This is a genomic window from Paenibacillus lactis, from assembly GCF_017873605.1.
GTDB lineage: Bacteria > Bacillota > Bacilli > Paenibacillales > Paenibacillaceae > Paenibacillus_AQ > Paenibacillus_AQ lactis.
On the sequence record NZ_JAGGKI010000022.1, the window covers coordinates 1 to 57,671 of the forward strand.

Below are 57,671 nucleotides of genomic sequence, written 5' to 3' on the forward strand. Positions count from 1 at the left end.
TCAGAGAAGCAAGCTCCTCATCAAGTCCGCTCGACTTGCATGTATTAGGCACGCCGCCAGCGTTCGTCCTGAGCCAGGATCAAACTCTCCAATAAGGATTTTTCGAGTGAATACCTTCTTGGATCACTCCAAGAAAATATCCAACCGATGAGTTTGTAGCTCATTAGAAAAACTGACGAGAATTTGTTCAATTCTCATTTATGCTTCACCATCCGACAAACCGAAGCCTGTCCAATGATGCCGCAATGGATTTTACAAGTAAAATCCTCACTCACTCGTTGTTCAGTTTTCAAAGATCAATCAGTGCTTCTTATCGTCATCCGCATCTCAGCGGCGACTTTTATAATATATCATACTAGCTTGCTATTGGTCAAGACTTTTTTTGAATTATTTCATAACCAATCTTTGTCTTGCCATCCACCCTGCTAGCAACCCGAATCAAACGGGCGAACATTAATGTATCATAGATTCGAGCGCCGCGTCAACTACCCAAATATCGTTAATTTTAATCCGATCAGCAGAGCAACTCCCGGCAGCCCCAATATCATAACTGTACCAATGGTCATCGGATTCAGCGGTATATAGACTTCCGTAAAGATCCCTGAGAAATTCACGACGTAGATCCCTAGTGCAGACAAGGCCAGATGCGCACCGAATACCGTCATCCAACCAAAACCGAGCTTCCTCCGAAAGATGATATAAACGAGCAGCAGTAATGATATGCACAGCACAGCTAGAACGATCAGCTTCATCTAAGTCCAACTCCTTTCCTCTTAATCGATCCTCGGGTTGCGCCTACATTTACCCGTTCCCCCGCTGCTGTTCAAGCTTCTGCATAAATACAGAGTTAATATTCAACTGCTTAGCCTGTTTTAAATTCATCTGATACTTCCGTTCTGCCGCTTCCAGCATATAGATGGCGTAATCAATCTGATCCTGTCCTGTCGCCTCCTGGAACATCATATGTGCCCGCTCCCATTCCATCTGGGACTTGCGGACGTCCATAAACACATGCCACATCCGCTCCTGCTCCTCAGCCGTTATATATACTTCCTGTTCATCTTTCTTCGCTGGTCTCCACCATACTCTCATCTGGCTCACCCCTTCGTTATTGGTCACAGCTTGATCAGACCGTCTGTAACATTCATATAAAGGGGAGGACAAACTTAGAACATAAACCTGCGAGCACTTGAACAAGCCATCTTCGGTAACCAGCCTAATTACATAAAAAAAGCGAGCATCCGGTTTAAACCGGATACCCGCCTGTATTAAAATCGCAACAATCCAACGGGAGAGACCCCTTAGGGACCCCTCCCGTTAATTTGGCATGTGTAACTAACGCTCTGCAGCTTCCGCCTATTTAAGGCTAAATGGCACCATGACATTTTGGATGAACCTGCAGGCTGACAGCCATAATAATAATGTATGAGGTCAATTCAACTCGCGCCGTCCCTCAAGCGCCTTGGATAGCGTCACTTCATCCGCATACTCCAAGTCACCGCCGACAGGCAGCCCATGCGCGATCCGGGTTACTTTAATATCAAAAGGACGAACCAGTCGCGATATATACATCGCCGTGGCTTCCCCCTCGATATTCGGGTTCGTTGCCAGAATCAGCTCCTTCACCCTTTCATCGCTAAGACGGGTGAGAAGTTCTTTCAAGCGGATTTCATCCGGCCCGATCCCCTCCATCGGGGATATCGCTCCATGCAGCACATGATAGTAACCATCAAACTCCTTCGTGCGCTCCATAGCCACCAGATCCTTCGCATCCTGCACGACGCAAATCACGGATGCGTCCCTCGTCTTGTCCTGGCATACCCGGCACGGATCCGTATCCGTAATGTTGCAGCATACCGAGCAGTAATGCAAATTCCGCTTGACGCTCACCAGCGCTTTGGCAAAATCAATGACATCGTCTTCCTTCATATTCAAAACGTGAAAAGCCAGGCGGGCAGCCGTCTTCGGCCCCACACCCGGCAGTCGCGTAAAGGCGTCGATGAGCTTCGCGATCGGTTCGGGATAGTACAAATGTAACTACTCCTTCTAGGTTAGATTAGAACAAGCCCGGGATTTTCATGCCGCCTGTGAATTTGCCCATGTCGGCATTAGCCAGCTCTTCCGCTTTCGCAAGCGCATCGTTCACCGCGGTCAATACCAAGTCCTGAAGCATTTCCACATCATCAGGATCAACGGCCTCCGGCTTGATGTTAATGGACAGAATTTGCTTATGTCCGTTAGCCTCTACCGTAACAACGCCGCCGCCGGAAGTGCCTTCCACCTTTTTCGTGGCGAGTTCTTCCTGCGCCTTCAGCATTTGCTCCTGCATTTTCTTAACCTGCTTCATCATTTGGTTCATATTATTCATGAGTCATCTCTCCTTCATATAGGGTGCACGCGATTAAGCGCACTAGTCTTTTATGACAACGAGGTCTTCACCAAAAAGCTGGATCGCCTCATCAATCCAAGGTTTTTTTCCGTTCTCTCCGGCCTCTTCATGCTCCAGCTTCAGCTCTTCGGCCTGGGGCTTTCCTACGCCCTCCACCGCTTCACTCCAATCCCGGAGCATCATCGTAACGAGCCTGTACGGCTTGCCGAGGCAAGACTCCAGCACACTCTCGATCACCTGCTTGTTGGCCGGCTTCTCGGTCGTTTCGCGGTGGATGTTGTTTTTAAACCCGACAAGCACATTGTCTTCCCATACGGAGACCGGCTCCCCATCCATCAGCCAAGCATGGACCGTGACCTTCGTTTCCTTAACATTCTGCAAAATCTGCGGCCACTGCCGCTGCACGGCTGTAAAAGCCTCACTGCTTCGGGAAGCGACATACTGATCCATATGCTGCGGTATTTTGGCGGTGGACGCAACCTTCGGCGCTGGCGTTCTTGCCGGCTTGGCAGCTTCACGTCCGGCACCAGCAGGCACTCCGTTCTGCATGACACGCTCCAGCTTCTTCTCCAGCGCGGCAACCTGCTGCTTCAGCTTGGCCACCTCGCCCGCGTCGGCAGCACTGCCAGCTTGAGCGGAGCTCTGAGCCGAAGCCCCTGCCGATTGAGCGATGCCCGATAACTTTAACAGGGCGACTTCAAACAGCGTCTGCGGCTGCGAAGCGTACTTCATCTCCCCCTGATAGCGGTTCAGCGTATCGATCATCTGAAACAGCTCTTCACGGCTAAAGGCGCCTGCCATCTCTTGAAACTCCGCCGGATTCAGCACACGATCCGTCAGCTTGTCGGCATCCGGAACCATCTTGATCATCAGCAGGTCGCGGAAATAGTACAGAAGGTTCTCCATGCACTTGTCAGCGCTCTTCCCTTCCTGCATGAACTGCTCCACGATCTGCAGCACGAGTCCCGCATCGCCCTGCTTCAGGGCTGCGGCCAATCGGCCGAACTGTTCGGAGGCGATGCCACCCGTCATGTCCAGCACCTGCTGATAGGACACCGTGCCGCCGGTAAAGGAAGCGATCTGGTCCAGGATGCTCAGCGCATCGCGCATCCCGCCGTCGGAAAGTCTGGCAATATACGAGAGCGCCTCGGGCTCAGCCGTAATCCCTTCTTCCGTACAGATCCGCTCCAGCCGGCCCGTCTGCTCATCAAGCGAAACTCTCCGGAAATCAAACCGCTGACAACGCGAAATAATGGTGGCAGGAAGCCGATGCGGCTCCGTGGTGGCCAGTATAAACATCACATGTGCCGGCGGCTCCTCGAGCGTCTTCAAGAGCGCATTGAACGCTTCTGTTGTCAGCATGTGTACTTCGTCGATAATATAAACCTTGCGCCGCACCTCAGTTGGTGCATATTTGACCTTCTCCCGCAAATCCCGGATTTCTTCAACGCCGCGGTTGGAAGCCGCGTCGATCTCTTGGACATCCATGACAGCTCCTGCGGTTATTCGCCGGCAGGCTTCACATGTATTGCAGGGTTCCTCAGCCGGACCATGCTCACAGTTCACGGCTTTGGCCAAAATTTTAGCGGCACTGGTCTTACCTGTGCCCCGCGGACCGCTGAACAGGTAGGCATGGGACACCCGCTGCTCGCGAATAGCATTCTGCAGGGTTTGGATAATATGCTGCTGGCCCACCATGTCGCTGAACGACTGCGGCCGCCATGCACGATATAGCGCGATATGTTCCACTGTGCTTTACCCTCTTTCAACTTCCACTTCACGTTGTTTTTCGAACGGACGGATCCATCATTCGGACTAACCCGTACCGAAAACATACGCGCATCGTTGTTTGCTACTTCGATTCATCAGACCAACGCATCAACAGCCATCAGCTGACGGATATTATTATACTACATTCTATACTACTTTCCCCTGCCTTAGCAAAACGTTTAATTGGAAATCTTTATCCAAATTAATCGACATGGATCGACGCACAGAACATGTTCTAGAATTGCACGCCGTACCTGGAAAAATACCATTTCTTCCACTGGATATCCTTACAGAGCTTCATCGTCTATTCATCCACTAACCAAAAACACCCTTGCCTTAGGCAAGGGTGTTAGAGCAGATGCTATGTAATACCGTGCACCTGTTATTGATAATTGCGATCCGAGCGGCAATCCTGAACAGCAACTCGGGCTAGGCACTCCTCCGGCACAAGAGCGGGCTTGCTTATGGCTGCTTCCTTCCGGACCTGACCAGGTTCACAAGTGCTCATTGCGGAGGACCCAACCGTCAACATTGTGCGCAGGGACCAGCCTCACATCGACAATACCTCTAACAGGAATTCAACCTCGCTACAGCGGATTGCGAGTTACAGGGCACCGCTACCTCCCCATCTAGCACGGCGAACTTTAGTATAGCGCATGGGCACCAAAAATGCAACCGACGGAAGAAGTTGTTAACCCCCGCCCTGCCATAATAAAACAAAAACCCTTCGGCCAGTAAAGGCGAAGGGCTTGTTATTAGATACCGTATTTCTTTTTGAATCTATCAACACGACCGCCAGCATCCAGGAATTTCTGCTTACCTGTGAAGAACGGGTGACAGTTAGAGCAAATCTCGACACGAAGATCCGGCTTTACAGAACCTGTTTCGAACGTGTTACCGCACGCGCAGGTTACTGTAGTAACGTGATATTTCGGTTGAATCTCTTGTTTCATTATACCTTTCACCTCTTTCCGCCCTGAGCCTCATGCGGACCCAGAGTTATATGGACACATAAAATCAGTATAGCACGGCATTTTTCATTGCGCAATAGCCCGCACACAAATACTCAGCCGAGCCCAAAACTGGATCCAGGACCTGATTTTAGGAGATCCTCGCAAACATGCTTGCTCAAGCATCGTTTTTAAGCAGCGTTTACGAATGGCTTACCATCCTTCATCTACGAACAAGATGGACAAATCTCTACCGACAGCTACATTAATTAGCTCATTAAAGGCTTTTTCTTAGGCCGCGCCTGACCGGCGGGCGGAACATGCGTGTAGGAACCGATCACAACATCAGGCAGCTCGGCCTGCATAATTTCAATGGCTTGCTTCATCCCAAGAATCTCTCCCCGTGCCGGCGGTATCAGCTCAAGATAGCTCTCCGGATCAATGTTCAGATTCCGAAGCTGAATGAGACGAAGTCCGGTACGGCGGGCAAACTCGATCATCGCTTCAAGCTCTTCCTCGCGATCCGTTACGCCGGGGAAGATCAAGTAGTTGATCGACGTATACACGCCTTGATCGGATGCGTAGCGCAAAGATTTTTCCACATTAGCTAATGTGTAGGCCCGCGGCTTGTAGTATGCGTTATAGTGATCATCCAGCGCACTGATCGTACTTACCCGCATAAGATCAAGCCCTGCATCGACAATGCCGCGGATAAAGTCGGTCAGACCCGCATTTGTATTGATATTGATATAACCCATGTCGGTCCGGGAACGAACCTCTCTCATTGCCTCGATAATGATCTTGGCCTGCGTGGAAGGCTCACCTTCACAGCCTTGGCCGAAGCTGATAATTGAATCCGGCGTCTTGAGATGCTCCATCATAACCTGCACCAGCTCATCCACCCGTGGTCGGAAGTTCATCCGCGTCTGAGGCGCAACGAAGCCGCTGTCATCCGGTTGTTCCGATATGCAGCCAAAACAGCCCGCATTGCAGGAATAGGATACCGGCACAGCGCCCTCCCAGCGATTCAGGAAGGTGTTGGAGGCGGTAAGGCATTCATACCCGAGCGCACAATTCGAGAGATGCTCGTACAACCGGTTATCAGGATACTTCTCGGTCAGCCGCTTTACTCCAAGCTCAAGCTCATTCAGATCGCAATTAACCGGATTCCACTTCTCCGGATCATCGGACAGCCGGGCCGTTGTATAGAAGGCTCCGTCTTTCCACACGACGGCGGAATATCCGAAGAGCGGGAGCTTGTATTCCTTGTCGGTCTTTACATACCCAGGCAGGCACAGGCGGGTAAAGCCCTGCGGAAGCAGAGCACCTACCGCGGTATAGCCCTCCTCCAGCGGCAGCATCTCACCGCTCTCGGGATCCATTCCGATGGCGCGGGTGTTCGGCAGTCCGACCAGCGTTGCCCCTTCCGGCAATGGAATTAATTCATCCTCCAATATTTCAACGATCATATCTGCGCTGCGGGCTAACCCGAACAGCTCGGGATGATCATAGACGTTTCCTTGTTCATCTGCGTAAACCAAATACATGTTGATCTCCTATTCTCCGGCTTTCGTACTCGGGATTAGCTTTGAGGGGCAGCCGTCTGCGATGCACGGGACGGACGTCTTGCCGGATTGCCCGAGCTGCCCGATCCGCTGCTGTTCGCACTGACATCAAATGCTGCCAAAAATTCCGCGTTGTTTTTGCTGTCACGCATTTTTTTCAAGAAGCCCTCCACGAAATCGGCCGAATCGTTCATGTTCTTACGAATGGCCCAGATCGTATCCAGCTCCTCCTTGTTCAAGAGCACTTCTTCACGCCGTGTGCCCGAGCGGCGAATGTCGATTGCCGGGAAAATACGGCGCTCCGCAAATCGGCGGTCCAAATGAAGCTCCATGTTTCCTGTACCCTTAAATTCCTCGTAAATGATATCATCCATGCGCGAGCCGGTATCGACCAGCGCAGTTGCCAGAATCGTCAGGCTTCCGCCTTCCTCCACGTTCCGTGCCGAACCGAAGAAACGCTTCGGACGATGGAACGCCGCAGGATCAATACCACCGCTAAGCGTTCTGCCCGATGGCGGGATGACCAGGTTGTAGGCACGGGCAAGACGGGTGATGCTGTCAAGCAGGATCACGACATCCTTCTTATGTTCCACCAAGCGCAATGCACGCTCGAGCACCAGTTCAGCCACTTTAATATGGTTCTCCGGCAGCTCGTCGAACGTGGAAGCAACCACCTCTCCCTTGACTGAGCGCTGCATGTCCGTTACTTCCTCCGGACGTTCGTCGATAAGCAAAACAAACAGTTCGATATCTGGATAATTGGTTGAGATGCTGTTGGCAATTTCTTTTAAGAGGAGCGTTTTCCCTGCTTTGGGCGGTGCCACAATCAAACCGCGTTGTCCTAGACCTACCGGTGCGAGCAAATCCATGATTCGGGTGGACAACTGATTAGGGGATGTTTCGAGAACAAGCTTTTCTTGCGGGTATAGAGGAGTCAAGGCTGGAAAGTGCAGTCGTTCTGCCGCTACCGCAGGATTCTCGCCGTTGACGGCATTCACCTGAAGCAGACCGAAGTATCGTTCATTCTCTTTAGGCGCCCGGCATTTGCCTGAAACCAGATCACCGGTACGCAGATCGAATTTGCGGATCTGGGATGCCGAAATATAAATGTCTTCCGTGCTCGGCAAGTAATTGATCGGTCTGAGAAATCCGTAGCCCTCCGGCAAGATTTCAAGCACGCCCTCCATGAACATTAAACCGCTCTGTTCAGCCTGGGCCCGAAGAATGGCAAAAATCAGTTCCTTCTTCTTCAACTGCCCGTAGTACGGAATCTGATATTTTTTGGCCAGCTTATACAGATCCGTTAGCTTCATGCCTTCCAAATCGGATATTTGTAAATCCATTTAATAACCACCTATTCAATTTTTTCGTGTCTTTTCACGTTCAAGCCTTCAATATGATTGTAAAAAAAGTCTATCATTCTATGAGTTACTTTACACTTTACTAGATAAGCATTACCCAAATTAGAGGGAGATATGCAGTAAAGACGGCATATTTCCCTCATCCTGGGTGAAAATTATTCTTCTTCGGTCTCGCGCCATACGTCGGCCCCGAGCATGCGAAGGTTCTCGACCAGATGGTCGTAGCCGCGGTCAATAAATTGTACGCCGCTGACCTCGGTTACGCCCTCCGGCACCGTAAGCCCGGCAATGACCAACGCCGCGCCGGCACGGAGGTCAGTCGCTTTGACCTTCGCTGCATTCAGCGGGCCTCCTTCGATAATCGCGGAGCGTCCCTCCACACGAATCTTGGCGCCCATCCGAATCAGTTCCGGCACATGCTTGAACCGGTTGCTATATACAAAATCACTAAGAACGCTGACTCCCTCGGCTTGCGTAAGCAGACTGGTCATCGGCGACTGCAGATCTGTTGCGAATCCGGGATAAATCAGGGCTTTAACATCCACGTGATTGTATCGGTCTTTGCCGATTACGCGGATGCTCTCATCCAGCTCCTCGATGCCGACGCCCATCTCGATCAGCTTCGCGGTTAACGCTTCCAGATGCTTCGGAATAACATTGTCGATGAGAACATCGCCGCGAGTGGCGGCAGCGGCAATCATGTAGGTGCCGGCTTGAATCCGATCCGGGATAATCGAGTGACGGCAGCCGTGCATTTCCGTAACGCCTTCAATCCGGATTGTCTCCGTTCCGGCGCCTTTAATGACGGCTCCCATTGAGTTTAGAAGGGTAGCAACATCTATGATTTCAGGCTCTTTGGCCGCATTTTCGATAATTGTGGAGCCTTTGGCTTTGGCAGCCGCCAGCATGATATTAATCGTCGCGCCGACACTGCTTACATCCAGGTAGATCTTAGCGCCCCGCAGCTCCTTGGCATGCAGATGAATGGAACCGTGCTCATTCGTCACGGTTGCGCCAAGCGCTTCAAACCCCTTGATGTGCTGGTCGATCGGGCGAGGTTCAAAATTACAGCCGCCCGGCAGGCCGATCACGGCTTCTTTAAATCTTCCAAGCATAGCACCCATCATATAATAGGAGGCGCGCAGTTTCTTCACGGGTCCGTTGGGCATCGGAATAGACTTGATATCAGAAGGGTCGATTCTCATCTGATTGCCTTCCCATGATACCTCTCCGCCGATATCTCTCAGCATTTCGGCGTACACCGCCACGTCGCTGAGCAGCGGCAAGTTATCGAGTATGACTTCTGAATCCGCCAGGATTGCGGCAGGAATTAACGCTATAGCACTGTTCTTGGCACCGCTGATGGTGACTGTGCCTCGCAGTGGGCGTCCACCGCTGATCATCAATTTTTCCATAAGCTTTCGGGTCCCCCTACATCACTTCGCAGCCGGAAATGGTTCTGATGGCAGTCGTTCGTAAGTAAATGAAAAGGAAAGTGCACCGCAAGAAAACCGGTGCCTTTCCAATTCAAGGTGCAGCATAAGACAGCCTAAACATATATCTTAGATGATTCCAAATCTACTGTTATAGCCGCCAAGGGCAATAAGGGATTCGGAATAGGTATGGAATTTAAGCTTTGTTGTTGGAGCCGAACTCGCGGATTTTGCCGACAACCGTTTCTTTGATCGCTTCACGGCCTGGCTTCAAGAACGTACGAGGATCGTAAGCTTCTGGTTTAGCGGCGAGCACTTCGCGAACCACTTTCGTGAACGAAATTTGGTTCTCGGTGTTGACGTTGATTTTGGAAGTACCGAGCGAGATCGCTTTTTTGATATCATGCGTCGGGATACCTGTTCCGCCATGAAGAACGAGCGGAAGCTTCACGGCATCGCGAATTTCCTCCATCTCTTTGAAACCGAGGTTTGGTTCGCCTTTGTATGGTCCGTGTACGGAGCCAAGCGCAGGTGCCAGCGTGTCGATGCCCGTCTCGTTCACGATGCGCACGCAGTCATCAAGCTTCGCGTACATAACATCGCCGATTACGTCATCTTCTTGGCCGCCTACCATGCCCACTTCTGCCTCAACGGATACTCCCTTGGCATGAGCATACTCGACAACTTGCTTCGTTGTTGCAATATTTGTGTCGATCGGGCTGTGGGAATCATCGATCATGACCGAAGTGAAGCCCGCGTCGATCGCTTCTTTACATTTCTCGACACTGGATCCATGGTCCAGATGAATCGCTACTGGAACCGTGATTTTCAGGTCTTCCATCAGACCTTTAACCATGTGCACAACGGTGCTGAAGCCGCCCATGTAACGTGCTGCGCCTTCAGAAACACCGAGAATAACCGGGGATTTCTCTTGCTCAGCCGCTTCCAGAATCGCGTAAGTCCACTCAAGGTTGTTGATGTTATACTGACCAACAGCATACTTGCCTTCGAGCGCTTTGTTCAGCATATCTGTCATTGATACTAATGGCATGGTTTCATCCTCCTAAAGATGCTTAGTTTGTCTATGGTTTAAAGCCGACATAACATACGCATATATTATACCACATCGCGTCGTAAATACTAAACAAGCATTTCCCGAATCCCCTGCATCACATATTGGCAAAAAAAAGAACTCCGCCATTGAAGCAGAATTCATAGCTTAACCTATCTTGTTCGCCGCGCCTTTCAGCTGCATATTGACGGCCTGCCGCATCTCGTCGATATCAAAGGGCTTCGTAAAGTGCATCAGCGCGCCGAGATCCGTCGCTTCCTTAATCATATCCAGCTCGCCGTAGGCCGTCATCATGATGACCTTGATATCCGGATTCATCTGTTTAATATGCTTTAGAATCTCAAGCCCGTCCATCCCCGGAATTTTCATATCGAGCAGTACCAAATCCGGCGCATGCAGCTTCACGATCTCCAAAGCCGCCTTGCCGTTGGCGGCCTGGAACGTTTCATATCCCTCGCTGCTGAACACTTCCACTAGCAGAATCCGAATTCCGTTCTGGTCATCCACGATCAACACTTTGTGTTTGCTTGGTTCGTTCATTCTTCAAAGCCTCCCGATCCTTAAATGGCATTGATGATACGCAAATCTAAGAGCCCTTAACGCCCCATAAACCGACCATTATCTGTATTCGCCCGCTGTAGTCGAAATCCTTCCTTACTTTCGAAAAATTTCTGGAAAATAATGCCCTGCCAAAACACAGAAATACCCATTGCTGTTAAAAGGTATGATGCCTGCTCAGCATAAAAAATCCCCTTTAAGCAAACCGCCTCAAGGTCTGCTTAAAGGGGACTATTATGCGTTGGAATGGGCGCAGTCTGCTATAGCTCGCCGATTACACCTGATGCTGAATCGAAGCTTTCACGAATTCGCGGAACAGCGGCTGAGGGCGGTTCGGACGCGATGTGAATTCCGGATGGAATTGCACGGCAAGGAACCAAGGATGGCCCGGCATCTCCACGATTTCGACCAGACGTCCGTCCGGCGACGTCCCGGAAATGCGCAATCCTGCCTTTTCAATGTCCTCGCGGTATTGGTTGTTGAACTCATACCGGTGACGATGTCTCTCATACACCAGCTCGTCCTTGTAGCAGGCTTCGGCCAGCGAGCCCGGAGCCAGCTTGCACGGATACAAGCCGAGGCGCATCGTTCCGCCCAAGTCCTCGACATCCTTCTGCTCCGGCAGAAGATCGATGACCGGATATTCGGTGGCCGGATCGATTTCGGAGCTGTTCGCCCCCTGCAATCCCAAGACGGAACGGGCGTACTCGATTACCGATACCTGCATGCCAAGGCAGATGCCGAAGAACGGAATGTTGCGCTCACGGGCATACCGGATCGCGCTGATCTTGCCTTCGATCCCCCGATCGCCGAATCCGCCCGGTACGAGGATGCCCCCGACTCCGTTCAAAGCTTCTTCCACGTTCTCGTCCGTAATCTCCTCGGCATTCACCCAGCGGATCTTCACTTCGGCATTGGCATCGAATCCGGCATGCGACAAAGATTCGACCACGCTGAGGTAAGCATCATGAAGCGCCACGTATTTACCCACGATGGCAATCTCAACCGTCTTCTCCAGCTTGGATACGCGCTCAACCAGAGCCTCCCATTCACTCATGTCAGGCGCCGGCGTAGTCAGCTTCAAGTGGTTGACGACAATCTCGTCAAGACCCTCGTCACGCAAGTTCAGCGGCACCTCGTACAGAGAGGACGCATCGCGGCATTCCACAACTGCGTTCGGATCGATGTCGCAGAAGAGCGCGATTTTGGCTTTCATCTCCGTCGAAAGCTCATGCTCCGTACGGCATACGATGACATTCGGCTGAATGCCAATGCTGCGGAGCTCTTTCACGCTATGCTGGGTCGGCTTCGTTTTCACTTCGCCGGCAGCTTTAATAAATGGAATGAGGGTTACATGGATATACATCACGTTCTCGCGGCCGACATCACTCTTGATCTGACGGATCGCTTCAAGGAACGGAAGGCTCTCGATATCGCCGACCGTACCGCCGATTTCGGTAATGACCACATCCGAGCCGGCTTCACGTCCTGCACGGAATACGCGCTCCTTGATTTCATTCGTAATATGCGGAATGACCTGTACCGTACCGCCCAAATATTCGCCGCGGCGCTCCTTGCTGATTACCGAGGAATATACTTTCCCTGTCGTAACATTGCTGTTCTTCGACAGATTGATATCGATGAATCGCTCATAGTGCCCGAGGTCCAGGTCGGTTTCCGCACCGTCGTCCGTTACGAATACTTCGCCATGCTGATAGGGACTCATCGTGCCCGGATCTATATTAATGTACGGATCGAACTTCTGAATCGTTACCTTGAGTCCTCTGTTCTTCAGCAATCGGCCGAGCGAAGCGGCGGTAATTCCCTTCCCGAGAGATGATACAACCCCGCCTGTTACAAAAATATACTTTGTCACTGTTAAAAACCCTCCTATATAATCTCCATAACTTCAGGCGACATATGATGTTTATCCTAACCCGTTTTCCCCAGATTCATCAGAGGGGACCAACAAAAAGCACGGCCCGCTTCCCTAAGGGTGAGCGAGCTGACCTCCGACCTATTACAAACCGTCCCCGCCTCTTCGCGTGGGCAATCCATCCAGGCGGCCCACGATAAGCACACAGATCTTCCGATCATGCGTATTCGGGCAGGAACAGGTTCTGATACCTTCATCCTTGTCTTCTGCAAAGACTACATCCAGATCGATCATGAGGTCTTGTAGAAGACATCCCTATGAGCAAGGATGCGTCCTCCTTCCGAAGACACCCCTACACCTGCTCATAAAAACAAAAAAAGTGACCCCGAGTAGTAACGGGGCACTTTTATATTAAACATATTTTAATCCACAATCATAAGCCCAAGCAATAGTTTACTCTGTGCCTTGTCTGCTTGTCAAGGGAAGAAACAGGCTTAAAATCCCCCTATTTCCCAATCCCGTTCACGACCTGCTGAAACTGGCCTCGGCAAGTCATATTCCAAGGTATTCGATCACGGATTAATCCAGATCTTCCTCTTCGAATTCCTCGCCATCCAGATTCTCTTCTTCCTCCGCTTCGGCATCCTCATCGTCCAAATCGTCGTCATCGATCACGACATCGTCGTCAACGTCAGCGTCAGCATCGTCGTCCTCGGCGAAGAGATCGTCATCTTCGTCATCCAGGCTGTCGTAATCGTCTTCGACGTCATCCACGCTGTACGTATCCTCTTCATCGGTGAAGTCATCGTCGTCATCGTCTTCATCATTGATGATGCGAGGGCGCTTGGCGTTCGCAATCGGATCCTCGGAGCGCTCCAGAGGATACCAGCGCTTCAATCCCCACAGATTCGTTCCAACGCAAGCGAAACGTCCGTCTATATTGATCTCGGTATATAACTGGGCAATCGTTTCGTTAATCTCTTCTTCCGTAAAGCCGCGAAGCTTGGCCACCTCATTCATCAGGTCACGGTAATAATACGGCGTATTGGCCGCCTTCAGAACCATAAAAGCCAGGTCAACCATCGGGATTTCCTGGATCTTCTCCGGATCGATCTTTAAATTGAGCGGATTACTCACTAACGCACACTTCCTCTCACACAATCTTCACGTTATACCCTCAACATATCCATTATCAAAACTAAGTAAAACCTATTTAAACATAAAAATCAAGTTTTTATGCGGTTGGCATCTTATGCATGGAAAAAGGCGGAGACTCATCGTCTCCGCCTTCCGACTGTATCCGCCCCTAGGATCGACTCCTTACGGGATAGATGAAAGAACCTCTGCAGGCTCCCTCCATGTATCTTATGTTCGCCCTATCGCTTTGACACGCGAAACAGGGCCTATTTCCCGGAAAAAGGGCTGCGTCCCATTCGGGCTCCCTCCCCGGCTCATACAATACTGAAGCAACGGTTCATCGAGAAGGGAGATTGCCACACATGGACTACACCCGGATCATGCAATCACTACTTGCGGAGACGAACCCTATGCGGAACGTCCGGGGAGAGAACCGGCGGCTCCTGACGTTTCATGACCCTAAGCTGTACCATGCGTGCATCAGCGAATGGAAGCGACTCACCGGAAAAAGCCGCCTCGACGGTTCAGTCAGCTTCTCGCCGCTTGTCCGGACCATCATCGCTCCGGCGTCCCAAACTGCAAAGCTTGAGGCGGAATTCCGGAACGAGCTGATGATCGAGGAGGATCACCAGGTTCATATCCAAGCGATACAGGGAAGCATTGGAACGCTAACCGGGATCCCATGGGGAATCAAACAGATCAAAGCCCCGCAAACCTGGTCAATCTCAACAGGTCATCGGATCAAGATTGCCGTTATTGATACGGGTGTGGATTTCGCCCACCCGGATTTGAGATACTCCCTGACCAAGGGGGTCAATCTCGTTAACCGGAACATCCCGCCATATGATGACAACGGGCACGGCACGCATATATCAGGCACGATTGCTGCAGCGAACAGCACGCAAGGCATGATTGGCGTTGCGCCCAGATCGGTGGTCTACCCGGTGAAAGCCTTTGATCACAATGGGTCGGCCTTTGTATCGGACATCATAACGGCGATTGACTGGTGTGTCCGGGCCGAGGTCAATATCATCAATATGAGCTTCGGCATGCAGACCCGGAGCAGAACCTTGCTTGATATCGTCAGCAAGGCCAATCAGGCAGGCCTTATTATCGTTGCATCCTCCGGAAATGACGGCAAGCGCCGCACGGCCGATTACCCGGCCCGCTACCCCCATACCATTTCCGTTGGAGCAACCGACCGGAACCGCAAAATCCCCGCGTTCAGCAACCGTGGGCAATTTGTCGATATCTACGCCCCCGGCGACAAAATCGTATCCACGTGGCTGCAAGGCAAATATCATGAGATGAGCGGCACCTCCATGGCCACATCGCATATCAGCGGAACAATCGCACTGCTCCTCGCCCAAAAGCCTGACCTTAAACAGGCGACGGTCAAGTCCCTGCTGCGCCGCACCTCCACCCCTCTTAAACTGAAGAAGGGCTTCAGCGCTTCCGACGGAGAGGTAAATGCCCTGAAGTTTTTGCGCGAGGGCATGAAATTATAGAACGCTTCGGCATGCCCGAATCGAATAGCTCCCGTACGCCGCTGCCTATAGAAACAGCCGCTTTCCATCATGGATAAGCGGCTGTCGATGATTATGCGTATGGTCGAATCCTACATCCGTTCCGGCGCCGATACGCCGACCAGGCGCAGCACGTTCGCGATAACCGTGCGCACGGCTCCCAGCAGCGCAAGGCGTGCCTGCGTCTGCTCCGCATCCTCGGTAATTACGCGCTGGGCTTTATAATAGCTGTGGAACAGCGAAGCCAGCTCGTATACATAACGGATGATCCGGTGCGGCGCGTAGTTTTCGGCAGCAACCGACACCTCTTGTGGAAGCTCGCCGATTTTGCGCAAAATGTCATATTCATGCTCCGCCGTGAGCACGCCGAGGTTAACCTCGGAAAGCGGAAGGAGCGCAATCCCTTGCTCCTCCGCTTGGCGGAATACGCTGCAAATGCGGGCATGCGCATATTGAACGTAGAACACCGGATTTTCATTGGAGGTGGAAACCGCCAGGTCCATGTCGAAATCGAGATGGGAGTCCATGCTCCGCATCGTGAAGAAGTAGCGGATCGCATCCACGCCTACTTCATCCATCAGATCCTCCATCGTGACCGCTTTGCCGGTACGCTTGGACATCTTCACCTTCTCGCCGTTCTGGAACAGGCTGACCATCTGCGCGATCAATACCGTCAGCTTTTCCGGATCGTTGCCCAGCGCCTCCATGGCCGCCTTCATGCGGGGAATATAGCCGTGGTGGTCAGCGCCCCAAATGTTGATGATGCGGTCATAGCCGCGCTCGTATTTGTTGCGGTGGTAGGCGATGTCCGGCGTCAGATAGGTGTACGTCCCGTCATTTTTAACCAGGACCCGGTCCTTGTCATCCCCGTAGTCCGTTGTGCGCAGCCAGACCGCTCCGTCTTTCTCATAAGCTTCGCCCTTGGCCTTCAGCTCCTCGAGCGACTTCTCCACCAGTCCGTCCTCGTACAGCGAGGTTTCGCTGAACCATTCGTCAAAATGCACGCGGAACCGATTCAAATCGCGCTTGATCTTGTCGAGCTCCTTCTCAAGCCCGAATTGACGGAAAAATGCGGTCCGTTCGCCGGGATTCATCGCCAGAAGAGAATCGCCCTTCTCTGCGACAAGCTCTTTGGCAAAGCCCTTGATATCTTCGCCGTGGTAGCCGTCCTCCGGCATTTCAGCCTCTTGGCCAAGCTCCTGCAAATACCGCGCTTCCAGCGATTTGCACAAATTGACGACCTGGTTGCCTGCATCATTGATGTAGTACTCCCGCGTTACTTCATAACCCGCATAGTCCAGCACGTTGCACAGCGCGTCGCCGACTGCCGCTCCGCGGGCATGTCCAAGATGGAGGCTGCCCGTCGGGTTGGCGCTGACAAACTCCACTTGAACCTTCCGGCCTTGGCCGATATCGACGCGTCCGTAACGCTCCCCTTGCTCGTGAACCAGGGCAACGACCGGGTAAAGATAGCTTTTGTTCAAGGTAAAGTTAATAAAACCGGGCCCGGCAATCTCGGCCTTCTCAATCGAGGCTTTCGCCGTATCCAAATGCTCCAGGATCGCCTCGGCAATCTGGCGCGGGTTCTTCTTAGCGATCCGGGTCAGCTGCATCGCTGCGTTCGTAGCCAAGTCCCCATGCGATTTATCCTTAGGGACCTCCAGCGTAATTGCCGGAAGCTCCTCGCGGGATACCAGTCCGGCAGCGACGGCGGCATCGGCCACCGCTTCCGCGACCAGCCCGTTAATATGGTCTAGTGGATTCAATGTCATGATTCATGAGCCTCCTGAATAGTCAAACTTATGGAAAAGTGCCCCGAAAACTCATCGAGCACGTATAGATCATACACCCATGCAGCGCGTCCGGACATACCTTCCACGGCAAGCTCCAGGCGCTGAGTGTGCGTAGACAGATTAAACGAGGTGAATGGAGAACGGTAAAATCCCGGCAGCCTCTGTCCTAATCTGAACGTCTGTTCAGATTCCACTTCCCCATGGCGGATAAGCTTCAGCTCATCTTCGGTCAGCTTCAGCATCGCCCGGGTTTCTCCCTGATGCGGTCCCATCTTCGGTTCGATATACCGGACATACAAGGCCTTCCCTTTGGAGATCACTTCAGCCGGTAGCTCCTGAACCGTATTCTCGCCTTCGTGAAGACTTTGAAGACGGATGGTCGCTTGTTTTCGGTCGTTCATGATACGCTCCTCTTTTTTCTACCTATTGTATTAATATATCCAGTATGGGCCGGCAATTCAAATGAGGATGGTACAATACTTCAGAAATTATACTTCTTCATGCAGGGTTTGCGCCATACTTTGCGACAAAAAGCCTGCTTATTTTCCATGCCGCCCCTCACGGCATCAGGCTACCGGCCGACCTTCTGTTCTAAAAGCAGGGATAAGAAAAAGCTTGGTTCCCCAGGGAACCAAGCTTCCATAAATTACAGGGGCAGCAGCGCTACCTTCTCCCGCTGCTTGAGCTTTGCCACCATATCAAGCCATGCTTGCGGCTTTTCCGGCAGGACGGCGTAGTAGCGCGTCAGGAAATTCACGATCAGCTCGGCAGGCAGCTCCGACATGCTGTCATCGCTCGGCATGAAGCAGAAGTCCAGGCCGGTTACCGCCTCTCCGTCGTTGTTCCAGGACGGGTGAACATAGTCGATATCGGTACGTTTGTAGCCAAGATGCGAGAGCACCTCGCGCCGTACAAACGGATCCATCGGCTTGATTCCGCCGAATTCGTAGTCGCTGACCCGATATGGATCATAGATTTCGGCGAACATGCCCAGCAGTTCTTTCCCGTTGGCGGCCGCAAGGGCATGCAGGTCCTTCAAACGATGCTGCGCCAGGAACCGGCCGATGCCGTGTCCTTCCCGGCCGATGATCGTAAAGTCGGTCATCGCCACGTTCCAATCCTCGTAATACCGGTACTCGGTCGTCCCGACCACTTCTCCTTCATGCAGCGCTACAAACACGCGGATGCCGGGATCCTCAAGCGGCTCCTTCCACAGCTCGTATTCCAGCACCTCCTCAGGCGGGAACACCTCTTTCATCAGATTGTGCATGCTGCGAAACAGCGGGTCCTCGATACTAGTAATCCGAATATATTCCATGACTGCAAAGCCCCCTTCATTAATGGTCGTAGATTATGACTCTTCATCCGTGCATAACATAGCTATGGAAGACTTCAATTAAGCCCGCCCCGTACAGCTTTAAACGGATTGCGCCATTCCATCAAAGCCCCGTAATTGCATGACTCCTCATCCTCCAGATAATCGGCCGCGACGCCGATCGGCGTGCGCCCGCAGCGAAGCAGGAACGTAATCACCGGGTCATGCAGCTTCCCCTGGACGACCGCCTCCAGATAGGATTCGGCACTCATCCTGTCCGCATACTTGTGATAGCCCGGCATCCGGCCGCCGCCCAACAGGCGGTCCAGTCCGCGCTGCACGGTCACATGGTACAGCGACTGGATCAGCCATTTGCCCAGCCCCAGTTTACGAAACCGGGGTCTCACGCATATATCCGCGATATAAAGCGTATTGCCGTCCGGTTTATGGGTCCGGATATACCCGTTGTCCGTTGTATCCGCCCAGGAATGAGCCGGCTCCGAAGGATCGTAATCCACGATCAGCGAGGTAATCGATCCGGCCAGCACCCCGTCTGCCTCCACGCATAACGCGCCCTCGGGAAACCGGGTTACATGCTGGGTCAGCTGTTCCTTGTTCCACCACTGCTCGGATGGATACGGCGGCGGGAAGGTTTCGGATTGAATTACGATCAGCTCGTCGAAATCGTCCGCCGTATAGCCGCGAATGACAACCGGTACCGGCCGGTCGCCGTCAAATACGTAAAACCGCTGAAAATAGCTGCTCATGCCGCCCCCTGCCTTTCCGTGTTTTGTAGCGATCCGTTTACTCCCAATCCGGATAAAGATCCGTACGGCGGTCGCGCCACGTCGTAACGGAACCTTTCTCCCGGACCTGATATAACAGGTCTAAATCCAGATCGGCCGTAATAATCATATCGTGGTTCAGCTCGCCTTCCGCCAGCAGTCCCTTCGGAGGAAACGGAATGTCATTCGGCGTAATAATGGCCGCCTGGCCGAAATTGGCCCGCATCAAATCGACCGTCGGCAGCGAGCCGACCGTTCCGGTCAATACGACATAGACCTGATTCTCGATCGCACGGGCGTGGCTCGTATAACGGACGCGATGGAAGCCGTGCCGGTCATCCGTGCAGGACGGACAGAAAATGACGTCGGCGCCCTTGGCCTTCGCCATCCGCACAATTTCGGGGAATTCGATATCATAGCAGGTCAGCATGGCAATCGTGCCATACTCGGTCTCGAACACCTCGAGCCCCTCGCCTGCCCCCATATTCCATCCGGTAACCTCCGACGGGGTGATATGGATCTTGGCCTGCTCGGCCACGCGGCCGTCCGGGTAAAACAGATGCGCCACGTTATACAGCTTCCCTGCCCGGCGAATCACATGCGTGCCGCCGATTATATGCATGTCATATTGCTTCGCAAGCCGGATGAACAGCTCCAGATAGCGGTCCGTGAAATCCGGCAAATCATTGATCGATAATGCCTTGCCTTGGTCGTCTCCAATGGACATCAGCTGGGTTGTGAAGAACTCGGGAAACAGGACGAAATTAGCTTCAAACTCCTCGGCTGTCCGTATGTAATGCTCCGATTGCTGAGCGAAATCATCAAACGATTGGATCGTGTGCAGATGGTACTGCACGGCGGAAACGCGAAACTTCATGCTACTCCTCCTTAGGCCTGTGCTGGTTTCATTATATAAGATTATAGAGAACTTCGCTTGCGGAATCCATGATGATCTGATTGGGCGGAATGCCCGTATCAGGGCAAACCGGCGGAGACCAGAATGTGAAACAGGCTTTTGCGAAAGTAGAGCAGTAAAATTGGTGAAGGGCTCGGGAGCAGCCTTTGCGCGGCTTGTTAAATGGGCGGAATTAAGGATATGGGTATTTCCGCACCCCTGCTTCTCATACGTTGGCATCATTTTTGCACGGCCGCTCGGGAAGTTTCCTTATATTGGTTCACACGAATCCGGGAATGTGTAAAAATATTGAAAAAAGAATCATCCGAACCCGCGCCGATTCTCGCGCAAAAGCTTGGTCATTCACGGGAGGGGAGCATGGTAACGATGTCCATCACGATGGTCCGAACCCGCATTCGGGATGCGGTGGAGAGTGTATACGAAGCGGCGCGCGCCTGGCTCGCGAAGCACCCTTTGGTCGTAAAGGTTTACTACGCATTTTCCTGGCTTTCCTTGATCTTTCTCCTAATCAGCCTCATCTTTATTAGGGATTCCCGTCTCATGATGGTCCAGTACCTCTGGTCATTCTACGTGCTGCTGCAGTTCTGGCTGCTCTGCCGGAGCAAAACGCTGCCGTGGAAGCATGTCAGTCTGTTGGTGCTGTCCGGGGTAATTCTGGTCGTGCCGCTTACGAATCTTACGATTCAGCTGCTGCACCTGATCTTTGGCGGCCGCACCTCGGATGCCTGGTCCATGGCGGTGGCCACCCCGATCGTGGAAGAAGCCCTGAAGCTGCTGCCGCTCGCGGCATTCCTGTTCTTCTCCCGCAGGGCGTCTGCGCTAAGCCTTAGCGATTACGTGCTCCTGGGCGCAGCCCCGGGCGTCGGCTTCCAACTTATCGAGGAGCTTTCCAGGCGCTGGGTCAATGACGGCTATCTTGCCCGGCAGTACGACTACAGCGTAACGTTGTTGGGCGGCAAAACGATCCATTGGGACCTGTTTACCCTATTTCCGGGATACTTCGAGGAAAGCATTGTTCCGTTAATGATGAGTGAAGGCCATCCCTTACATACCGCAGTGATTTCCCTTGGCGTCGGATTCGCCGTCCGTTTCCGCCATAAGCTGACTCCGTGGGTCTACCTGTTTCCGGTTATCCTGCTGCTCTGGGCCATTTTGAATCATGTGGCATGGAACGGGCAAAATCGGCTCCCGGACTGGATCATGACCGTCCATGAATGGACCGGGGAAGGCTACCGGGTCAAAGACGTGTTCCTGATTATGCTGGCGGGCGGTTTGGTCATGGACTACGTCGACTTGAATAAAGTCAGGCAGCGCCTGCCTAGGTACGGTCAGGAATCCATTCTTAATCCGTTCTCCGAGTTGTTTCACACCATAACTGCGCTGTTCAGCAGCAGAAAAAGGTTCGGAAACCTCCTTGCCTTTTACAGAGCAAGGCGTGAGCTCGGCTTCTCCTTTCTATATGGGAATGAAGAGGCTAAGAGCCGGGAACTTGCCGTTCATGAGCATTTGCAAAAATACGGGGTGCTGCTCGGAGCCCTGGCCGTTCTTCTGCTTCTGGCAGGCGTCTTCTCGGGATTTCAGATGATGCAGACCCCGGATTCCGCCTGCTTCGCCTGCCTGTTCGATTCGCTTCAGAACTGGTGGGACCGCCTAAGCGGGTGGGAGCAGGCAGCCATCGTTCTCGGCGCCTTCGCCCTGGGCTTTATGTTCGTCGGGTTCTGGCCGGCTCTTGGGCTTGCCTTGACCGGACTTGATATCGCATCGAGCGGGCACAGCATCGCCAGCTACATCCGCGATCCGAAGAAGCTGCTTTCCCCTCAGCATGTACTGGCAGGGCTCACGGCCTTCCTTCTCGACCGGATTCCGGTAGGAAGAGGGCTGAGATGGCTGTCTGACCGGCTTGGACCGAGGGCAAAGGGCTTGCTGGACGCCATTCAATCGAAGCTCGGCCTCAAACCAAAGCCGGACGGCGACACGCCGGGCATGCCTGACCGGCATGAAGAAACTCCGAACGGAAAGCCGGAGCCCGAGAACCGGCAGCCGGACGATAAGCCGGAAGACACTAAACCCGGCGAAAACAAGCCTAACGATAAACCGGAAGATAACAGACCTGACGAGAATAAGCCCGATGAAAATAAACCCGACGAAAATAAATCCGGGGAAAATCATCCGCCGGAGAACAAGCCGGAGGAGTCCGGCTTGACCGAGCCTACTACGTCCGGCGGCGAGCCGCGAGGCAACTATGAAACGCCTGATCCCAATGATCCTCGGCCGATCATGCGGCAAAATGAAACCGCCGACCTGCTGGCCTCGCAAGGATACGATGTTGAAATGCTGCCCGGCACGAAGGGCGGCAACGGACACGGCATTCTGCCCGAGTCCAACCCCGATTTCCTGATCAACGGCAAAGCCTTTGACTGTTATTCGCCTGATACGGGCAACGTCCGGAATATCTGGTCCACGGTTGTTGGCAAAACCGAGCGGCAGGCCGGCGGCATCGTTCTGAATCTGGACGACTACACGGGCTCGATGGATAAGCTGATGAAGCAGTTCGATGATTGGCCGATCGAGGGCCTTGACGAGCTGTTCGTTGTTAAAGACGGGACCATCACGAGATGGTTTCCAAAATAGATAGGAGTGGATCTCGGTGTTTTACAATTTATATTTGGGAACAGGCTCATCGTTCGAGGAACTGAGCGCAACGCTTGTAACGCTGCATGCCGGTGAAGGGGACGTCATTCGAAATACGGCGGAGGAGCTTGTCATTTCATTCGACTGGGCAACCATGACGGCCAAAGAAGGCGGACAGGGACTGATATTCAAAAGCGAGGATTACGGCATGCCGCTCCGGTTCAGCCTGTGGTTCGACATCCTGCCGAATCAGCCGGACTGGGCGGAGAAGTTCATGGCGTTCACAGGGCGCCTGCTCAGCCGGATTGGAGGTGATTGCATTCTGGAGTCCAACGGGGACACCCCGATTCTGACAAGAACGGGGAGCCGCATCGTGGTCGACGATAAGAAGCTGAAGGGAACCGCCAAGTTTCCGTTTCACGCGCTGAAGCTCTCTTTTGTCGAGGGCGATTTGGAGAAGGTTTGAAATTTTTTTCGAAAAACATTGAACCATTCGGGCTGGTAAAACGTACTAAGTGATACATCAACCATAAGGAGGTTTATCATTGAAGAAACGACTTTCACGAATGTTGGCAGGTTTGCTCACGTTTACCCTGTTGGTCCCATCAGGCGTCATGGCTGCAAGCGGTGACCCGGCGGCCTCGGCCAAAGGACTTAAGGAGATCGCTGCGGAGAAAGCGGCGCTTCTTACCGAGCAGTACGGTACGATCAGCGTCCAATATGCCCTAATCGACAACGGAGAGATTAAAGCATCGGGCCAATCGGGCATGAACGATATAGAAGGAAAGATTCCGCTCACGAAGGATACGATGTACGGCATCGGGTCCACGAGCAAAGTGTTTACGACCGCAGCGGTGATGAAGCTGGTGGAGGCCGGAAAGATTAATCTAGATACGCCTTTGGTCCAGTACATACCCGAATTCAAAATGAAAGACGAGCGCTACAAGAAGATCACCCCGCGCATGCTGCTTAACCATTCCTCGGGCCTGCAAGGCTCCAGCCTTGGGAACGCCTTTTTGTTCGAGGATAACGACACCTACGCACACGACACGCTGCTTGAGCAGCTGTCCACCCAGACGTTAAAAGCAGATCCGGGCGCATTCTCCGTATATTGCAACGACGGCTTTACCTTGGCTGAAATTTTGGTGGAGCGCGTCAGCGGCAAAGATTTTACCGCATTCATTCATGAGCATTTTACGCAGCCGCTGGGGATGAACCATACCAAGACGTCGCAGGACGATTTGGATCTCGACCAAATGGCAGGCCTGTACTATCCGACATATCCGGAGCAGCTGCCGAATGAGACGGTCAACGTGATCGGAACCGGGGGCATCTACTCCACGGCGGAAGACCTCGTCAAGTTCGGCACCATCTTCACCGGCGAAGCCAAGGGTATTCTATCGGAAGCCTCCTTACGCGCTATGGAGCAGGAAGAGTACAAACGCGGCTTGTGGCCGGAGGATGCGGACAACTCGTTCGATTTCGGCCTCGGCTGGGACAGCGTGCGGCTGTATCCGTTTAACGACTACGGCATGAAGGCTCTGGTAAAGGGCGGCGATACGATCCTGTACCATGCTTCCCTCATCGTGCTTCCGGAGCAGGATATGGCTGCGGCTGTATTGTCATCCGGCGGCTCCAGCTCGACGAATCAGCTGCTGGCAACCCAGCTGCTGCTGCATGCTTTGAAGGAGAAGGGTACGATTAAAGAGTTCAAGCCCGACAAATCCTTCGGCAAGCCGGTGCAGGCCGAGCTGCCAAGCGACCTGCTGAAGTATGACGGCTATTACGGTGCTTCCAAGCAGCAAATCCGGGTGAAGCTGGATCCAAAAGGCGTCCTCAGCCTCTCGGTCCCGCAAGTGCCCAATTATCCTGAAGAAAAGTATATCTATACCAAGGATGGTGCCTTCGTCGATGAGGCCGGCACGATTAAAGCCAGCTTCGTCACGGAAGACAACGGCCGAACCTATCTCTGGGTAAGACAATATGCCACCGTTCCGGAGCTCGGACAGGTAGCGATTTCCCAATATCTTGCCGAAAAGCTGGATGAGAACAAGCTGACCCCTGACGTCGAGGCGGCCTGGAGCAAGCGGGAGGGCAAAACCTATTATCCGCTGAACGAAAAATACACGTCCATCGCCTACTTCATGACGAAGCCGACCATGCAAATTGCCCGCAATCCTGAGCTTAAAGGTTATGTGCTCGACATGGCAATCACCGATCGGGACCGGGCAACGACCAAGCACAACGTTCCGGGCACGGGCAGCCGGGATACGCTGGACATCGAGTTCACCAAAGAAAAGGGTGTCGAGTATTTCAACGCTTCCGGAACGCTGTATATGAGCGAGGACGGCATCAAATCCCTGTATAAGGGCAAGCGATCCACGGTGACCATTCAATCCGACGGATACGCCAAATGGTATACCGTTCCTAAAGGAGCGGCCGGCAAGACCCTTACCGTCACATTGCCTGCCGAAGGCGCATTTGCCGTCTATGACGAACTGGGAACGGTCCTGAACTACTCCCTTGTCAGCGGCTCAAACGAAGTTAAGCTGCCGGAGAACGGCACGATCGTGTTTGCCGGTGCCCCGGGCTCGGTATTCGGCGTTCAGTTGAAGTAAGCTTCCGATTGACAGCGTCTTGAATTTCCTGAACTTATCCGATTCTTTATTTCATGCATGAACGATAAGAGAGAGGTCTGTCGACGTACGCTCAAAGAAGACTGACCGCGTTTAGCGGAAGTTTTCCCTGCGATATCAGGCATTCGATCCTTCAAAGTTTATACTTGCTGGTATCTCAAAAAAGGCACCTTCGAACATTGGCCCAAGGCCGGGGTTCGAAAGGTGCCTTTCTTCGTTTACTGGTTATGCGGGGCAGGCGAAACCGGTCGGTTCGCCGAACCGGCGCTTCTTAGGGAGCCCGAGGCTCCCGCTTTACCGATCGGGACGGCACCGGAACGTGAGCCGAGCTCCAGGCCTCAGCCGTACGGCGAAGCAGCGGCGGCCCTGCTCCGACGGCTGAACATCCCCTTCTCCGGAGAATGAGCATGCCCCGGCCCATTCCGGCAAGGAAACGACGGTATCGGTCTGGCGCTCGGCGTGAAGCTCGGCCTGCAGCCATCCGGTATCGGCATCCCACTCGGCGGCTATCTGCCCCGTATGGAATCTCCAACCGGCGTACCGGCCCCTGCGCCAGCGCTGAGGAAGGGCTGGAAGCAGTCGAACCATACGCGATGATACCTGCAGCAGCATTTCCTGCACCGCATGAACCCATCCCATATTCGCATCGAGCTGAACAGGGGCAGCAGGCATATCCATGCAAATCCCCATGCCTCTCCAATCGTTATGGAGCGTAAACAGATTTGGCAGCAAACAGGAGCGCGCCAGCATATCCAGACATTCCAGCGCATGATCCCCATCGCCAAGCCGGGCGTAGATGGAAGCCATATGGGCCAGCGACCAGCCGCTTTGCGCCTCGATGCGGCGCAGCCGCACCGCGTTCTCGCAGGCGCTGAACAGCTCCGGTGACGATTCCCGGGTAATTTTATGACCGGGAAACAGCGGGTAGATATGCGAAAGATGCCGATGCTCATAGCGATCGTCGAAGGCGGGATCCAGCCACTCCGCCAAGGCGCCGTCACGGTTCGTCCGATAGGGAGGAATTTTTGCCAGCATCCGTTCGTATTCGGCTTGTTCCATTTCCGGAACGCCGATCGCTCTGCCCGCTTCGATGAGATGGGTAAGCAATTCCTTCAGAATGGCTATGTCCATCGTTGCATTCACCGTCGTCGGCATGGGGTGAGCCAGCTGTCTGCCGTCTTCGGGCATAAAATTGCGCGGCGTATTCTCCGGTGAAACCGAAGGATACAGCTTGAGGAAACCGTCCTCGCCTTCCGTCGCAAAATCGGCATGGAATTGCCAGGCCTCCTGCATAAACGGCAGCGCCTCCTCCTGAAGAAACCGGGTATCCCCCGTGTACAGAAAGTGCTCGTAGAAATGCCGGGACAGCCATCCAGCAGCCCCGGTCCAGTTCAAGATAACGGGCACGATCTGACTGGGCAAGCCGATCCCGGGCGTGGTACCTGCCGGAATGTAAATCCCTCTGCAGCCGTACAGCTTGCGGGCATTCTCGCGGAAATCCTCCATCAGGCCGCCGTAATAACGGAATAAAGGCTTGACCAGTTCAGACAATCCGCCGACATTGGCATGCCAGTGCATCATCTGGATGTTTTCGTTTGCCATATGATGGCACCAGACCAGACGGTAGTCACCGCCCCATAGGCCGTATAACCCGAACGGACCCGATTCCGCCCCCGTCCCGCTGATGAACAGATACCGGCCATACGCCCACATTTTGCGGGCCAGCGCGGCAGGGGCTTCGCCCTCATAGGCTTCCAGCAGCAGCTCTTCGTTCGAGCGACCGTCATCGGAGGCTCCGTCCAGCTCCAAGGCCGCGGAATGGAACAACGGCCCATGCAGCTCGGCATGCCGCTGAAGGAGCCGTTCATATTCGCATGCATCCAGAAGAGCGGCAAGCTCCTGCTCGAGCCGCTTCCACTGGTCTTCACGCCGCCCTCCGACAAATACCTTTACAAGAACCAGCGCCTTTCGCATCGCTTCAAACCTGATCGTCGTCCCTTCCTTGCCGGTATGGACGCGCCCGTCCTCGCAGATGATCCGCAGCACGGCCCCGAAGTCTTCCCCGTCATCGTTGCGGGCGGCATATCGGATATAGCAGCCTTCGGCTTGAATGGTTACCGAATCGGCCAGCTCCTTAAATTCGGGGGAATCCCCCCAGCGGTCGCTCGGATAGAGTATCAGTCCAATCTCGCCGGATACGGTGCGGAGCTTCCCTCCTCCATCCCCGGGATCGCCTTCTCGCTCGGCTCGTGCACCGGAAGGGGAGCTATCTTCCCATACAGGCTCACCGGGGCGGATGTCGTAAACGACGACCGAATCCGCGCGGGAAACGAACAGCCGCCGGGCATATCGGGCCGCACCATCGGACCACCGGACGGATACTTCCCCTGTCTCCATGTCGAGCGTACGCCGGTATTCCCGGAATGCCCGGCTTCCGGGCATCCGCAGCTGGATCGCCGCCAGCGGAAACCGGGAGGCAAGCTTGGTGCCGTATCCCCGCTCCCGCAATGCATTCGCCAGCTTCCAGCTGGCTTCGTCATAATGTCCTTCATCCATAAGCCTTCGCGTTTCCGGCAGTGCAGAACTGACATCCGGCAGCGGGTCCTTCCGTCCCCAATGCCATAATCCTTCATGGTTCAGCAGCACCGTCTCCTCCTGAACCCCGCCGAAGACGGAGGCCCCGATGGTGCCGTTCCCGGATGGCAGCGCCTCGCGCCACATATTTCGCCACCAGGATGCCGGATATCGCAAAGTCAGCAGATTCCCGGCACTCATTGAGGATGACCGCCTTCCCCTTCCGCCTGCAGTCTCTCCATTTCCATACTGGCAAGCAGGAGCGGAGCGACGCCCATTAACGAGTCGCTGACAACCTGCTCGCTTATATAGTACGCATACGAGCCGTCACGGTATTTGCGCCCGCCAAGTCCTGCGCCGTGGCAAATGCCGTGAAGATGGACGCCCTCCCCGTCCACGGTAACGAAATGCTTCTTAATGCCTTCATAGGCGCGTTCCACGACCTCCCGGTCGATTTCGGCCAAATACTTGAGGCGAATGCCCTTCGCCAAAGCGTAGGTCAGCATGCAGGAACCGGAAGCTTCCAGATAGTTGCCCTGCCGGCCGTTGCAGTCCATGACCTGATACCACAAACCGCTTGCCTGATCCTGAACCCGTACAATGGCATTGGCCATCCGCTCGAAAATGCCCATCAGCTGCCCGCGCTGCGGATGCCGGACCGGGAAGAACTCCAGGGCATCCACAAGCGCCATGGCATACCACCCCATGGCGCGTCCCCAGACGTGCCGCGAGCGCCCGGTCTCCTTATCGCACCAGCGCTGCTCCCGGCTCTCGTCATAGGCATGATGCAGCAGCCCCGTCTCCGGATTGCGCGTCCGCCGCTCGATAAGCAGCAGCTGCCGGGCAGCCTCGTCGAACCAATCCGGCTCCCCGAACGCAGCCGCATACTCCGCCATGAACGGCGAGGACATATAAAGACCGTCCAGCCACATCTGAAACGGATAAATCTTTTTGTGCCAAAAACCGCCCTCATCCGTCCGCGGCTGCCCGATCAGCTGGGACACAAGCAGCTCGGCCGCTTGGCGGTACCTGGCTTCTCCCGTGGTCCGCCACAGGCGAAGCAGATTTTTGCCTTTGTTGATATGATCCAGATTGTATTCCTCAAGCGTATATCCCGCGATTGAGCCATCATCCCGGATAAAGACATCCATATGGCGCTTGACCGCCTCATGAAACCGCTGCTCTCCTGTCCAATCGCCGAGCCTTCCAAGCGCGGTTAGAGCCATCCCGGCCACATATCCCCACTTGTTGGCGATGCCCGGGTGATACCCGTCCACGCAGGCGGACAGGATCGTGTCGCCGATGCGGATCGGCATCCGTTCCACAACCGTTGCTTCTGCCAAGGTAAAATCACTCCTCCCTCTTCATTTCAGACCGAGAACGGGGGCAGCATATCGAACTGCTCGGGCATATCAACCAAATACAGGTTGGCGTAGCCGTTTTTGTCGCTTGTGAACAGCAGCCGTCTGCCCTCCGGATCAAAGCGCGGATGCGCATGCACCTTCTGGGAGTGAAAGCTGCACCGCAGCTCGCACAGCATGCTCGGCCCCTGATATATCCCGCTGGCGTCCTTGCGCCACACCGAGAGCGTGCGGACCGCCCCCTTGCCGTCGACGACGGCCTGCCCGAGGCCATCGGCATACGCATGCCACGTATCAAAGCCGAATTCCGTCTCCTCCATCGCCGTATTGCCATACCGGATGCTGCCGAAAAAATTCGTGCCGTCTACGCGAAAGCCGTGATACCCGATCGTTACGCCGTCCGGATAAAAGAACTCATGGCCTACTTTCTCTCCCGGCTCGAGGCGCTCCCGGATTTTCCAAACCTCTCTGCTTCGCAGATCCAGCCCCCATATGCGATGGTCCACCTCATGCCAGGGGCCTTCGTGGCAGAACGTCATCAGCCACGGCTCCACCGGCGAAGCGTTGATATGGGTGATGAAGTTATGCTCTTCATACAGCGTCTCCGGCTGCGTCCTCCCTTTCGCATCCAGCCGGATGATCCGGCTGTGGGGCTGAGCCTGCATCAACTCGCGGTGGCCGACGTAGCCATTGCCCAGATCTAGCTGCATCCGGTCCGACAGATCTTCCTGGATGCACGTAACCACCGACCGGCCGTCAGCCGGGCAGCTTAAATTGCCGATCGTGTAGCCCTGAGGCGCCTCATATAGCTCCACTTCCTCCAGCGTTGCAAGATCGAGCCGGCGTACGCTTCGGCCCATTCGGACGAATGCCGCGGTCCCGTCCGGCAGCAGACAAGCATCGAGCTCATCATTGTCCGGATAATCGGTCAACTGCAGCATCTCGCCGCTCTCCACCTCCATGCTGTACAGGTTGGCGCTGTTTCCGCGGTCCGATACGAACAGCAGCCGCCGTCCCCCGTCATACCATCCGTTTTCCGTAAAATACAAATGGTGGCTGTGTGCCTTGTAGTCGGTCAGCTGTGCGACCTCAACTCCCGTCAACCGGTCCCGGTATTGCCTCCGTTCCGGTTTCCATACCGTTCCTTTTGCCATAATGCCTCCCTCCAGTCCAGCGTTTTCCCCATCCTTCGAACCAGGGTTCATCCAATGCTACACAATGCTACAACCACGGCTTCAATCCTTCCCACTGTACATTCCAGCCGCTGGACGGAAATCCGGGTGCGCCCGGGTCCTCCTGCCCCTCCCAGCCGCAGGCCATCATGGCAACCGCCGCAAGCAGCCCGCCATTGCCAGGCAGGTATGCGGACAAGCCGGGACGCTGATAATTGTGCCCATTCGGCAAATACGTGTTCTTCACTTCGTCCATCAAGAGAAAATCGACGGCCAGATCGCGCTCCCCAAGCCTGGCCGCCGTCATGGCACATACCGGAAAGTCCCATCCCCATGCCGTCTCCCACTGCCACACGTCCTTCACCTTCTTCAGCGTACGGCGCATCGTTTCCCGGTCGATCAGTCTGCCCGGAAGCACGCCCAGCGCACACAGCATGGACGGATGATCATGATTCTTCGCCGTAAACGTGTCTGGGGCCAGCGCATGAGCCAAATAGACGCCATCCTTCTGCGGCGGCGATGCCATCCTGCCTGCTACCTCCGCCCAGCGCGGATTCGGCCGGATCCCCATGCGGCTGGCCCACTTCACGGCAATATGAAGGCCATATCTCCAATATTCCAGCTCATACGGCGGGTTGACGCTGCCGTCCATAGGGTGGCATTCCTGCGCAGGAATGAGCGGCGGACCGAGATCGAAAGCGCCGGTCTCCTCATTCCAATGGGCATAGGACACCATAAAGTCAGCCGATTCGAACACGATGTCGCGGAGTGTTCGCAGTGTCGCCGTTGTCGGCTCCGCCTTATAGCACAGCTCCGCCATCGCGATCGGATGCGGCTGCTGCCAGATCAGGCCGGGAGCGACGGGCGACGGACAGGGATAGCCGTCAAAGCCCACCATCTTCGGCCAGCGGGCTCCCTCATAGCCTTGCATCCTGGCCAGCTCGCGGGCGATCGGCAGGATGCGGTCGTACCAGTCCATGCTGCGCCGCAGAATCGAAGCCCGGCCCCATAACGCAAAATGTGCCGCATGCCACCAGTGCATCTCCAGATGCGCTTTGCCGAACCAGCTGTTGTACATAAGGCCGGTTTCCTGCGGCGGCATGGAGCCGCCGCTGTGAACGGCGCACAGCCATTGCGACAAGACCACCCGCCGCTCCAGCTCAAAGGCGCGCGGATCGGAGCTGCCCTCAAAGCTGATTGCCCCCCCGCTCTGCCAGAAGGCTTCCCAGTGACGGGCGCTGGCTGCCGTTATGTCTTCCACCTCGGCGGCAGCGGGCGTACCCGGAGCAAATCCGACGGAGAACGCCAGCTCATCGACATGCGTTTCGCCCGTTCCTTCCGGATGCAGCGTAAACTCATGCTGCCCCGTCTGCTCGAGCCGCCCCCCGCTCCACTGCCACCGGACGGCATAACGGTCCTCATCCATCGTTCGTTCGATCCAGGCCGCCCCATCCTCCTGCCGGAGCAGAACCGTTTCATGGCGATGGTCATTCGCCCAGTCGAGCTTCACGGACTTGGACCAGGAGGCGTTCGTCATATCCGGTGCGGGAAAGCGGATAAATACCTGCAGCTGCCCTTTGCCAACAAGCGGCGAGACGACTTTCACGCCCAGCATATCCGCATCAGGATGGCAAACCGTAGTCACGTCGACAGGCACCCCGCGAACGGTAAAGCGGCTAGACAGGACCCCGGTCCAGAGGTCGAGCTTTTGCCGAAATCCGCCCGCATGACCGTAATCAAGCTCCTCTCCCGACTCATCCAAAAATCGGAAGGCCAGGCGGCCGAGATGAAGGCGATGGGGATTTTGCCTCAGCCATTGATATGCCCCCTCCCGATCCCCGGGCTTCATCGGGTAACCGACCTGGCGGCCATGTGTGTCAAACGGTTGTAGCGCGGCATCCTTCCAATCGAATCGGCGGCGTCCCCCCGTAAAGTGCCAGCCCCAGTTCGATTGGGTCCCGAGCGGCACCTCGTATTGCTCGGGAAACGTCTGCAGCCCGGTAAGGTCGGCGGTAAACGCGAATTCCCCATTGCCGACCGACAGCGGCGATAATGGATTCAGCCTGTCGAACTCCGGATGATGTCGCTGTACAATCTGCTTTCTCTCCATCTCCATGCTCTCCTTCCATGCTGTGGACATGCCCTGTTATTCGTATAAGGCGTCCATTCGGGTTCTCATCATATCCCGGTACTTTCCCGGGGTGATATCCTTGAATTTGCGGAAGCTCCGGATGAAGCTGTTCTCGTGCTGATAACCGACCATCAGGGCGATATCGGATATTTTCCGGTCGGTCTTGACCAGCAGCTCCCCGGCGCGTTCCATCCGCAGCCGGGTTAAGTAGTTGTAAATCGTTTCATTGGTCTCCTGCTTGAACAGCTGGCTGGCCAAGCTGCTGCTGATGCCGATGGAGTCGGCGATTTCCGGAATGCCGATCGGCTCTCCGAGATGCTGCTCCATGTATTCCATCATCCGCTGGCACAGGATAAAATCCTTGCTTCCGATCAAGCGTCGGTAGCGTTCGGACAATGCGTTGATCAAGCCCGTCAGCTCCGCTTCGATGTCCTCGATATACATCGTGGCGAGCCGACCGGCCGATTCTGCCTCGGCTCCTTCCCCGCCCGGGCAGAGTCCCTGCAAGCGTTCCAATAAAGACTGCAGCGCGGCAAGCGCTTCCGTCGGATACCAATATCGACTGCGGATATTGCCGGCAATACGCTCCAGCAGGGCCACCGCTTTTTCCCCTTCCCCGCTCTCCACGGCGGCCAGCAATTCCCGTATTCCGTCTTCCGGCGCTTGCGTGTCGGTTACCTCATGGGCGGATACGTCCTGGAACGGCACGAGCTGGCCATAGCCTCTGTATAAGCGGTAGGTTAACGCATTCTCCGCCTCCAGCATGGCCTGCTTCAATTTGCAGACATCGCTTTGCGGCGTGCTCATGCCCGCAGATACGCTGAACTTCAGCAGCCGGGACACCGTTTCGATCGCCTCAGCCAGTGGCGGACGTCCTTCGGCCATCTGAGGCTGAAGGAGAATCGCCATTCGGTCTGCCCCGAAATCGGCGCAGGCGACCCGCCATTTCGGCTCATGCAGCTCGGCTATGATATTGGCCAAGGCGAACTTGAGCAAGGAATGATCGCTTGCCGGGAACCGGCGCGACCACGAGTCGTAACGGTCAATCGACAGCACGGCTACCGTCACCGGAGCATCGGTCCATTCGGCAAAATAACGGGACCACTTCTCCCTGATTTCACGCCGTCCGCTCATATGCCCCGAGTGGATATCGTGTAAAAACTTGGACGCCGCATCCGGGATCGTCTCCCGAACCAATTGGGACAGATGGGCATGGTTGCTCAGCAGCTCGCCCGCAAGCTTCTCCAGATCGATGCGGTCCGGGCTGGACGTCTTCCCTTCGTAGGCGCTAAACAACTGCTTCAGCCGCCGCACCGGCCGGAATGCAGCCGAGTTCACGTACAGGATCGTCAGCGCTCCCAGTGCCAGGGCAGCTACAGAGACGGACAGCACGGTGTCGCGCACCTTCTTGGACTGGGCCAGCAAACTGTCCTGCGACACGATGGAGACATATTTCCAGCCGGTGAGCGGTGATTCGATCTGGTTCACCAGCAGCTTCTGCCCTTCATGAACAAAGTCGCCGAAGCGGTCCTCCTTCAGCTCGTTCAGCGCCTGGGTCACGGCATCCGGCTTAAACTCCGAGTTGGAGACCGAGTACAGCACACGACCCTGCTGATCCACGATATACCGCATGCTGTCCACTTGCGAAAGCGCGGGCGGGTTAAGCTTGGCAAACAGCTCCGTTTCCCGCAAATTCACCGCTACGATGCCTCGAAATTTGCCCTGAATCATGATCTTTCGGAACAGCGTCAGCTCAGAGCCCTTGTTCCCCGCCCCCTCGGGAACATGCCGCTTGCGGATCGTCATCATATCGTCACCGAATTCATCCGCGATGCTGGTCCACTCGGAGTCCACGAAGGTCAGCCTGCTGGAGCTGTAGCCTTGAGGCAGCGAAACGAAGCTGCCCCGCTCGATGTCATAAACGTATATGCTGTTGATGTATTCCGAATTGTTGATCCAGGTGGACAGGAGCCGGTACAAGGTGGAAATATTGGAGACCGAATTCTGGTTCTCGCTCGTCAGGAAATGGTAGACATGCTCGTTCACGGCGACCTGGACCGCGATTTTGTCGCTCTCCCGGATCGAGTCGTCGATGAATTTCATGCTGATCTGCAGCATTTGATGCTGCGGCTCGCTCAGCTCCTCCTGCAGCACCGATTTGGAGGTGTAATAGGAGGTCAGGCTGACGGCCAAAATGATCAAGAATACGGATACGGTCAAAATGAGCACCAGTCGGGCCTGCGTCTGGGCCAGCGAATATTTGAGCCACTTACCGATCGTTTGGAACATATCCATCCCCGCTTTACTACCAGTTTGGTTCCATTATAGCTTACGCTCCGCTCCTGCCGTCATTAGGGATTAAGCGTTTTCATTTCCTCTTGTTTCCGCTCCCCTTTTTAAACTTATAGTGGACCTGCGTCCCCCCCGGACTACCACCGGTCTCGCCGGGCACCGTTGATGCCTTCAGCTGTGGGTCGTCTTCCGGTTCCCGTGCTGTATGACGCATCAGCTGAAGAAGTTCGACGCCGGCGAGAAGCACAATGCCGATGCCGTGCGTGTCGTTCACATTCCACGACAGGTCGTGTTTGTAATACGAGTGGGAGTTGGACCAGCTGCTCCCCTTGCATACGCCGAATACATTGCCTTGGCCGTCAATCGCCCGGGCGGTCAGGCCCTTCCACCCCGAGACGGCCGCCTGCGCGTAAAGCTGTGTCGACCGAAGCCAGCCTCGCCGAACACCCCGGGCCATGCCAAAGATGAACATTGCGGTGCACGACGCTTCCTCATAGGATTCGGGATCGGTAAGCACTTGGTGCCACAGCCCGTTTGCGCCCTGAACCCGTCGGTACCCTTCCGCCAGCTCACGGTAGAACTGCAGAAGAGGCTCGTAGTCGGGATGGCCGGTCGGAAGCACGGCGAGCAGCTCGGCCAGCGAGAAGAATACCCATCCGTTTCCCCTCCCCCATACCGTACGGGAAGGCTGGCCCTGCCGTACGTCATAGACATGCGACATCAGCTGCAAATCCGGCATATACAAGTAAGACTTATATAGCAGCAGCTGCTTTGCCGCTTCGTCCAAATAGCGGGAGTCGCCGGCCAGCTCCGCATACCGGCATAGAAACGGCACGCTCATGTACATATCGTCGCACCACATCGTCAGGTCCATGCTGCGGGAAACGCCGACCTCCCGGTAGAGGGCGCCGTCCGGCAGCCGGGATTGAACGGTCATGATATACCGGGCGATATCGTCAGCGGCCCGGCAAGCCCCTTTCAGCGGCCGAAGGCGGTCGGCGAGGATGGCGAGCGCGCCGAAGGAGCCGCAATCGTCCAGACTGTCGATATCGGACAGCTGATTGTTCAGCCCGGCTGCGCCGAACCGTTCCCGGTCCCATAACGAGTACTCGTAATGGGAGGTAGCGAACTCGACATGCCGCAGAACGTAATGCTCAAGATCAGAGCGATGCAGCGTTTTGCTCGTTTCAAGCAGGCCGTACAGCGTGACGCCCAGCGGATAATTCCATCGGCCAAACAGCTCGTTCTCCAGAAACGGCCGGATGCATGCGCCCGGCTCGCCTCCCGTCCAGAACAGCTTCTCCCCGCCCGGCTGAGCGAGGGTATCCATGCCAAAATACTCGGATATCTCAAGCTCCGCATCCGCACGGAATGGGCCGAGATACAGCCATTCTCCCTTGAGGCCGTGCACCTTGCGGGGCGCGCACAGCATCCCGGCTGGGGAGACCTCATCGATTCGAAATCCCCATCCGTCCGGACCGCATTCGCACCGGGCCGTCAGCTCTCCGCGTCCTGCGAGGGCATCGAGCATGAAGCAGAAGCTTCCGGCCTCGGGATAGAAGCCGGCTTCCCGGCCGTTCCATTCAAACCGCACCGGTCCGTAGGCGGTTCCGGACACCAGGACCTTCGCCGGGGCCAAGCTGCGGTTAACGACAGCCGCCCAGGCATATGCGGCATATCCCGGCTTGTCGCCATACATGACGGACATGGGGCCTTTCGGGCTGCCAGCGTCGGCTCTCTCATCATGCTCCGCTCGAGCAGGAAGCCAGTCCGTTCCCGTGAACGACTCACTCTCCACGACACCGGGGATGACCGGAAGCGGACCGGAGAGCGGCCGCGTCACAATCCAGCCTTCCTCTCCATCCCTCTCCGTTGACGGGGCCAGAAAGCAATACGGTTTGTTTTTGCGGTTGCTCGTGCCGAATACACCTCCGGCTCCCCCGGGTCCAGGGCGGAATTCCAGGACGAAGTGGTTCCACCCTTCGGTGAGCTGGATCCCGATTCTGACTGGCGTGTCCGGATCCGCCGCCTCGCCCTGCGCGGAGCCGAACCGCTTTCTGCCGTTATGATACAGCCGTACCGGTCCGTCGCTCTGGATCAGGAAGGGAAAGGTGTGCCCTTCCCGGACCCACAGCTTCCCCCAGGCATAAACCACCTGATCTTCCGTCATCTCCGGAAACATGTCCCCGATCGGAAATACGTAAGCGTGATCCCCCCGCTTGCGAATCGGCCCGCTGCGGCTAACCCGGTACACCGGAGGGTGAGGAGGATGATCCCCTACATATCGCTGGGCGATGACCGTAAGAGCATGCTCAATCGAGCTTCCCTCCGTCTGGTAGGCCAAGCCCTCCGCCGGATCGAAATATTCGCTGCTATCCTGTTTGCTCATGCTTTTGTCAGCTCTCCTTTCCAACCTGCAAGCACGTCCTGGATCGCCACCGGCTTCCCTTCCTTGGCCGAGCGCCACACCGCTTCCCCTGTTGCAACCGAATACGCACCGTCCGCTGCCCCCGATAAGACGGAATAGGGCCTGGATCGATCCTCACCCAGGAACAGATCGTTCAAAAGCAGCGGATCGCCTCCTCCATGCCCGCCTTCCCGATGCACCACATGGATCGTTTCTTTGGATCCGAACAACGGGAAATAATCGATGGTCTGGACCGGCGTAGGGAACGGGGTCCTGGACGGAGCATGGTATTCGGTCGTCTCCAGGCGGCCCTTCGTGCCGTTTATCGCCAGGCGGTAGCCTTCGTACGGCAGCGAGAAGTTGACGGAATAACTGAGCAACGCGCCCCCGTTGTATCGGATAGCGGCCGCATACGTATCCTCGATGTCAATCTCGGAGTCGAAGATGCACTGGTCCGGGCGGTAACCCGTGTAAGGAAATTGCCGCCCTTCCGCCGCAAGGAGACCGAGGTGATCATCCTTCACATGGCGCGCATTCCAGCGCGTGTAGTAGGCACAGCGGCTTGCTGCCGTGCAGGTGCCGCAATGGCGGCCGTCCACCCGCTCCGGGTTAAGCTCGCCTTCGGAGCCGTAATAATGAAGCGCCCCGTAAGCGAAAGCTTCAATCGGCCGCTGATTGATCCACCAGCCGACGAGGTCGAAATGATGGGTGCTCTTGTGGATGGAGAGGCCGCCGGAAAGCTCGCGCCGGCGGTTCCATCTTTTGAAATAGCTTGCTCCATGATACGTATCCAGGTACCAGTTCAAATCCACGGAAGTAATGCGGCCAAGCCGGCCCTCCCATACCATTTCCTTGATCTTGTCGTGAACGGGAGCATAACGATAATTGAACGTGACGGTTACGTTGCCTTTGCTTGCCCTTTCCGCTTCCAGCACCCGCCGGGCGTCCGCCCCGGTCGTGACCATCGGTTTCTCCGTGATGACATCCCGATCGTGCTCCAGCGCGGCGACGATATAACGCGCATGCGTATCATCCCGACCCGCTACGATCACGACGTCCGGCTTCGTCTCCTCGATCATGCGGTCGAACTCCTCTTCGCCGTAAACAGCAGTGGCGGAATGCTCCGGAAAACGTGTGCGGAACAGCTCAAAACGCTCCGGGTCTGTGTCGAGCAGCGCCACCAGCTCGCACCGCGGGGCATACGTCGTCAAGATCGGCTTCGCAAACATCCCAAGCGCCCGTCCGCTTACCCCACATATCGCATATTTCTTCTTCATTAGCATCACATCCTCGAATACCATTCCTCAACCCGCTTGGTGACTTCTTCCCCTCCGGACGTATACCAACGATCCACGAATTCATCGAACTTCTCCAGCGGCCACTCGCCGATGACAATCTTGGTCAAGTATTCCTGGAACAGCTTATGGGATTGAATATCGGGATATCCCTCGTACACGGTGCTCGGCAGCCCGTCGCCGGCTATCCGCTTCGCGTCGGCGGTGCTTACCTCGAAAATGTCCTTTACCATCTGCTGCATGTCTTCCGGGATCGTCTCCTGAATCCGGATGTTCATGTCCTCCTCGGTCGTCAGGTTGCGCATGCCGAGGGCGAGCGGCCGGCTGTCCTCTGGCGGGAGCAGCACTTTTTTGCCGTCCACGACCTCATGCTGCATTCCTTCGATCCCGAACCGGATAAACTCGTCGTTGGAACGGTCATAGAAGAAATCCAGCAGCTTCAGCGCTGCAGGGGCGTTGGCTTCGGCTTTAGTCGGAATAATCCATTCCGGCTCGCCCATGCTTTTTTGCGTGACATATCCCTCATAGCCCTCCGCTTTCGGAAGCGGCATGCCGACGACATACGCATCCGGGGCTTTCTGCTGAATCGCCGTAAAGCGGTCGCGCAGGTTCGCCGGAAGATGGTACCAGCTGCCGACCAGGTTATTGTTGATTTTGGCGGTCCATACATCGCCCTTGTTCAGGAACGTCTCGTTATCGAGCAGCTTCTCGGCATACAGCTCGCGGATGAACCCGATCGCCGCCTTCATGTTGTCCGTGACGCCGGCATATTGGATCTTCCCGTCATACACGTCCCATTCCGGACTGCCCTCCCACATGGCTACGCCATACATCGCGAACAAATGGTCCATCCATTTGCCGAATTCCCGGCCAGACGTCGGCAGCTCATCCCTTACGCCGTTGCCGTTCGGATCCTGCTCCAGGAACGCGGCCAGCACCTGCTTGTATTCCTCCGTGGTGGTTGGCATCGGCATGCCGACCTTGTCGAGCCAATCCTGGCGGATCATCGGCGCACGCTCAGGCACGAGGAACACCTTCGGCACATAGTAGATTTTTCCGTCCGGCGAAGCCGATCGCACGACATCCCACGCTTCCTGCGGAATGTTCTTCCACACGTTCGGCGCATACTGCGGCAGCAAATCGTCCAGCGCAAGCGCGCCCCCTTGCCGGATCAACGTCTGCTCGATGCCGCCGATCGGCCGCAAAATATCCGGAAGATCATCGGAGGCGATCATCAGATTCAAAAATTCCGTCGGCTCCGAGCCCGGCGGGGTCGTAACCAGCTCATATTGGACCCCGGTGCGCTCGGCCACGTACTGGACATGCGGATTGTCCGGGCCCGGAATCGTGCCGACCCCCATGTGGCTTTTGAACACCTTGACCTTCGTTACCTCATTTCCCCCTTCGCTGTCCGGGCCGCCTGCATCGGTTCCGGAGCCTCCCGGGCTGCCGCAGCCCGCCAGCAGTCCTGCCGCCAGCACAACCGCGAGCGCAGGCTTCCCGAACCATTTGCGGAAATACCATTTCGCCATGTGTAAATCCTCCCCTTTTGAATGGTTGTTATATCAAATCGGTCCTAGAACCGATTTCATATCGAAGATCTGCCCGGCCTATTATCTGCCCGGCCTATTCCTTTAGTGAGCCAAGCATTGAGCCTTTGACGAAATATTTTTGCAGATACGGATACACCAGAATGATCGGAATCGTCGCAAATAAGATTGTAGCCGCTTTCAAAGTTGTCGTGTTAAAATCGAAGTCGCCCAAAAACATATTGACGGCGGCCAGCTCCTCCGGGGATTGCAGATACGCCCGAAGCTTCATCTGAAGCGGCCATTTCTCCGGATCGCGGATGAACAGCACGGCCCGGGAGAAGGTATTCCAGTAACCGACTGCATAAAACAGGCTCACCGTCGCCACGACCGGTTTGGATAAGGGCAGGTAGATGCGGAACAGAATGCCGAAATCGCTGCACCCGTCCATTCTCGCTGAATCGTCCAATTCACCGGGAATGCCCATGAAAAAGGTTCGAATGATGATCATATTGAATGTGCCGATCAGGCCCGGCAGGATCAGGGCCCACAACGAGTTCATCATGCCGAGCTCGCGAACGGTCAGGAAGAACGGGATCATCGGCGCGTTGAAAATCATCGTCAGCACGATGCCGAGCATAACCGGCTTGCGCAGCAGAAACTCGCGGCGGGACAGCGGATAGGCCGTCATGACCGAGAACAGCATGCTGAGGAGCGTCCCGACGACCGTAATATATACGGTGATGCCGAAGGATGTCCATAGACCTTGGTTTTTCAAGATATGCTCCCATGAAGCGGTCGTAAATTCCACAGGCAGCAGAAACACTTCCTTGGAATCGGCGGCAACCGGTGAGCTGAACGATACGGCCAGCAGCTGCACCAGCGGGAACAGCATCGTCGCCGCGGCGGCGATCAGAAATACATAATTCAACGTCTGAAACACTTTTTCTCCGAATGTCGCTTTCATCACCACAACCCCTGATCCGTTTTTCTGGCCAACCGGTTAAAAATCCACAACAAGATAAACCCGATGACGGACTGGAACAAGCCGATTGCCGTCGTCATGCTGTACTGACCTTGAAGCACGCCTGCGCGGTAGACATACGTTTCGATGATATCCCCGACCGAATAGGTCATCGGCGTCAGCAAATTGAAGATCTGGTCAAAGCCGAGCTCGAGGAAATTGCCGATCTGCAGCAGGAACAGCACCAGTATCGTCGGGAACATCGTGGGCAGCGTAATATGGATCGTTTGCTTCCATCGGCCCGCTCCGTCCATGACGGCCGCTTCATATAAATTCGGATTGATGCCGGCGATAGCCGCCAAATAAATGATCGTGCCCCAGCCGACCTCTTTCCAGATCGACGACAGGACGACGATGGTCCGGAAATAACCTGCCTCCTGCATGAACAGGATCGGCTCGTAACCGAGCCAGCCGCGAACCGCGTTCACCACGCCTTGACTGGATAGCAGCTCGAATACGATTCCGCCCACAACGACCCATGACAGGAAGTGAGGGAGATAGAACAGACTCTGTACCACCCGTTTGGCCACCATAAGCCGGATTTCATTAAACAGCAGGGCCAGCAGGATCGGCGCCGGAAATCCGAACAGCAGCTGATATAAAGCGATGACGGCTGTATTGCGCAGCACATTGTAGAAATCCTGATAAGTAAAAATAAATCCGAAATTATCCAGCCCTACCCAAGGGCTTCCCCAAATGCCCTTAAAAATCTGATAGTCCTGAAAGGCGATGACGCTCCCCGCCAGCGGCACATACTTGAATACGACGTAGAACAAGATGCCGGGGAGAATCATGAGATACAGCATCCAGTGCTTGCGCATGTTCGCAATGTACCGGTTGCGGGATATTCCGCTCGCCTTGAGAGGCAGCGGCGCGCCATCCTGTTTCAGTTCGGTTGACCGGGTTGCCATCGTGATTAAACCTCCCTTCGCTTTGAGCATGTCAATGTATCGCCAATCATAACGTCCACCGCGCAAACCGAACAACGGTTCAATCCGACACGCAATGAGCAGATCGAGGAAACCCCGCCGGAGATCCGCATAGACTGCGGCAGTTCCAGGTTCATAAAATTGATCCGGCGAACAAATGAAGGAAGTACCGGAAAAAGAGGATTTGTTGATGCGCTGGAGGATCGGTTGGTTGGCGATTCTCCCCTTTCAAAACCGGTTGGCCGTGACCGTACATATGCAATGAACCAGCAAGCCTCCTCCGCCAGCCGATAGGCTGAGATGGAGGAGGCTTGCTGGTTCAAAAAAACGCTGCCGTGTTGGAACACGGCAGCATTACGGGCACGGGCGATCCTCTGACCTACTATTAATATGTGGTGATGTTATCTATCTGAGCCTAAATTTCGAAAGCAAACATTTGAACTGCTTGGCGAGCATCCAATCGTCTAGCTTGATTCGACAAGGGTTTTGGTGGCGAAGACTTCTACAGCCTGCTCGAGAGCCGGAAGATCGGCTATGCCGGCAAAATGAAATGGACAAAGCGGCTGGAGCAGGAAGTTCAGAAATGTCGCTACTGGAAGCGCTACGATGATTGGATCATCGAAGGCATCACGCTGATCTACAAAGCAACGTCCTGGAAGAAAACGCGCCGGGTGGCAATCATCAGCAAGGTCCAAGTATTCGATGACGGGCAAAGCCGACTGGTCTTCGACAGCGACTGGCAATACGAAGCAATCGTCACGAATTCGGAATGGGAGCCGATTGATTTGTGACGCTTTTACAATCAGCGCTGCTACTTTGAAAACTACATCAAAGAAGCCAAGAACGGATTCTCGCCGAGTCGCTCAGTTGAAATGATCCTTTCACAATCTTACATGGAAATCGCAATGCCCCTTCATTGGGATGGGGAAGGGCTCCTTCATGATTGTAATCGTAACGATATCACTGGGGAATCTACTGTGATTTTACATTAAGAAGGCCCTTTGATTCCTACGCTAACCTTGCTGCTATGGGCTTTCGAAATTCAGGATGATATTTTTATTTTTCCAAAAATTTATTTTTTAGAAAAAATCCAAATATTAGGTAACTAGTGTACAAAAACTGGCGTTTATACATATAACACACCAAGATAACAATCAAAAGAGAATTATAGAAAGGGAGGGTAGGAAGGTATTTACGCTGTTTTATAATTAAAAGTAAAAGGAGAATTTCTGGATGAAAAAAATATTCTTACCAATTATTCTAACTGTGGGTCTCATCTTCCAATCTGCTGTAGTATTTGCAGAGGGCGGGGAAACAGTGTCCTATGATGAATATCAAGCCGAAACAGTCTTACCATTGGATGCACAACAAGAACTTCAACTTGAGTTTGAAAAGAAATATCTAGACTCCGTCTTTGACATCATTGCTAAACACTTTGGAGATCCCGAAAATTTTAATCCTTACGGAGAGATATATATTGAAAATGATAAGTTCCCACATTTCGTTATTGCTGTTGCTAAGGATAGTGTAAAGGTTAGTAGTTTTATTGAAGAGATTAAAAAAATATTACCGGGTGATTTACTTGAAGTGCAACGTGTCAGTTATTCAAAGGAAGACCTCATAAATATACAAGGAGATATTTTACAGCGAGTTCAATCGGGCAGTATAGCAATTCCTCGAGGAATATCAACCGATGTAAGTACAAAGAAACAGAAGGTCATTATCAGTGTCCCCGAGGGTGTGAATCTAGAAAAGAGTTATATGGTTAATCTGAATGAGGAGTATAACGGTCTTATTGAATTTGATGAAAGACCAGAAAACATACCTTATAAACTAAGAACTGATGCATTTACGGAAATGGGCGGGGGGATATCAATTAAGGGTACTTGCAGCACTGCAGGAATAGCGACCAAAGATACGAGAGAGTTCATTGTCACGGCGGGACATTGCATAAGAGATATAGGTTCTACTGTGTATCAAGGCGGAACATCTATAGGAACTCAACACTTATCTGGTTATAAGGATAACGGTACAGATGTCGGTCTTGTGCTGCTTACAAATAAGAATAAAAAATACGGAAATAAGTATTATTATAATCCCGTCGCGAATGCTGAATACGACAAAAGCTATACTCAAACAAGTACAGCGTTAGTCGGACAACTTATCTGTAAATCAGGAATGTCTACAAATGTTACTTGTGCAAATGTACAATCTACAAGTGGAAGTGTGGATTACAAAGAAGGTACAACTTATTTTACATTTACCAATATGATTACAATATATAAACAAGGTGGAGGGTACAGTAAGGGCGGTGATAGCGGAGCTATTGTTTTTAGCGCACAAAACAGCAATCATATTATAGGTGTTCATTCTGGAGGAAATATAGAAACCGATACAATGCCAAGCGGAACCTGGGGATATACATCCAAAATAATACCATCTCTGGTTAATGTCGGAGCGGTTACAATGTATACTAGCAGTACAGTCAAAACGGTAGACCCCAATAATTAGAAGATGTTAGTGATCTATCTTTAGACATAAAAAATCTGACGCCTGGATCGAGATGGTCATACCCCTAAAAAATTAAGTAGCCAGCGCGTGCCGAAACCCAAACAGCACGCGCTGTTTGAGTTTCGCCTGAAAACGAATACAGACGTTATCCATGCAGGTTGCTTTGCGAGAGTGGCTGCCTTTGACGCTGGCTTCTCATCGTGTGTTGTATGCCTGAGACGCGTATTGAAAGCCTTGGTTCGAATGGAGCACGGCCTCAAACACGTCTCTTTTTGGTGTCCATTGCTCACCCGTATACAGCACCAACTTTACATCATTGCGCTTGGACACTTGCCATACCACAATTCCGTTGTAAATAAGATACCGGATAAAGGACAAGTAGTAAACCGATAAATACGTAACTTCGGTCACAGGCTTCATGCTGGGGGCTGTCGCATGAAACTGAAGATGTTATCTATTTGAGTATTCCTTTTCTAATCGATCTATCAACTGATTTAAAGTTTGTGTTTTAGTGGTGGGGTCGAGCATATAAGTATGCCGTGTTGTTGTATCTTTAAAATAGATTCCATTTCCGCCAAATAACAATATCTGGGTATCTGTATTGTTCATATGAATAATTAATTTACGGTATAAGTCATCTGTAACGTTTCCAACATTAGTAGAACTATCATTTAAGATTTGGGTTAATTCTTTTATGTCATCCTTCTTTTGAAATTCACCCGACACATGGTTCCTCTCAAAATTAAAAATGCTAACACTTGAAATGTCCTCAGCATTCAATTGGAAAATTAACGGTTTAGTCGGTGTGTTATCAGGTAGTTCTTGTTCTGTTTTTTTTGAAGTGTTGCTATTACATGAAATAAGAAGAGATGCACTCAGCAGTAACAGAATAAGGAGTGCGTTTTTTTTGTTTTTCATAATTAACAGCTCCTTTTACAATAAAAAATTGCAATTATATATAACAACGTTAATAATCCTTCAGAGTTGCATAATATTGAGAATTTTTTCCGTTCGAGTTTCTTACCCAAAATCTTCTCTGCTTTCTTCATGACAATCATAAACCAATGCAGCAGGCAACCTAGAGCTGAAAGCCTGCTTGGAATATTTTGAATAAGTCTGTCCACTTCTTCATTAGGCTCAACGCTAGCATCGACAAGATCCTCTAACGCAAGCAAGCCTCCTCCGCCAGCCAATCGGCTGAGATGGAGGGGGCTTGCTTGTTCAAAAAAACGCTGCCGCGTTGGAACACGGCAGCATTACGGGCACGGGCGGCACGCAGGCGCTGCCACGGACGCGTCCTGCCGGGCGGCCCGACGCGGAGCCCGGAACGCCTTCTAGGCCAGGCGCTCGAGGCGCTCCCGTCAGGGATGCTCCGAGAGTGGCGGGCCGCCTCTCCTAGCGTCCGACGCCGACAGCCGAAGGCTAAGGCTGCGGAGGTCGCTTGGAGCCACTCCCGGCCGGGTTGCAAAGCCCCGGCAGCTCCTCGGCCCCCCGAGGCTACCCCGACAGGGGTGCTGACACGAGGGGGCCTCTCGCACGCGAACAAGCAAGCCTCCTCCGCCAGCCGACAGGCTGAGATGGAGGAGGCTTGCTTGTTCAAAAAAACGCTGCCGCGTTGGAACACGGCAGCATTACGGGCACGGGCGGCACACAGGCGCAGCCACGGACGCGTCCTGCCGGGCGGCCGGACGCGGAGCCCGGAACGCCTTCCAGGCCAGGCGCTCGAGGCGCTCCCGTCTGGATGCTCCGAGAGCGGCGGGCCGCCTCTCCTAGCGTCCGACGCCGACAGCCGAAGGCTAAGGCTGCCCAGGCAGCCTCACAACCATCCAGAAGGCCCTGAGGGCGGTCCGCAAGGGAGCCCGAGAAGGGCCGTGCACACGCACCAGCCCCGCTCCAATCCTGCACCCTACCTAACTCGGCGCCAACAAGTTTCGGGTGTCCAGAGGGCAGCGCCCTCGGGGCCCTCCCTAGTAGGGAGGGTTTGGGAGGGTCAAACGAACCCTAGCAGCATTTCGCGAATCAGCTTCGCCGCCACGATCTGCGTCTGTTCCGTCGGATCATAAATCGGCGCCACTTCCACCAGATCGCAGCCGACGACGTTGACGTCGGATCTAGCGATCAGGTGCACGGCTTCCAGCAGCTCCTTCGAGGTAATGCCGCCGGCTTCCGCGGTACCGGTGCCCGGTGCGGCCGAAGGGTCAAGCACGTCGATGTCGATCGTCACGTATACCGGACGGTTACCCATAGACGGCAGGGCTTCCTTCAATGGAGCCGCCACGTCAAACGGATAGAAATTAATGTTCTCGCGTCCGTATTGGAATTCCTCGCGAGAGCCGGAACGAATCCCGAACTGGTAAATGTTGCTGCCGCCCATCAGCTCGGCCGCTTTGCGGACCGGCGTCGAGTGGGATAACGGCTCGCCTTCGTACTGCTCGCGCAGGTCGGCATGCGCATCGATATGAATCAGAATCAGATCCGGATACTTCGCGTAAACCTTCTGAATGATCGGCCAGGACACAAGATGCTCTCCGCCAAGACCGATCGGGAATTTCCCATCATCCAGCAGCTTGCCGACATAGTCGCCGATCACGTCAAGGCTGCGGGCGGCATTGCCGAACGGCAGCATCAGGTCGCCGGCATCGAAATAGGTCATGTCCTCAATGCTTTTATCCAAATACGGGCTGTACTCCTCCAGGCCGACCGAGGCCTGACGGATACGGGCCGGGCCGAAGCGGGAACCGGGACGGTAGCTGACCGTAAAATCCATCGGCATGCCGTAAATGACCGCCTTGGATCCGGCGTAATCCTCGGAGCTCAAAATAAACACGTTGCCGGAGTAACCTTGATCAAGTTTCATCAGTTGCCGCGGCCTCCTTATTTCACCAGATCTTCGACGAACTTAGGCAGCACGAACGCTGCCTTGTGAAGGCGTGGCGAATAGTATTTCGTATCCATCTCCGCGATTTGGGACTCGTCCACTTCAAGCGGATCATACGTCTTGCTGCCCATCGTGAAGGTCCATAAGCCGCTTGGATACGTAGGAATGTTCGCGCCGTAGACACGGACAATCGGGAAGATTTCTTTTACGTCCTTGCTGACCTTTTGGATCAGATCGGCTTTAAACCAAGGGTTGTCCGTCTGTGCCACAAAAATGCCGTCATCCTTGAGCGCCTCATAGATGCCTTGGTAGAAGCCGCGCTCAAACAATGGAGCAGCCGGGCCTACAGGCTCGGTGGAGTCCACCATAATAACGTCGTATTCGTTCTTGTGCTCCAAAATATGCATATATCCATCATTCACCAGCACTTCTACCTTCGGATCGTCGAGCTTGCCGGCAATCTCAGGCAGGTACTGCTTCGAATATTCGATAACTTTGCCGTCGATTTCAACCAGAACGGCCTTCTCAACGCCAGGGTGCTTGATCACTTCGCGAATGACACCGCCGTCTCCGCCGCCGACGACCAGAACCTTCTTCGGATTTGGGTGGGTGTTTAGCGCAGGGTGAGCGACCATCTCATGATAGACGAATTCGTCCTTAATCGTAGTCATGACCATGCCGTCCAGGACGAGCATACGTCCAAATTCCTCGGTATCGATCATATCCAGCTGTTGAAACTCCGTCTTCTCATGCACAAACGTTTCCCGGATTTTCGCCGTGATGCCGAAAGTCGGGGTTTGCTTCTCCGTAAACCATAATTCCATCGTCTCTACCTTCTTTCCGCTAGAATAATGTTCAGCCGTCCAGATCCAAGCCGTAAAACTTTATTCGGGGCAGATGCCTTGAGCTTACAGTTTCACACTTTTTCTATTGTACCAAACAAATTGTATTATATTAAATCAAGCCCAAAATGCAACCAAAACTTAGGACGCGGTAAGCACAAGGAAGGTTCTGCCGCCCCGTCCATGAATATCCTGCCCTTCCCCGCCCCATACTGTATAGAAAAGGTAATCATCAAGCGGCTTTTGTCCGGCAGGTCCGCCCTTGATGGAGAACACCGACTTACACCTGGAGAAGGAAGGAGCTTCACGCATGCCGGGATCCAAAAAACAACCGCAAAAGCGCAAACGTCGTTTCGTCCGGCTATCTGCATTTCTCTTCGCACTCCTTGGCTTATCGGTCATCGCCGGCGGCATTCTGCTCGCCTATCTATTTATAACGCCGCTGCCCATAGCGGAAACGGACAGGTACTCAAGGCTGCTCGACAGTCAAGGCGAGCTGCTCGCCACATTTTCGACAACGGGGCATACCTCGGAGCAGGTGGCCTTAAGCGAAATCTCTCCTCTTCTGATCCAGGCTACCATGGCGGTGGAGGACCGGAAATTCTATGATCACCTCGGCTTTGACGTGAAGGGCATGGCACGGGCGCTTCTCGTCAACCTGCGTCACATGGACCGCAAGCAGGGAGCCAGCACGCTTACCCAGCAGCTTGCGCGGAACCTGTACCTGTCCCATGAGAAGACGTGGACCCGCAAGCTCAAGGAGGCCAAGTTTACGGCCCAGCTTGAGATGAAATATACGAAAGACCAAATTCTTGAAATGTATTTAAATGAAATTTATTACGGTCACGGTGCTTACGGCATCGAATCGGCATCGCTGCTGTATTTCGGGAAATCCGCCAAAGACCTGAGCTTGGCCGAAAGCGCCATGCTGGCCGGCATTCCGAAAGGGCCGACCTATTATTCGCCCTATAACCATATGGAAAATGCCCTCAAAAGACAGCGGATCGTCCTGAACGCTATGGCGGAGACCGGCTTCATCACTCAGACTGAAGCAGACCGGGCCGCCTCGTCCAAGCTGGCTATACTGCCCCAAGACCGCCAAGAGAACAAGGTGATCGCCTCGTACTTCCGGGATTATGTGCGAAGCCTGGTCACCTCGCAGCTTAACATAACGGAGGAACAGCTGGAGCAGGGCGGTCTGAACATCTACACAACGCTTGATCCAAGAGTCCAGCAGGCAGCCGAAGAGGCGGTTGCCAGCGGCATGGACAGCAAAAGCGAGCTGGAGACCGCATTGGTGTCCATCGACCCCCGAAACGGGCATATCAAAGCGATGGTCGGCGGCAAAAATTACCGTGAAAACCAATACAATCACGCCTTGGCCAAGACGAGACAGCCCGGCTCGTCCTTCAAGCCGATCATGTACTTAACGGCAATCAACTCCAAAGAAATGACGAGCACAACGGTATTCAACAGCCAGCCGACCCTGTTTCATTACGATAACAACCGCAAGACCTACCAGCCCAGCAATTTCGGGGGCAAATATTTGGGCGAAATTCCGATGCGCGAGGCCATCGCGGCGTCGGACAATATTTATGCCGTCAATACCATCATGCAGCTCGGTCCGGACAAGGTCGTCGACATGGCCAAAAAAATGGGCATCACGAGCCCGCTCGAGCCCGTTCCTTCGCTCGCGCTCGGGACCTCCCCCGTCAGCCCGCTGGAAATGGCATCCGCTTATGCCGTTATGGCCAACAACGGCAAGCGAGTCGCTCCGGTGGCGGTGCTGCGCATTACAGATGCTGCCGGCCGGAGCATTTACGAAGCTCCGGAGGATCCGGGCGAACAGGTCGTGGAGCCGGCAGCCGCGTATGTAATGACCCGAATGATGGAAGGTGTGTTCGAGAACGGCGGAACCGGCAACCGCGTGTCCTCCATGATGAAGCGTCCGGTTGCCGGCAAAACCGGGACGACCGATACCGATGCTTGGCTCGTCGGATACACCCCGGAGCTGGCCACCGCCGTGTGGGTCGGCTATGATAAGGGCCGGGAGATCAGCAAGGTGGACGGACACCGGGCAGCACCCATCTTTGCCAATTTTACGGAGAAGGCGCTCGAGAACGTGCCGCCGAAAATTTTCCCCATTCCGGATCAGGTGGTCAGCGCCTACGTCGATCCGAAAAACGGCATGCTGGCCGGCCCCGATTGCCCGGATAAGGTATTGGAAGTATTCGTGAAGGGAACGGAGCCGAAGGAATACTGTGCCGAGCACGGCGACGGCGAGAAGCAGCCAAAAGGAGCGGATCAGACCAAAGCGGCCAAAAAGCAAGAGGAGCGCTCCTGGTGGAAGGACTTCAAGCGCTGGTGGGTGGAGTAAAACGAACAACATGTCGAGCGGGCGGATACCTTGATGTGGCTCCAAGCAACGTACGCCAGGAACCCTGCAGAGTGCCCCATTTTAGAAAACTTTCAAGCCTTCCGTAGCTCCGTGTGCTCTAGCAGCATCCATCACAATCAGACACATCGATATATAAGAAAAGCAGCAGGCATCCCTGCTGCTTTTCTTGTGCTCTTATGTAATGGATGTAGATCCCTTCATACCTTCTAAAGGCTTGTGGTCAAATAGCGGGTAAAGATATCCCAGATCACAGCAAGCACCAGCAGGCTTGCGGCATAGACCAACAGGATCGCGTACAACGGATCCAAGCCGCCGGTTTTTTTGCGCTTGTAGCTGTTCATGACGAGCACCGGGATCGTGATCACCGTGGTGACAAACGACAGAATCAGGATGACCGTTGTAATGTCGCTGTTTATAAATAGAAATAGCGGGCTGATGACGAGCAGGGCCAGAAACGGGGTCAGAAATGTCCCGAACCTTGCCATCACTTCCTTCAGCTTGACTCCCGGGTAATTGGATAGCTTCACGGCGGTAAAAGTAAATACATTGAGCAAAAATAAGAACAGCGCCAGCCAGCCCATCGGCTTCAGGACCAGATGAACAAAAGCTCCCTTCTGCAGGATTGCTCCGTCAAAGCTCAGGGTAACATAACCCAAGAGCGGAAGAAACAGAACATACAGCAGCATGGACACCGTCGCGTTAAGCAGCTGGCTGCCATCCGTGGCGGAAGCGGATGCGATCGGATGCTTCAATCCCTTGACCACATAGTCTCCGTAGATTTGCCCGTATAACTTAATGCTTTCCCAATAAGGGTTGGATACGGCTTCCTCTTCTACGTGCTGCCGTCCCGCGGTATGAAACGGAATGTCAGGCGGTATGTACACAGGCATCTCCTTCTCACCTTGGGAGCTGCCTCTATATCTTGTGCTTCCCTGGTGAACACCATATACCTCCGAGGCAGCCGCCTGCTCTTTGAACGCTGTAAATACGGCCTTATCCTCGATGATCAGACGGGCTCCGCACTGCTCGCAGTACTTCCCTTCTTCCGTCTCGTATCGGCATATTGGACACATCATACGCATGCCTCCCTGTTATTTACGATTCTGCAATTGAAGGATCAGGTACAGATGATGCTGATATAACGGTTGTGATGAGCCGCTGGCCCAATTCTTGCACCGGGGGCACGGGGAACGCTCACCGGCAAGCTTCGCTCACTTCATAGGGACTTCGCTTTTTGCTATTAAGTATAAATTTGCCGCCAAGGAAATGGAAGGATTTTCTGACCTATATGCCCTGCTCCTAACGGCACAGATTTTCAAAAATCAGGCTTGCGCTTTTCCCTGGCCGAGCGCGAAATCCCAGGAACAATCAAACATTCATTTGAATATAATAATAAAAAGAGGTATATTAGGTTTAAACAATTAAACGATGGTTTGAATATAAAGAATAAGAGCCCTAATCATTTTCTTCAAGGAGGCGATTGGATATGGAAACCCGAACCGTACCGGCAGACAATTCCACCGAGCTATGTGAAATCACGTGCCCTTCACCGGACAGGGTCGCTGCCGTATTAAGCGAGCAGGTGTCCGACAATGATGTGCAGGGGATGGCGGAAATCTTCAAAGCTCTAGCGGACCCTACTCGGGTGAAGGTCGCCTATATGCTGGACCGCGGAGGCGAGCTGTGCGTCTGCGATATTGCCGAGCTGCTCGGCTGCTCCACGGCAACGGCTTCTCATCATCTAAGAACGCTGAAGAACAAGGATATCGCCAAATCGCGAAAATCCGGAAAGAATGTGTATTACTCGCTTGTGGATGATCACATCCGTACCCTGCTTCATATGACGCTGGAGCATCAGAAGGAGAAGAGGTAAATGGGTATGCAAAAATCACAAACGAAGCCATCTCCAGAGACGGATGGTCCTAGCTTTGTTGAATATCGCGTACAGGGCCTCTCCTGCCCGAACTGCACGCGTGAAATGCAGGAGGAGATCCAGAAGCTCAAACATGGCGACAATGCCCGACTGAGTTATAACAGCGGGAAGCTGACTGTCTCCCCTCATGTGGATCTCAGCCGCGTAGAAAGCATCTTGAAGAGCGATGGAGCACGAATCGTTCAAGCCCCGTCATCTTCCTCCCAAGCAGCCGCATCGCCCGGCGGCCATTCCGACCACGGGGCGGCCGGTCATGAACACCGCAGCCATGCCCACGATCACGCACAGGACAGCACGCGGAAGATGAAATGGCTGCTCGGCATCTCGGCTGCGCTGTACCTGCTCACCTTCCTATTGGAAGGAAGAACCATGCAGCCCGTGTTGATCGCACTGTATGCGGGCGCCATGCTGCTTAGCGGCTACACAACATTTCTTCGGGGCCTTAGAAACCTGACCCGCTTCAAATTTAATATGGACACGTTGATGACCGTAGCGCTCGTCGGTGCGGTCATCATAGGCGAATGGCGGGAGGCTACGCTGGTCGCGATCCTGTTCGGGCTCAATGAGCTGCTGGAGGGCTACGGCATGAACCGCGCCCGTCAGTCCATGGAAGCTCTGCTGGCGGCCGCGCCGAAGGAAGCGGAATTGCTGCGGGACGGCGAGCCTGTCCTCGTGCCGATCGGAACCCTTAAACCCGGCGACGTAGTTCGGGTCCGGCCCGGCGAGAAAATTCCGTCTGACGGTACGATTGCCAGCGGAGCCGGAGCCGTCAATGAAGCTGCGATTACGGGCGAATCGGTGCCCGTAACCAAGCGGGTGGGCGATGCGGTCTTTGGCGGCAGCGTAAGCACGGACGGCGTGCTCCATATCGCTATTTCGAAGGCATATGAGGATTCTTCCCTCGCCAAGATTATGCACTTGGTACAGGAAGCGCAAGACAGCAAGACGCCGACCGAGCTGTTTATCGATAAGTTCGCCAAATACTATACGCCCGCCATTATGATCATCGCGCTCGGCGTTGCACTGATCCCTCCGCTGCTGTTGAATCAGCCCTGGATGACGTGGATCTACCAGGGACTATCCATCCTTATTGTCGGATGTCCTTGTTCGCTTGTGCTGTCATCGCCGATTGCGCTCGTCAGCGGCATGACCCGGGCAGCCCGAAACGGCATTCTGATCAAGGGCGGCATCCATCTGGAGCAGCTCGGCCGCTTGGAGGCCATTGCTTTCGATAAGACCGGCACGCTCACCAAGGGCAAGCCCGCCGTGTATGCCGAGACGGTCTACGACCAAGACCGCTTTTACGCGGTGGTTGGGGCTATCGAGCAAGCATCGCTCCACCCGCTGGCCAAAGCGGTAATGAAGCATCTTGAAATCAAGCAGCCGCAGTGTACGTTCCGTGATCCGCAGGATATTACGGTTCTCCCGGGTGAAGGTGTCCGGGCCCGAATCAACGGACAGTTGTATTGGGTCGGCAGTGAGGATGTTCTGTCCCATATTCATGACAGCGCCCGGAATGATCTGGCCGCCGTCAAAGCAGATATTGCCCACTTAAAGGCACAGGGATATACGATTGTTGCGGCTGTAAGCGAAGACGGCGTATTGGGCCATTTCGGTCTGGCGGACGAGATCCGGGCGGAAACGGCGGACGTCGTCCGTAAGCTTCACGAAGCCGGCATTACCGAAACGATTATGCTTACCGGCGATCATGAGCAATCCGCGCAGTCCATCGCGAAGCAATCCGGCGTCACCCGCGTCTTTGCAAGCCTGCTCCCTGAACAGAAGGTATCCAAAATCAAGGAACTGGCCTCCCGCCGGAAGACCGGCATGGTCGGTGACGGCATCAACGATGCCCCGGCATTGGCTGCGGCGGATCTTGGGATTGCCATGGGCAAGGGGACCGATAGCGCCATCGAAACGGCGGACGTCGTCTTAATGCAGGATCACCTCGGCAAGCTTCCCGGAGCGATCCGAACGGCCCGCCGGGTAAACCGCATCATCCAATGGAATATTGGGATCTCACTGTCCTTGAAGGCGATTGCTCTCCTGCTCACCATCCCCGGATGGCTGACGCTGTGGATCGCGATCATTTCGGATATGGGGGCAACCATTATCGTTACCCTGCTCGGCCTGTCCATCCTGCTTGGCAAGGATCGGGAATCCGTAACCGAGGGCTTATCCCAGCCGATAGCCCGGTCGTGACAGCGAACACTCTTCGAAGCTTCATCCTGCAGGATGAAGCTTCTTTTTTTATGGGCTTAGAAGCAGGGCAATTCGGCTGGCTATATATTTTTTTTCATATCATTTCGCTCTTTAATGAAACATTTTCCACGTTTGACTCGTCTATGCATATGGGAGAAAGATAACCCAACGATTAAAGGAGGAGACCTATCATGAACACAAGAAAATGGATGAAAGCAGCCGGAACCGCCTCCCTAGCCGCGACGCTGTTATTAACAGCGTCCGCCGCGACAGTACCCTCGCATGCCGCAGCAGCCGCCTCGGAGGCCAAAGCCGCATGGAGCACGATTGATCTTAAAAATCAGCCATTTACGAAGAATAAAGTCTTATATGTACCGTTGAAGGAAATTTCCGAATCGCTCCAGCTGCAGCTGACGGTTGTTGGCAAGAACCAGATGTACATTAACAGTCCGAAGGAATCCGTCCGGATCAAGGTCGGGCAGGCTCGTGCCGTGAATGCGAAAGGCAGCGTGCTGAAGCTCGAGGCCGCGCCGGTCATCAAGAAAGGGGTCACCTACGTCCCTGCCAGCCTGATTACCAAAGCGTTTGCCATTCCGCTTCGTTATGATGCCAAATCCGGATTGGCAACAACCTTTAACCCGGGAACCGGATATGCCTACACGGCAAAAGGCAGCATGCTGTTCTGGGTGAACCGGGAGAACGGAACGCTCTATATGGGGAAAGCAGGAACGGTTCCTGTAAAAGCAGGCAAGGTGTCTATTGAAAATATCGACATTCTTGAGATCGATGCGCATAAGGTAAATGGCAATACGTACGTGGCCGACATCTATAACACGTACGGAGAGCCGCATATCCATGAAGCTAGATACCGTGTACTCATTCGGGATCAGAAGATCATCAAAACAGCCGCAACCCAGAATGCCAACTTCGCGGGCATTAACTACGAGCCGAACGTTACCGGCTATAAAGGAAATATCGCCATGATGAACGGCAGCAAGCTGGAGCTCGTTCATCCGACCGGCAAGACGGTCAAAACCTATGATCTCGCCGCCCTTACAGGCGTAAAGGATGATTTCACGGTGGAGGCGATCGAACAGGACTTCCTGCTCGTCCGGCCGTATACGAAGGCAACCCTGTACATCGTTAACCCGACTGGCACGAAAGCAGAGCTGATTTATCCTGAGATTCTGGATGAGGAAAGCATCAAGGCCATCGGGGAAATGCCGCCGAATGAGGTGGGCTTCATCGGTGATGGTCTGACGTTTGTCGGTTATAAGAGCGGCAAGCTGACGCTGCAATATGAAAATCCGTTTCTCGATATCAAGAAGAATCTGACATATGCTCTGCCCTTCTGATGAATCCGATAACTAAACACGCCAGCACAAAAAGACCGGTTAAGATTCCTCCCTCGAATCTTGACCGGTCTTTCTTCGCGTTCTAATCCTAAAACTTTCTTTTCAAGGCAATGTAATTATTCCTCAGTCCGAAGCGCTTCCTTGAATTCATCCGGGGATGCGTTCCACCATTCCTCATTGCGGGAAATCAGCAGCTCGCGCAGCGCCTTCTTCTCTACATCGCCAAGTCCGTCCAGAATAATCCGGCGCTTTAGCGCAGCGTCCATCTTGTTCACATGATCGGCGAGGATTTTCCAGCCCTTGCGCGCCTCCTGATCGATCCACATTTCGCAAGCGGTCGCACCGGCGTAATGCTGCCCTTCAGCCGTGCGGTCCACCGCTACCCATACGATCCACACCTGACGGCCATTAGGCACCTCGTCCCGGTCCGTCGTAAACCGGATGCCCCGCTCCACCTTGCTCTTTGCATGCATGGCCCCAATATCCACCTTGGCCTCGCCATTATCGATAATGACTGGCGAAAGGCTGTTCAAATCAATCGATCCTGCACCGAACCCTTTATGCTTGCTCTTGCTGTTAATAATGTTCAGCGCGATCTGTTTCTTAGCGCCCTGTTCCTGACTCCCGTTCTCCATTGCCGCAAAACCTCCTATATCAGAGCCGACAAAGCCTGTCGGCTGCATCGTAACTACCTTTGTCCCAATAATTTTATTTTAACTAATAATCCTCCAAAAGCAAACATATACATGCTGTAGATGCTTGTCAACGGGAGGTTATTCGATATGGTCCCACCACGTGCCAAAGTCTTTCTATCATCCCTGCTCGCCTTGGGTTTGCTTGCAGGATCGATGCCAATATTTCTTTCTAATCAAGGGTCCTCCTTGTCGGCGCTTGCTCCGAATGGGGGCAAGCCCTCCGTCTCTGCCGTGGAGAAGGCCCCGCTTTCACCTCCAAAGGTTCAGCCTGATGCACCGGCCCCTGCGCTTAGCGACCGGCTGGTCGAATACCACATGGATGTAAGGTACGAGCCTGAACAAAACAAGCTGAAAGGCAAGCAGACCGTCACCTGGACCCATCCTGGCAAAAGAAGCGTGAATGAGCTCTACTTCCATTTATACCCGAACG

46 protein-coding genes, 1 rRNA gene, 1 other RNA gene and 1 pseudogene (1 of these 49 running past the window's edge) are annotated in these 57,671 nt (G+C 54.1%); 13 read left to right on the forward strand and 36 right to left on the reverse strand.

The window, feature by feature from the left end; translation table 11 throughout:
- The 15 genes from J2Z18_RS26245 to rpoE form a co-directional block, all read right to left on the reverse strand.
- Positions 1-95: ribosomal RNA gene (locus J2Z18_RS26245) — 16S ribosomal RNA — on the reverse strand; the annotation flags it as partial.
- A 390-nt stretch (positions 96-485) separates the two neighbouring features.
- Positions 486-752: a pro-sigmaK processing inhibitor BofA family protein gene (locus tag J2Z18_RS26250; protein WP_007133123.1), complete on the reverse strand. Its 267-nt coding sequence runs from the start codon at positions 750-752 to the stop codon at positions 486-488.
- A 49-nt stretch (positions 753-801) separates the two neighbouring features.
- On the reverse strand, positions 802-1,092 hold the full coding sequence (locus J2Z18_RS26255; RefSeq protein WP_028407137.1) for a DUF2508 family protein: 291 nt from the start codon (positions 1,090-1,092) through the stop codon (positions 802-804).
- 339 nt (positions 1,093-1,431) lie between these two features.
- Positions 1,432-2,031, reverse strand: coding sequence for a recombination mediator RecR (gene recR / locus J2Z18_RS26260; RefSeq protein WP_007133125.1), 600 nt, complete (start codon positions 2,029-2,031; stop codon positions 1,432-1,434).
- A 25-nt stretch (positions 2,032-2,056) separates the two neighbouring features.
- The gene (locus J2Z18_RS26265) at positions 2,057-2,368 is read right to left on the reverse strand and encodes a YbaB/EbfC family nucleoid-associated protein (protein WP_007133126.1); all 312 of its coding nucleotides are present in this window, start codon (positions 2,366-2,368) and stop codon (positions 2,057-2,059) included.
- A gap of 42 nt (positions 2,369-2,410) precedes the next feature.
- Positions 2,411-4,138, reverse strand: a complete 1,728-nt coding sequence (gene dnaX / locus J2Z18_RS26270; RefSeq protein ID WP_210095566.1) for a DNA polymerase III subunit gamma/tau — start codon at positions 4,136-4,138, stop codon at positions 2,411-2,413.
- Positions 4,139-4,530: 392 nt separating this feature from the next.
- Positions 4,531-4,797, reverse strand: an RNA gene (gene ffs / locus J2Z18_RS26275) — signal recognition particle sRNA large type.
- A gap of 117 nt (positions 4,798-4,914) precedes the next feature.
- Complete coding sequence (gene rpmE / locus J2Z18_RS26280) at positions 4,915-5,112, reverse strand: 50S ribosomal protein L31 (protein WP_028406562.1); 198 nt, start codon at positions 5,110-5,112, stop codon at positions 4,915-4,917.
- A gap of 266 nt (positions 5,113-5,378) precedes the next feature.
- Entirely contained in the window at positions 5,379-6,656 is a 1,278-nt protein-coding gene (locus tag J2Z18_RS26285; protein WP_007133128.1) for a radical SAM family protein, read from the reverse strand.
- Positions 6,657-6,691: 35 nt separating this feature from the next.
- A complete protein-coding gene (rho, locus tag J2Z18_RS26290) occupies positions 6,692-8,017 on the reverse strand; it encodes a transcription termination factor Rho (protein ID WP_007133129.1) in 1,326 nt (441 codons plus the stop codon).
- A 173-nt stretch (positions 8,018-8,190) separates the two neighbouring features.
- Positions 8,191-9,450 (reverse strand): UDP-N-acetylglucosamine 1-carboxyvinyltransferase, encoded by a 1,260-nt coding sequence (gene murA, locus J2Z18_RS26295; protein WP_007133130.1) that lies wholly within the window; start codon positions 9,448-9,450, stop codon positions 8,191-8,193.
- Positions 9,451-9,664: 214 nt separating this feature from the next.
- A complete protein-coding gene (gene fba / locus J2Z18_RS26300; protein ID WP_007133131.1) occupies positions 9,665-10,519 on the reverse strand; it encodes a class II fructose-1,6-bisphosphate aldolase in 855 nt (284 codons plus the stop codon).
- A 168-nt stretch (positions 10,520-10,687) separates the two neighbouring features.
- Positions 10,688-11,080: a response regulator gene (locus J2Z18_RS26305; RefSeq protein WP_007133132.1), complete on the reverse strand. Its 393-nt coding sequence runs from the start codon at positions 11,078-11,080 to the stop codon at positions 10,688-10,690.
- A 292-nt stretch (positions 11,081-11,372) separates the two neighbouring features.
- Complete coding sequence (gene pyrG / locus J2Z18_RS26310) at positions 11,373-12,974, reverse strand: CTP synthase (protein ID WP_007133133.1); 1,602 nt, start codon at positions 12,972-12,974, stop codon at positions 11,373-11,375.
- 579 nt (positions 12,975-13,553) lie between these two features.
- Entirely contained in the window at positions 13,554-14,111 is a 558-nt protein-coding gene (gene rpoE / locus J2Z18_RS26315) for a DNA-directed RNA polymerase subunit delta (protein WP_007133134.1), read from the reverse strand.
- A gap of 362 nt (positions 14,112-14,473) precedes the next feature.
- Between rpoE and J2Z18_RS26320 the strand changes: the two genes are divergently transcribed.
- Positions 14,474-15,619, forward strand: coding sequence for a S8 family peptidase (locus J2Z18_RS26320; RefSeq protein WP_007133135.1), 1,146 nt, complete (start codon positions 14,474-14,476; stop codon positions 15,617-15,619).
- A 110-nt stretch (positions 15,620-15,729) separates the two neighbouring features.
- Here J2Z18_RS26320 and argS read toward each other — a convergent pair whose 3' ends face one another.
- From argS to J2Z18_RS26345, 5 genes are all read right to left on the reverse strand, one after another.
- On the reverse strand, positions 15,730-17,409 hold the full coding sequence (gene argS, locus J2Z18_RS26325) for an arginine--tRNA ligase (protein WP_210095567.1): 1,680 nt from the start codon (positions 17,407-17,409) through the stop codon (positions 15,730-15,732).
- A complete protein-coding gene (locus J2Z18_RS26330; RefSeq protein ID WP_007133137.1) occupies positions 17,406-17,831 on the reverse strand; it encodes a YwiB family protein in 426 nt (141 codons plus the stop codon). Before J2Z18_RS26330 ends, argS begins: the two co-directional genes overlap by 4 nt.
- 245 nt (positions 17,832-18,076) lie before the next feature.
- Positions 18,077-18,748, reverse strand: a complete 672-nt coding sequence (locus J2Z18_RS26335; RefSeq protein WP_007133138.1) for a GNAT family N-acetyltransferase — start codon at positions 18,746-18,748, stop codon at positions 18,077-18,079.
- A gap of 74 nt (positions 18,749-18,822) precedes the next feature.
- On the reverse strand, positions 18,823-19,512 hold the full coding sequence (locus J2Z18_RS26340) for a GNAT family N-acetyltransferase (protein ID WP_007133139.1): 690 nt from the start codon (positions 19,510-19,512) through the stop codon (positions 18,823-18,825).
- Between the two features lie 37 nt (positions 19,513-19,549).
- Positions 19,550-20,407, reverse strand: coding sequence for a carbon-nitrogen hydrolase family protein (locus J2Z18_RS26345; RefSeq protein WP_007133140.1), 858 nt, complete (start codon positions 20,405-20,407; stop codon positions 19,550-19,552).
- A gap of 396 nt (positions 20,408-20,803) precedes the next feature.
- Here J2Z18_RS26345 and J2Z18_RS26350 point away from each other — a divergent pair, with 396 nt between their 5' ends.
- From J2Z18_RS26350 to J2Z18_RS26360, 3 genes are all read left to right on the forward strand, one after another.
- On the forward strand, positions 20,804-23,077 hold the full coding sequence (locus J2Z18_RS26350; RefSeq protein WP_210095568.1) for a CdiA C-terminal domain-containing protein: 2,274 nt from the start codon (positions 20,804-20,806) through the stop codon (positions 23,075-23,077).
- A gap of 16 nt (positions 23,078-23,093) precedes the next feature.
- Positions 23,094-23,543 carry a SitI3 family protein gene (locus J2Z18_RS26355; protein WP_210095569.1) on the forward strand — a complete coding sequence of 150 codons (450 nt, stop codon included), beginning with the start codon at positions 23,094-23,096 and terminating at the stop codon, positions 23,541-23,543.
- Positions 23,544-23,622: 79 nt separating this feature from the next.
- The gene (locus J2Z18_RS26360) at positions 23,623-25,695 is read left to right on the forward strand and encodes a serine hydrolase domain-containing protein (RefSeq protein ID WP_210095570.1); all 2,073 of its coding nucleotides are present in this window, start codon (positions 23,623-23,625) and stop codon (positions 25,693-25,695) included.
- Positions 25,696-26,007: 312 nt separating this feature from the next.
- On the opposite strand, the gene J2Z18_RS26365 is transcribed toward J2Z18_RS26360, so the two are convergent.
- The 10 genes from J2Z18_RS26365 to J2Z18_RS26410 all read right to left on the reverse strand — a co-directional run bounded on the left by J2Z18_RS26365 (position 26,008) and on the right by J2Z18_RS26410 (position 42,409).
- Positions 26,008-28,488, reverse strand: coding sequence for a glycosyl hydrolase family 95 catalytic domain-containing protein (locus tag J2Z18_RS26365; protein ID WP_210095571.1), 2,481 nt, complete (start codon positions 28,486-28,488; stop codon positions 26,008-26,010).
- Positions 28,485-29,630: a glycoside hydrolase family 88/105 protein gene (locus tag J2Z18_RS26370; RefSeq protein WP_007133145.1), complete on the reverse strand. Its 1,146-nt coding sequence runs from the start codon at positions 29,628-29,630 to the stop codon at positions 28,485-28,487. The genes J2Z18_RS26365 and J2Z18_RS26370 overlap by 4 nt, the downstream gene beginning before the upstream one ends.
- A gap of 26 nt (positions 29,631-29,656) precedes the next feature.
- Positions 29,657-30,802 (reverse strand): oligogalacturonate lyase family protein, encoded by a 1,146-nt coding sequence (locus J2Z18_RS26375; protein WP_007133146.1) that lies wholly within the window; start codon positions 30,800-30,802, stop codon positions 29,657-29,659.
- A gap of 67 nt (positions 30,803-30,869) precedes the next feature.
- Positions 30,870-32,936 (reverse strand): glycoside hydrolase family 65, encoded by a 2,067-nt coding sequence (locus tag J2Z18_RS26380; protein WP_210095578.1) that lies wholly within the window; start codon positions 32,934-32,936, stop codon positions 30,870-30,872.
- A gap of 30 nt (positions 32,937-32,966) precedes the next feature.
- Positions 32,967-35,240 carry an AraC family transcriptional regulator gene (locus J2Z18_RS26385; protein ID WP_210095572.1) on the reverse strand — a complete coding sequence of 758 codons (2,274 nt, stop codon included), beginning with the start codon at positions 35,238-35,240 and terminating at the stop codon, positions 32,967-32,969.
- A 79-nt stretch (positions 35,241-35,319) separates the two neighbouring features.
- Positions 35,320-37,632: a glycoside hydrolase family 88/105 protein gene (locus J2Z18_RS26390; RefSeq protein WP_245256212.1), complete on the reverse strand. Its 2,313-nt coding sequence runs from the start codon at positions 37,630-37,632 to the stop codon at positions 35,320-35,322.
- Positions 37,629-38,927 carry a Gfo/Idh/MocA family protein gene (locus J2Z18_RS26395; RefSeq protein WP_210095573.1) on the reverse strand — a complete coding sequence of 433 codons (1,299 nt, stop codon included), beginning with the start codon at positions 38,925-38,927 and terminating at the stop codon, positions 37,629-37,631. The genes J2Z18_RS26390 and J2Z18_RS26395 overlap by 4 nt, the downstream gene beginning before the upstream one ends.
- 5 nt (positions 38,928-38,932) lie before the next feature.
- A complete protein-coding gene (locus tag J2Z18_RS26400; RefSeq protein ID WP_210095574.1) occupies positions 38,933-40,477 on the reverse strand; it encodes an extracellular solute-binding protein in 1,545 nt (514 codons plus the stop codon).
- Between the two features lie 94 nt (positions 40,478-40,571).
- Complete coding sequence (locus tag J2Z18_RS26405; protein ID WP_028406577.1) at positions 40,572-41,441, reverse strand: carbohydrate ABC transporter permease; 870 nt, start codon at positions 41,439-41,441, stop codon at positions 40,572-40,574.
- Positions 41,441-42,409, reverse strand: a complete 969-nt coding sequence (locus tag J2Z18_RS26410; protein WP_210095575.1) for an ABC transporter permease — start codon at positions 42,407-42,409, stop codon at positions 41,441-41,443. The genes J2Z18_RS26405 and J2Z18_RS26410 overlap by 1 nt, the downstream gene beginning before the upstream one ends.
- 491 nt (positions 42,410-42,900) lie before the next feature.
- Here J2Z18_RS26410 and J2Z18_RS30955 point away from each other — a divergent pair.
- Together J2Z18_RS30955 and J2Z18_RS26420 are read left to right on the forward strand one after the other, a co-directional pair.
- Positions 42,901-43,290, forward strand: a pseudogene (locus J2Z18_RS30955) (transposase); the annotation flags it as partial.
- A gap of 370 nt (positions 43,291-43,660) precedes the next feature.
- Positions 43,661-44,938, forward strand: a complete 1,278-nt coding sequence (locus J2Z18_RS26420) for a S1 family peptidase (protein ID WP_007133155.1) — start codon at positions 43,661-43,663, stop codon at positions 44,936-44,938.
- Positions 44,939-45,388: 450 nt separating this feature from the next.
- On the opposite strand, the gene J2Z18_RS26425 is transcribed toward J2Z18_RS26420, so the two are convergent.
- Positions 45,389-45,856 carry a hypothetical protein gene (locus tag J2Z18_RS26425; protein ID WP_007133157.1) on the reverse strand — a complete coding sequence of 156 codons (468 nt, stop codon included), beginning with the start codon at positions 45,854-45,856 and terminating at the stop codon, positions 45,389-45,391.
- A 295-nt stretch (positions 45,857-46,151) separates the two neighbouring features.
- On the opposite strand from J2Z18_RS26425, the gene J2Z18_RS26430 reads away from it, so the two are divergent.
- Complete coding sequence (locus tag J2Z18_RS26430; protein WP_144872835.1) at positions 46,152-46,337, forward strand: hypothetical protein; 186 nt, start codon at positions 46,152-46,154, stop codon at positions 46,335-46,337.
- A 189-nt stretch (positions 46,338-46,526) separates the two neighbouring features.
- On the forward strand, positions 46,527-46,778 hold the full coding sequence (locus J2Z18_RS26435) for a hypothetical protein (protein ID WP_210095576.1): 252 nt from the start codon (positions 46,527-46,529) through the stop codon (positions 46,776-46,778).
- Positions 46,779-46,928: 150 nt separating this feature from the next.
- Here J2Z18_RS26435 and speB read toward each other — a convergent pair whose 3' ends face one another.
- From speB to J2Z18_RS30850, 3 genes are all read right to left on the reverse strand, one after another.
- Positions 46,929-47,795: an agmatinase gene (speB, locus tag J2Z18_RS26440; RefSeq protein ID WP_028406699.1), complete on the reverse strand. Its 867-nt coding sequence runs from the start codon at positions 47,793-47,795 to the stop codon at positions 46,929-46,931.
- A 17-nt stretch (positions 47,796-47,812) separates the two neighbouring features.
- The gene (speE, locus tag J2Z18_RS26445; RefSeq protein WP_077571076.1) at positions 47,813-48,640 is read right to left on the reverse strand and encodes a polyamine aminopropyltransferase; all 828 of its coding nucleotides are present in this window, start codon (positions 48,638-48,640) and stop codon (positions 47,813-47,815) included.
- 159 nt (positions 48,641-48,799) lie between these two features.
- Complete coding sequence (locus J2Z18_RS30850) at positions 48,800-48,934, reverse strand: hypothetical protein (protein WP_280922117.1); 135 nt, start codon at positions 48,932-48,934, stop codon at positions 48,800-48,802.
- 34 nt (positions 48,935-48,968) lie between these two features.
- Between J2Z18_RS30850 and J2Z18_RS26450 the strand changes: the two genes are divergently transcribed.
- Positions 48,969-51,035 carry a transglycosylase domain-containing protein gene (locus J2Z18_RS26450; RefSeq protein WP_144879332.1) on the forward strand — a complete coding sequence of 689 codons (2,067 nt, stop codon included), beginning with the start codon at positions 48,969-48,971 and terminating at the stop codon, positions 51,033-51,035.
- Positions 51,036-51,262: 227 nt separating this feature from the next.
- On the opposite strand, the gene J2Z18_RS26455 is transcribed toward J2Z18_RS26450, so the two are convergent.
- Entirely contained in the window at positions 51,263-52,132 is an 870-nt protein-coding gene (locus J2Z18_RS26455) for a hypothetical protein (RefSeq protein ID WP_144879334.1), read from the reverse strand.
- Between the two features lie 410 nt (positions 52,133-52,542).
- On the opposite strand from J2Z18_RS26455, the gene J2Z18_RS26460 reads away from it, so the two are divergent.
- The 3 genes from J2Z18_RS26460 (at position 52,543) to J2Z18_RS26470 (ending at position 56,546) form a co-directional block, all read left to right on the forward strand.
- A complete protein-coding gene (locus tag J2Z18_RS26460; RefSeq protein WP_144872826.1) occupies positions 52,543-52,929 on the forward strand; it encodes an ArsR/SmtB family transcription factor in 387 nt (128 codons plus the stop codon).
- The gene (locus tag J2Z18_RS26465; RefSeq protein WP_210095577.1) at positions 52,930-55,191 is read left to right on the forward strand and encodes a heavy metal translocating P-type ATPase; all 2,262 of its coding nucleotides are present in this window, start codon (positions 52,930-52,932) and stop codon (positions 55,189-55,191) included. It abuts the gene before it with no gap.
- 191 nt (positions 55,192-55,382) lie between these two features.
- Positions 55,383-56,546 carry a copper amine oxidase N-terminal domain-containing protein gene (locus J2Z18_RS26470; RefSeq protein WP_007133247.1) on the forward strand — a complete coding sequence of 388 codons (1,164 nt, stop codon included), beginning with the start codon at positions 55,383-55,385 and terminating at the stop codon, positions 56,544-56,546.
- A 116-nt stretch (positions 56,547-56,662) separates the two neighbouring features.
- Here J2Z18_RS26470 and J2Z18_RS26475 read toward each other — a convergent pair whose 3' ends face one another.
- Complete coding sequence (locus J2Z18_RS26475) at positions 56,663-57,181, reverse strand: YwhD family protein (protein WP_007133246.1); 519 nt, start codon at positions 57,179-57,181, stop codon at positions 56,663-56,665.
- Between the two features lie 147 nt (positions 57,182-57,328).
- Between J2Z18_RS26475 and J2Z18_RS26480 the strand changes: the two genes are divergently transcribed.
- Positions 57,329-57,671, forward strand: the 5' end (the start) of a protein-coding gene (locus J2Z18_RS26480) for a M1 family metallopeptidase (RefSeq protein WP_007133245.1). 1,652 nt of this gene lie beyond the right edge of the window; only the first 343 of its 1,995 coding nucleotides appear in the window; its start codon is at positions 57,329-57,331; its stop codon lies off the right edge, out of view.

Excerpts from the sequence above, each read along its gene's own strand:
- J2Z18_RS26250 (WP_007133123.1), bottom strand. The coding sequence starts at position 752 with ATGAAGCTGATCGTTCTAGCTGTGCTGTGCATATCATTACTGCTGCTC.
- J2Z18_RS26255 (WP_028407137.1), bottom strand. The coding sequence starts at position 1,092 with ATGAGAGTATGGTGGAGACCAGCGAAGAAAGATGAACAGGAAGTATAT.
- J2Z18_RS26265 (WP_007133126.1), bottom strand. The coding sequence starts at position 2,368 with ATGAATAATATGAACCAAATGATGAAGCAGGTTAAGAAAATGCAGGAG.
- rpmE (WP_028406562.1), bottom strand. The coding sequence starts at position 5,112 with ATGAAACAAGAGATTCAACCGAAATATCACGTTACTACAGTAACCTGC.
- J2Z18_RS26285 (WP_007133128.1), bottom strand. The coding sequence starts at position 6,656 with ATGTATTTGGTTTACGCAGATGAACAAGGAAACGTCTATGATCATCCC.
- rho (WP_007133129.1), bottom strand. The coding sequence starts at position 8,017 with ATGGATTTACAAATATCCGATTTGGAAGGCATGAAGCTAACGGATCTG.
- murA (WP_007133130.1), bottom strand. The coding sequence starts at position 9,450 with ATGGAAAAATTGATGATCAGCGGTGGACGCCCACTGCGAGGCACAGTC.
- fba (WP_007133131.1), bottom strand. The coding sequence starts at position 10,519 with ATGCCATTAGTATCAATGACAGATATGCTGAACAAAGCGCTCGAAGGC.
- J2Z18_RS26305 (WP_007133132.1), bottom strand. The coding sequence starts at position 11,080 with ATGAACGAACCAAGCAAACACAAAGTGTTGATCGTGGATGACCAGAAC.
- J2Z18_RS26320 (WP_007133135.1), top strand. The coding sequence starts at position 14,474 with ATGGACTACACCCGGATCATGCAATCACTACTTGCGGAGACGAACCCT.
- argS (WP_210095567.1), bottom strand. The coding sequence starts at position 17,409 with ATGACATTGAATCCACTAGACCATATTAACGGGCTGGTCGCGGAAGCG.
- J2Z18_RS26330 (WP_007133137.1), bottom strand. The coding sequence starts at position 17,831 with ATGAACGACCGAAAACAAGCGACCATCCGTCTTCAAAGTCTTCACGAA.
- J2Z18_RS26335 (WP_007133138.1), bottom strand. The coding sequence starts at position 18,748 with ATGGAATATATTCGGATTACTAGTATCGAGGACCCGCTGTTTCGCAGC.
- J2Z18_RS26340 (WP_007133139.1), bottom strand. The coding sequence starts at position 19,512 with ATGAGCAGCTATTTTCAGCGGTTTTACGTATTTGACGGCGACCGGCCG.
- J2Z18_RS26345 (WP_007133140.1), bottom strand. The coding sequence starts at position 20,407 with ATGAAGTTTCGCGTTTCCGCCGTGCAGTACCATCTGCACACGATCCAA.
- J2Z18_RS26350 (WP_210095568.1), top strand. The coding sequence starts at position 20,804 with ATGGTAACGATGTCCATCACGATGGTCCGAACCCGCATTCGGGATGCG.
- J2Z18_RS26365 (WP_210095571.1), bottom strand. The coding sequence starts at position 28,488 with ATGAGTGCCGGGAATCTGCTGACTTTGCGATATCCGGCATCCTGGTGG.
- J2Z18_RS26375 (WP_007133146.1), bottom strand. The coding sequence starts at position 30,802 with ATGGCAAAAGGAACGGTATGGAAACCGGAACGGAGGCAATACCGGGAC.
- J2Z18_RS26380 (WP_210095578.1), bottom strand. The coding sequence starts at position 32,936 with ATGGAGATGGAGAGAAAGCAGATTGTACAGCGACATCATCCGGAGTTC.
- J2Z18_RS26385 (WP_210095572.1), bottom strand. The coding sequence starts at position 35,240 with ATGTTCCAAACGATCGGTAAGTGGCTCAAATATTCGCTGGCCCAGACG.
- J2Z18_RS26390 (WP_245256212.1), bottom strand. The coding sequence starts at position 37,632 with ATGAGCAAACAGGATAGCAGCGAATATTTCGATCCGGCGGAGGGCTTG.
- J2Z18_RS26395 (WP_210095573.1), bottom strand. The coding sequence starts at position 38,927 with ATGAAGAAGAAATATGCGATATGTGGGGTAAGCGGACGGGCGCTTGGG.
- J2Z18_RS26400 (WP_210095574.1), bottom strand. The coding sequence starts at position 40,477 with ATGGCGAAATGGTATTTCCGCAAATGGTTCGGGAAGCCTGCGCTCGCG.
- J2Z18_RS26405 (WP_028406577.1), bottom strand. The coding sequence starts at position 41,441 with ATGAAAGCGACATTCGGAGAAAAAGTGTTTCAGACGTTGAATTATGTA.
- J2Z18_RS26410 (WP_210095575.1), bottom strand. The coding sequence starts at position 42,409 with ATGGCAACCCGGTCAACCGAACTGAAACAGGATGGCGCGCCGCTGCCT.
- J2Z18_RS26420 (WP_007133155.1), top strand. The coding sequence starts at position 43,661 with ATGAAAAAAATATTCTTACCAATTATTCTAACTGTGGGTCTCATCTTC.
- J2Z18_RS26425 (WP_007133157.1), bottom strand. The coding sequence starts at position 45,856 with ATGAAAAACAAAAAAAACGCACTCCTTATTCTGTTACTGCTGAGTGCA.
- speB (WP_028406699.1), bottom strand. The coding sequence starts at position 47,795 with ATGAAACTTGATCAAGGTTACTCCGGCAACGTGTTTATTTTGAGCTCC.
- speE (WP_077571076.1), bottom strand. The coding sequence starts at position 48,640 with ATGGAATTATGGTTTACGGAGAAGCAAACCCCGACTTTCGGCATCACG.
- J2Z18_RS26450 (WP_144879332.1), top strand. The coding sequence starts at position 48,969 with ATGCCGGGATCCAAAAAACAACCGCAAAAGCGCAAACGTCGTTTCGTC.
- J2Z18_RS26455 (WP_144879334.1), bottom strand. The coding sequence starts at position 52,132 with ATGATGTGTCCAATATGCCGATACGAGACGGAAGAAGGGAAGTACTGC.
- J2Z18_RS26460 (WP_144872826.1), top strand. The coding sequence starts at position 52,543 with ATGGAAACCCGAACCGTACCGGCAGACAATTCCACCGAGCTATGTGAA.
- J2Z18_RS26465 (WP_210095577.1), top strand. The coding sequence starts at position 52,930 with ATGGGTATGCAAAAATCACAAACGAAGCCATCTCCAGAGACGGATGGT.
- J2Z18_RS26470 (WP_007133247.1), top strand. The coding sequence starts at position 55,383 with ATGAACACAAGAAAATGGATGAAAGCAGCCGGAACCGCCTCCCTAGCC.
- J2Z18_RS26475 (WP_007133246.1), bottom strand. The coding sequence starts at position 57,181 with ATGGAGAACGGGAGTCAGGAACAGGGCGCTAAGAAACAGATCGCGCTG.